The 48,502-nt window shown below is 65.7% G+C and carries 39 protein-coding genes (1 of these 39 running past the window's edge); 16 read left to right on the top strand and 23 right to left on the bottom strand.

The window, feature by feature from the left end; all coding sequences use genetic code 11:
* Positions 1–430, top strand: a 430-nt coding sequence (locus IPV08_RS11410) for a transketolase C-terminal domain-containing protein (RefSeq protein ID WP_281435338.1), incomplete at its 5' end; no start/stop codon positions are given.
* A 113-nt stretch (positions 431–543) separates the two neighbouring features.
* On the opposite strand, the gene IPV08_RS11405 is transcribed toward IPV08_RS11410, so the two are convergent.
* Positions 544–1,083 carry a superoxide dismutase family protein gene (locus tag IPV08_RS11405; protein ID WP_056427325.1) on the bottom strand — a complete coding sequence of 180 codons (540 nt, stop codon included), beginning with the start codon at positions 1,081–1,083 and terminating at the stop codon, positions 544–546.
* A 417-nt stretch (positions 1,084–1,500) separates the two neighbouring features.
* On the opposite strand from IPV08_RS11405, the gene IPV08_RS11400 reads away from it, so the two are divergent.
* A complete protein-coding gene (locus IPV08_RS11400; protein WP_207411968.1) occupies positions 1,501–2,136 on the top strand; it encodes a hypothetical protein in 636 nt (211 codons plus the stop codon).
* Positions 2,137–2,258: 122 nt separating this feature from the next.
* On the opposite strand, the gene IPV08_RS11395 is transcribed toward IPV08_RS11400, so the two are convergent.
* Together IPV08_RS11395 and IPV08_RS11390 are read right to left on the bottom strand one after the other, a co-directional pair.
* Positions 2,259–2,492, bottom strand: a complete 234-nt coding sequence (locus tag IPV08_RS11395) for a GcrA family cell cycle regulator (protein WP_018043414.1) — start codon at positions 2,490–2,492, stop codon at positions 2,259–2,261.
* Positions 2,493–3,073: 581 nt separating this feature from the next.
* Complete coding sequence (locus tag IPV08_RS11390; RefSeq protein WP_207411967.1) at positions 3,074–3,484, bottom strand: EF-hand domain-containing protein; 411 nt, start codon at positions 3,482–3,484, stop codon at positions 3,074–3,076.
* Between the two features lie 249 nt (positions 3,485–3,733).
* On the opposite strand from IPV08_RS11390, the gene IPV08_RS11385 reads away from it, so the two are divergent.
* Together IPV08_RS11385 and IPV08_RS11380 are read left to right on the top strand one after the other, a co-directional pair.
* A complete protein-coding gene (locus IPV08_RS11385; protein ID WP_207411966.1) occupies positions 3,734–5,302 on the top strand; it encodes a glycosyltransferase family 61 protein in 1,569 nt (522 codons plus the stop codon).
* A 338-nt stretch (positions 5,303–5,640) separates the two neighbouring features.
* Positions 5,641–7,725, top strand: coding sequence for a hypothetical protein (locus IPV08_RS11380; RefSeq protein WP_207411965.1), 2,085 nt, complete (start codon positions 5,641–5,643; stop codon positions 7,723–7,725).
* 66 nt (positions 7,726–7,791) lie between these two features.
* On the opposite strand, the gene IPV08_RS11375 is transcribed toward IPV08_RS11380, so the two are convergent.
* The 7 genes from IPV08_RS11375 to IPV08_RS11345 form a co-directional block, all read right to left on the bottom strand.
* Positions 7,792–9,105, bottom strand: coding sequence for a PAS domain-containing protein (locus tag IPV08_RS11375; protein ID WP_246747906.1), 1,314 nt, complete (start codon positions 9,103–9,105; stop codon positions 7,792–7,794).
* Positions 9,106–9,304: 199 nt separating this feature from the next.
* Entirely contained in the window at positions 9,305–10,561 is a 1,257-nt protein-coding gene (locus IPV08_RS11370; RefSeq protein ID WP_207411964.1) for a Zn-dependent hydrolase, read from the bottom strand.
* A gap of 145 nt (positions 10,562–10,706) precedes the next feature.
* Positions 10,707–11,729 carry an ABC transporter ATP-binding protein gene (locus IPV08_RS11365; RefSeq protein ID WP_207411963.1) on the bottom strand — a complete coding sequence of 341 codons (1,023 nt, stop codon included), beginning with the start codon at positions 11,727–11,729 and terminating at the stop codon, positions 10,707–10,709.
* A gap of 58 nt (positions 11,730–11,787) precedes the next feature.
* On the bottom strand, positions 11,788–12,846 hold the full coding sequence (locus IPV08_RS11360) for an ABC transporter ATP-binding protein (RefSeq protein ID WP_207411962.1): 1,059 nt from the start codon (positions 12,844–12,846) through the stop codon (positions 11,788–11,790).
* Positions 12,843–13,772: an ABC transporter permease gene (locus IPV08_RS11355; protein WP_207411961.1), complete on the bottom strand. Its 930-nt coding sequence runs from the start codon at positions 13,770–13,772 to the stop codon at positions 12,843–12,845. Before IPV08_RS11355 ends, IPV08_RS11360 begins: the two co-directional genes overlap by 4 nt.
* On the bottom strand, positions 13,772–14,725 hold the full coding sequence (locus IPV08_RS11350) for an ABC transporter permease (RefSeq protein ID WP_018043405.1): 954 nt from the start codon (positions 14,723–14,725) through the stop codon (positions 13,772–13,774). The genes IPV08_RS11355 and IPV08_RS11350 overlap by 1 nt, the downstream gene beginning before the upstream one ends.
* 232 nt (positions 14,726–14,957) lie before the next feature.
* Positions 14,958–16,571 carry an ABC transporter substrate-binding protein gene (locus IPV08_RS11345; RefSeq protein WP_207411960.1) on the bottom strand — a complete coding sequence of 538 codons (1,614 nt, stop codon included), beginning with the start codon at positions 16,569–16,571 and terminating at the stop codon, positions 14,958–14,960.
* Positions 16,572–16,847: 276 nt separating this feature from the next.
* On the opposite strand from IPV08_RS11345, the gene IPV08_RS11340 reads away from it, so the two are divergent.
* On the top strand, positions 16,848–19,013 hold the full coding sequence (locus IPV08_RS11340) for an FUSC family protein (RefSeq protein ID WP_246747905.1): 2,166 nt from the start codon (positions 16,848–16,850) through the stop codon (positions 19,011–19,013).
* 68 nt (positions 19,014–19,081) lie between these two features.
* A complete protein-coding gene (gene cls, locus IPV08_RS11335) occupies positions 19,082–20,518 on the top strand; it encodes a cardiolipin synthase (protein ID WP_207411958.1) in 1,437 nt (478 codons plus the stop codon).
* Here cls and IPV08_RS11330 read toward each other — a convergent pair.
* The 3 genes from IPV08_RS11330 to IPV08_RS11320 form a co-directional block, all read right to left on the bottom strand.
* Positions 20,409–21,260 carry an endonuclease/exonuclease/phosphatase family protein gene (locus tag IPV08_RS11330; protein ID WP_348646109.1) on the bottom strand — a complete coding sequence of 284 codons (852 nt, stop codon included), beginning with the start codon at positions 21,258–21,260 and terminating at the stop codon, positions 20,409–20,411. The genes cls and IPV08_RS11330 overlap by 110 nt on opposite strands.
* Positions 21,261–21,371: 111 nt before the next feature.
* Positions 21,372–21,554, bottom strand: coding sequence for a DUF3606 domain-containing protein (locus IPV08_RS11325; RefSeq protein ID WP_056427268.1), 183 nt, complete (start codon positions 21,552–21,554; stop codon positions 21,372–21,374).
* 162 nt (positions 21,555–21,716) lie between these two features.
* Positions 21,717–22,079 (bottom strand): hypothetical protein, encoded by a 363-nt coding sequence (locus IPV08_RS11320; protein WP_207411957.1) that lies wholly within the window; start codon positions 22,077–22,079, stop codon positions 21,717–21,719.
* Positions 22,080–22,178: 99 nt separating this feature from the next.
* Here IPV08_RS11320 and IPV08_RS11315 point away from each other — a divergent pair, with 99 nt between their 5' ends.
* From IPV08_RS11315 to IPV08_RS11285, 7 genes are all read left to right on the top strand, one after another.
* The gene (locus IPV08_RS11315; protein ID WP_056427262.1) at positions 22,179–23,111 is read left to right on the top strand and encodes a LysR family transcriptional regulator; all 933 of its coding nucleotides are present in this window, start codon (positions 22,179–22,181) and stop codon (positions 23,109–23,111) included.
* Positions 23,112–23,259: 148 nt separating this feature from the next.
* Positions 23,260–24,048 (top strand): ABC transporter permease, encoded by a 789-nt coding sequence (locus tag IPV08_RS11310; protein WP_156467756.1) that lies wholly within the window; start codon positions 23,260–23,262, stop codon positions 24,046–24,048.
* 7 nt (positions 24,049–24,055) lie between these two features.
* Positions 24,056–24,811, top strand: coding sequence for an ABC transporter ATP-binding protein (locus tag IPV08_RS11305; protein WP_207411956.1), 756 nt, complete (start codon positions 24,056–24,058; stop codon positions 24,809–24,811).
* A gap of 138 nt (positions 24,812–24,949) precedes the next feature.
* Complete coding sequence (locus tag IPV08_RS24940; protein WP_207411955.1) at positions 24,950–26,752, top strand: glycosyltransferase; 1,803 nt, start codon at positions 24,950–24,952, stop codon at positions 26,750–26,752.
* The gene (locus IPV08_RS11295; RefSeq protein WP_207411954.1) at positions 26,752–27,669 is read left to right on the top strand and encodes a glycosyltransferase; all 918 of its coding nucleotides are present in this window, start codon (positions 26,752–26,754) and stop codon (positions 27,667–27,669) included. The genes IPV08_RS24940 and IPV08_RS11295 overlap by 1 nt, the downstream gene beginning before the upstream one ends.
* A 5-nt stretch (positions 27,670–27,674) precedes the next feature.
* Positions 27,675–30,182 carry a glycosyltransferase gene (locus tag IPV08_RS11290; protein ID WP_207411953.1) on the top strand — a complete coding sequence of 836 codons (2,508 nt, stop codon included), beginning with the start codon at positions 27,675–27,677 and terminating at the stop codon, positions 30,180–30,182.
* A gap of 278 nt (positions 30,183–30,460) precedes the next feature.
* Entirely contained in the window at positions 30,461–31,336 is an 876-nt protein-coding gene (locus tag IPV08_RS11285; protein ID WP_207411952.1) for a rhamnan synthesis F family protein, read from the top strand.
* Positions 31,337–31,429: 93 nt separating this feature from the next.
* Here the strand turns inward: IPV08_RS11285 and IPV08_RS11280 are convergent, their stop codons facing one another.
* Entirely contained in the window at positions 31,430–32,386 is a 957-nt protein-coding gene (locus IPV08_RS11280) for a glycosyltransferase family 2 protein (protein WP_207411951.1), read from the bottom strand.
* 273 nt (positions 32,387–32,659) lie between these two features.
* Here IPV08_RS11280 and IPV08_RS11275 point away from each other — a divergent pair, with 273 nt between their 5' ends.
* Positions 32,660–32,857, top strand: coding sequence for a hypothetical protein (locus IPV08_RS11275; RefSeq protein ID WP_056427242.1), 198 nt, complete (start codon positions 32,660–32,662; stop codon positions 32,855–32,857).
* 117 nt (positions 32,858–32,974) lie between these two features.
* A complete protein-coding gene (locus IPV08_RS11270) occupies positions 32,975–33,307 on the top strand; it encodes a hypothetical protein (protein WP_207411950.1) in 333 nt (110 codons plus the stop codon).
* 139 nt (positions 33,308–33,446) lie between these two features.
* On the opposite strand, the gene IPV08_RS11265 is transcribed toward IPV08_RS11270, so the two are convergent.
* The 6 genes from IPV08_RS11265 to IPV08_RS11240 all read right to left on the bottom strand — a co-directional run bounded on the left by IPV08_RS11265 (position 33,447) and on the right by IPV08_RS11240 (position 42,035).
* Positions 33,447–36,425, bottom strand: a complete 2,979-nt coding sequence (locus IPV08_RS11265) for a response regulator (protein ID WP_056427236.1) — start codon at positions 36,423–36,425, stop codon at positions 33,447–33,449.
* 68 nt (positions 36,426–36,493) lie between these two features.
* Entirely contained in the window at positions 36,494–37,882 is a 1,389-nt protein-coding gene (locus tag IPV08_RS11260; RefSeq protein WP_246747904.1) for a pentapeptide repeat-containing protein, read from the bottom strand.
* Between the two features lie 4 nt (positions 37,883–37,886).
* Positions 37,887–39,797 carry an AI-2E family transporter gene (locus tag IPV08_RS11255; protein WP_056427234.1) on the bottom strand — a complete coding sequence of 637 codons (1,911 nt, stop codon included), beginning with the start codon at positions 39,795–39,797 and terminating at the stop codon, positions 37,887–37,889.
* Positions 39,798–39,881: 84 nt separating this feature from the next.
* Entirely contained in the window at positions 39,882–40,262 is a 381-nt protein-coding gene (locus IPV08_RS11250) for a response regulator (protein ID WP_018043373.1), read from the bottom strand.
* A 419-nt stretch (positions 40,263–40,681) separates the two neighbouring features.
* Entirely contained in the window at positions 40,682–41,143 is a 462-nt protein-coding gene (locus IPV08_RS11245) for a DUF4126 family protein (protein WP_207411948.1), read from the bottom strand.
* Between the two features lie 154 nt (positions 41,144–41,297).
* On the bottom strand, positions 41,298–42,035 hold the full coding sequence (locus IPV08_RS11240; protein ID WP_244478007.1) for a lytic transglycosylase domain-containing protein: 738 nt from the start codon (positions 42,033–42,035) through the stop codon (positions 41,298–41,300).
* A gap of 535 nt (positions 42,036–42,570) precedes the next feature.
* Between IPV08_RS11240 and IPV08_RS11235 the strand changes: the two genes are divergently transcribed.
* Positions 42,571–44,787, top strand: coding sequence for a TonB-dependent siderophore receptor (locus IPV08_RS11235; RefSeq protein WP_246747903.1), 2,217 nt, complete (start codon positions 42,571–42,573; stop codon positions 44,785–44,787).
* Positions 44,788–44,866: 79 nt separating this feature from the next.
* On the opposite strand, the gene IPV08_RS11230 is transcribed toward IPV08_RS11235, so the two are convergent.
* The 3 genes from IPV08_RS11230 to IPV08_RS11220 form a co-directional block, all read right to left on the bottom strand.
* Positions 44,867–47,188: a TonB-dependent receptor gene (locus tag IPV08_RS11230; protein WP_210348387.1), complete on the bottom strand. Its 2,322-nt coding sequence runs from the start codon at positions 47,186–47,188 to the stop codon at positions 44,867–44,869.
* A gap of 62 nt (positions 47,189–47,250) precedes the next feature.
* A complete protein-coding gene (locus IPV08_RS11225; protein ID WP_207411947.1) occupies positions 47,251–47,661 on the bottom strand; it encodes a hypothetical protein in 411 nt (136 codons plus the stop codon).
* A 25-nt stretch (positions 47,662–47,686) separates the two neighbouring features.
* Positions 47,687–48,502: the 3' portion of a PepSY domain-containing protein gene (locus tag IPV08_RS11220; protein ID WP_207411946.1), read on the bottom strand. It continues 573 nt past the right edge of the window; only the last 816 of its 1,389 coding nucleotides appear in the window; its start codon lies off the right edge, out of view; it ends in the stop codon at positions 47,687–47,689.

Below are 48,502 nucleotides of genomic sequence, written 5' to 3'. Positions count from 1 at the left end.
ACGGGTGGCGCTGCTGAGCCTGGGCACGCGTCTGGGCGAAGCCTTGAAGGCGGCGGACTTGCTCGAGACGGCGGGGATCGCCGTGACGGTGGCGGACGCGCGCTTCGCCAAGCCGCTCGACGAGGCGATGATCCTCGATCTGGCGGCGAGCCACGAGGTTCTGATCACCCTGGAAGAGGGCTCGGTCGGCGGTTTCGGGGCTATGGTGCTGCATCTCCTGTCGGAGAAGGGCGCGCTCGATGCGGGCCGGGTACGGGTGCGGACGCTGACGCTGCCGGACACCTACCAGGACCACAACAGCCCCGACACCATGTATGCCGAGGCCGGCCTCGACGCCGACAGCATCGTCCGCACCGTTCAGGCTACCCTGCCCGAACAGAAGGCACGGGCAGGCGCCAAGCTCGTCAGCATCGGCAAGGCCCAACGCTGACCGACCATTACCGAACCGGGGCGGACATCACGGCCCCGCTGTCGCGGCAATAGTGATGTCGCCCTCTGCGCTCGCATCCCCTCCCGGCTTCGGGCCGGGGATGCGATGACGGGTTACTTGATCACCGAACAGGCGATGCGGGCGCCGGCGCCACCGATGGGCTGGCTTGTATGGTCGTCCTCATTGGCGTGGATGATCAACGCCGAGCCGTCGGCATCCTTGAGGCCGCCTTCGCCCGTGAGTGGCGTCTCGCTCGAGACCTCGGCATTCACCGAGCCATCGGCATTGGCATAGACGTTCGGCAGGTCACCCTCATCCGGTCCTTCCGGATTGAGCAGGCCGTGCTTGCTCTGGTCGTGGTTCACATGGGCCTTCGACTTCTCGAATTTCTCCATGTCCGAGCAATCCGCCACGGCGTGGAAGTGGATGCCGTGCCAGCCGGGAGGCAGCCCGCCGGGCTGGATCGCCAAGCGTAGCACCAGCGCGCTCGCTCCGTCGCGGATCGTGGCCGTACCGATCGGTTCACCCTTCCCGTTGACGACCTTGCTCTCATAGGTCTGCGGCGCGGCATTCTGCGTGGCGGGGGCCGGGGCCTGTGCGAGGACTGGCGCGACGCTGCCCAGCAGGGCGAGGACCGACAGGAATCGTCTCATGGCGTTTCTCCTCTCCACGCCGGGGTGATTGTGGAGCGATACAGGGAAAATCCCGGCCGACCGTAGCCGAGGACGATCGCTGAAGCGGCGACGCCTTCGCTTTCGAGTCGTTAGCCATGTGTGTCGGCTGACCCCGGACGGCAACCGGTCGCGGTGGGCATGGTGCGGGCGGCCATGCTCCGTTTGCACAGCGTAGGGCCGACCATGGCCGCGCGACAGGTCGGGCGCAGTGACGCCGCCGCGCCGCCCTGCATAGGTCGATCTCCCCATCGGCGGTCGGTTAACATAGCATCGTGGACGGCATCGTAAGCTTTCGTTAAGCTCTCGCCGCTGTCCGCCTCCGATTGCCGGGCGGCGCGTGCAGAGGTGGATCGCCGATATGCGTCCGATCTCTCGGCACCAGCCTGGAGAACGTCGATGCCAGTGCGGATTCATCGGGTTTCGACGATCGTTGCAGCGCTCGGCCTGCTGGCGATCTGGGCCATGTCCCCGGTCGATCCCGTTCTCGCTCAGGATGCGTCGCCCCCTCCCACCGGGCGAGCATGGACCGACCCGCCCGATCGTAAGGCCACTCCCTCGCCTGTCGCCGCCCGCGAGGAGGGTAAGCCGCAGGAGGTTCGTAAGGGAAACGCGCCGACTCGCGCGAGACAGGCTGCTGGTAGCCGTCGCGACGCGGTGGCTCATCGGCAAGTGAGCAGGAAGGCATCCGCACCCAAGGTCGCGCGCCGCATCGCTCCCGCCGACCGCCAGCCGATCCGACGCACGGCCGTCCGGGCTCCCACCCACCGATCCACAGCAGACCGTGCCTGGACCGTCCGGGCCTTTCAGCCGTCACGGGAGGAGGCGCCAGCCTATCGCTACGGCTATGTCCCGGACGAGGCTCCTATCTATCACCGTAGGGAGGACGGAGTGACGGATTACCGGGCGGCCCGTCTGCGCCAGGCACGGGAAGCGGGATATCTCGTCGTCCGTGGCAGCGATCTTCGTACTCTTCACGGACGGCCCCTGGAGACCCTCCGCGAGCCAGAGGATCAGGACGATCCCGAGGATTGATCCCTGACCAAACTAGGTCGCTGAGACTTTCGCTGCGTATGGGCGCGTCCGGTGACGCTCACGCAAAAAGCCCCGCCGGGAATGCCAGCGAGGCCTGAGATCTACGCGGAATGAGTGGCGCGTTAGCGAAGCCGCCCGGGGCGGGCCGGCTCGAACACGATGCGACGGTGGAAGGCACACCAGCTTTTGCCATCCGGCGCAGGCGCTCCACAGCACACCGCGCGATCGTTAGGCTCGCCGATGATGAACTTACACACGAAGGCGCCCGACTGCGCGAAGGGGACACGCAGTTCAGCCGATGGCTCGGCAATGGCGTCTGCATCGCCGATCTGTGACAGGCGAACGAGCTGATTCATGTAAAACGTACTCGCAGGGTTCTGCGTCTCTGGCGGGCGCACGCCCGATGGGACCGGATTGAAATCCGCCGCGCGAACGTTTCTTCGGTTCCGGAACACGATTCGTGCTCCAGTTCCTTCCGATCCGCCCCGTGACTTCTGGAAAGTCACGATACGACGCTGTCATGATGTCGTTGTATCTAGGGATCTTTCGCCCTTAAACAAGTCTCTGTGCACCAAGGTGCTGCAGCGCACAGGAATTCGTGCATTTCTGCGCGTTCAGCGGACGAAGGTCGGGCTTTTTTCGCACCCTGTCTCTTTCGATTCGGGAGATTCCGGCAACGTGAGTCGGCCGCGATAGGCTCGAAGACGCCGAGTGATTCGCCGGTGGCATAGGTGCCCGACCCGTTCGAGTCGCTTCGTGGTACCGGGTCGATGGCCTGACGGGATCGTTCCGGCGGCAGATGTCCCAAGCTGTCTGCGGTTCCGGAACGGCAAGACAAAAACCCCATGCGCCGGTTCGAGCCGGTGCATAGGGTCTGGTCGTTCTATCGACGCCGTAAGACTTGGCTAGCGGCTCGTCGCGAGGGTGAGCCGCCTGCTTACTTGAGCAGCTTGACCAAGGCCTTGCCGGCCGGGGTCTTCAGTTCGGCGGCATCGAGGGTGCCGTCGTTGTCCGGATCGGCCGCCTTGAAGCGGGACTCGACGAGGGCGAGATATTCTTTCTTGTCGAGGGTGCCGTCATTGTCCGGATCGGCTTCGGCGATCACCTTCTTGCCGCCGCGGCCCTTCAGTTCCTTGGCGTCGAGGGTGCCGTCCTTATCGCCTTCGAGGGCGTCGAACTTGGCACTTGCGACAGCCTGGACCTCCTTCAGGTCGATCGTGTCGTCATTGTCGGTGTCGATCATCGAGATGATCTTGTTGCCCTTGGCGGAGGCCGGAGTGGCGAGAGCGACGGGGACGGCCAGGGCGGCGATGGCAAGGAAAATAGGAAATTTGGAACGTGCAATCATGCGTAAAGCTCCTAAGTTAATCAGCATAGTGGCACTATCACACGCCTTCGCAGATGCGAAGGTGTCCTGTTGCAGGGCAGCAGCTCGTTTGTAGGCCAGCTGTGGATGGCCGATCCGTCGCTTTGGACGAACTGGATTGACATGGGAGCGTCTGTCCGGCGATCCCCTCCCGCGAGACCCCGGTCTTTTCCTTCTTCAACCTGAAGATGCGGTGCCGTAGTTCAACGACAAAGGATGTGATCGATCGCTATGTTTCGGCCCGTCATGGAAAGCGGTCGTCATCTGCTGAGACGCGTCTGGCGTTGGACCGTCCTCGGAGGACGCGGGTTCAAGTACCGGGATTTCGAGGCGGCTTTCGAACGCGGCGATTGGACGACGATCCTGACGCGGGCGCGTAAGGCGAACCGGCTCAAGAACAGCCCCTCGATGATGGGCATGTTCATTCGCGCCGCTGGCGAGATGCGGGACGTGGAGGCGCTCCGTTGGGCCGAGCAGGAGTCCCTTCGTGCGGAATGGCCGAAGCGAGACCGTTATGCGGTGAGCCAGAGGTTCCTGCTGGTTGGCGAGGCGTCGTCCGCCTGGGCGGTCTTCCTGGCCGACTCATCGGTGATGGCCGAGCCGCGATTTGCGCAGCAGGCGAAATCGTTTCTCCCCCATACCAAGGATCCGGCCCTGCGGTCCGAGATCAAGGCGGCCATGGCGAAGGCCAGCCCCCCTGCTCCCGGTGCCACGGCCAGCGCCGCAATGGCGATGTCGACAGCGATTCGTTTTCCGTTCTCCGGGTCCGGGCGACAGGTTCAGGGCACCGTCGAGATCGTGTCGAGCGAGCGCACCCCGCCGCGACACGCGGTGCGGATTGCGGCGGATATCGAGAGTTTCCGACAAAAGACCGCCCGGGCGAAGCCGCCCGAGATCATCGAACACTGGGATGTGTTCGTGGACCGGAACGGCCAGATCTGGAAGGAGGACGGCAGCGTCATCGTCTCGAAGGGGGCTCCCATCCCCAACCTGTCGCGCGAGGACGCCCCCCGTATCACGACGGGTTTCTTCGCCATCAAGGCCACACGCGGCATCTATCATTGGCTGGTGGACCGCCTTCCGCTCTTCTCCTGGATGCTCGAGGACGGGGCGCCGGAGGCGGCAATCCTCCTCAGCGACCAGGCCCCTTCCTTCGAGAGGGAGACGCTGCAATTGGCCGGCCTCTCCCACGCGGTGGTCGGTGTGGGGGAAGCGGTCTTCGTGGAGCGATTGCTGATCGCCCGCAGCGGCATGCAGGGCTTCACCTATTGGGACCAGGTGGCGCCGGTCATCGAACGGGTGAAGCAGGCCGCCAGGGCCATCGCCGCTCGGGAGATGGTGAGTGCTTGCGACGCGATCTACATCTCTCGCCGCGACTCGGGCCGGCGCGTCATGAGGAACGAGGCCGAACTCGAGGCGCAGATCGCGAAGCGAGGATACGCGGGCATCACCCTCGGAACCATGCCGCTGTGGCAGCAGGTTTTCACCGTATCGTCGGCGACGCGGATCGTCGCTCCCCATGGTGCGGGCTTGGCGCATATCCTCTTCGCGCAACCGGGAGCGCAGATTACAGAGATGGTGCCGGTGCAGGACGGCACCTACTTCCTGCGTCTGAACTTCGCCCGGCTTAGCCTCGTGATGGGACACCGCTATCGAGGCTGGTTGGAGCCGCATCTCGGCGCCATGGACAGCTGGACCGTGGATACGCCGGCCTTTCTCGATTTTCTCGATGGAGGGATGATCGATACGGGTATCTCGGCCCTGGCGCATCCCGTCGGCGACCGTTCCCGGGTGATATGACAGGGCCGATAGCGACGGGAAAACGAGCGGATCACGTGATTGTTGGACATGAGCCGACAATCGATGGACCTCATTCCGGCCATGTCGTTGCAGCAGGACCGTCGATCGTGACAAACACGCCGGATCGACGTCAGGGCCGGGATTGGGGTTTGGTTCGCCAAGGAAGGTCAGGCCGGGAAATTCGGCTCGGTCTCTGTCGACGCATGCTGGATGAAGGCAGGATGTTGCTTCCTCGCGTGACGCGGTTTTAGATTTCGGGTTGGGAGATCGGGATTGAGCGCGCGACCGGCGACACGTGCGGTGAAACGGTGCCTATCGCTCTCCGTACGAGATGTTTCATGCTGATCTTGGAGAACGTCTGGGTCAGGTCGCTTCAGTCGCGGTCGCACGCGGTTCTGTGCGGCCTCACCGGGGTCATCCCAACGAACCGTCGTGTCGGGATTCTCTGCGCTTCAAAGATCGAGCGCCGTGCTTTCAGCGACCTCATCATGGGGGTGCGGGCGCCCGCCATCGGCAAAGTCCGACGCGAGGCGGAGATTTCGAGCCCCGTGGGCCGGATGGCAGGAATCGTGGTGCAACACACGTTGAGGCGGAACTGCGTATTCGCCGCCAAGATGCACCGGATCGAGCCGACGAGCCTTATCAAGTTCGTCGCGTTCGTGGCCAATATCGACGCTTTCATGGACGTGCCCTACAAGCAGGTGCCTCCCGACATCGCCCTCTCCTTCCGGTATGCCCTGTCTTATGGGCTGCCCTACGAGACGTATTTCGTCGACGGGGACATTATTCCGCAGACGGCCGAGTTCACCGACCGTTTCGCCAGCGTTGTTAAGCAGCGCTCGGCCGCGAGCGGCTTCATCGTCATCTCGTCGAACGTCAAGCTGGTGCGAGAATTTTGCGACATCGTCGGCGTAGTGCAGAGCGACAAGATCGTCCTCTACTCTAACGCTCAGCGGGCCATCCACGAATACATGAGGCTAGTCGACCTCAATAAGCCCGACGGCGATGCCGCAGAGACTTTGCTGGCACGGATCCGTCGCGCTCTGAAGCTTGAGGATTGGCCGATGGTGGCTTCCATCGCCGCGTCCGAGATGGAGGGTGATCCGGACAGTACAACGGCGATCTGGCTGTATGGGGAACTCGCCCTGTCGCGCGGAGAGCGTCGACGTGGCATCGACTTGATCCTACGTGCCTGTCAGGCCAACCCCTCTTTCGAGGAGCCGTGGAAGGCGTTGGCGCGAATCGCCGAAGACGAACAGGACGAGGAGCGGCTCAAGCTCCTGGCCAGCGTGCTGATGACCAACGGTAAAGGCCGGATCAAGCGGATAGCCGCTAAAATCATCGAGCAGACCGGCACCGACGAAGCGGCCGTCGAAGCATGGCGTCAGGTCGCGGTGGCAGCTCAGGGTGATGTGAACATCCAGATCGAGGCCGGAGACCGCCTACTCCGCGCGGGAGCGGGGGAGGATGCGGCACGGATCTTCGAGGCAGCCTTTGCGGCTGATCCGACCAATGGACGCATCTTGGTGATGCTCTACCGCAGCGAACTGCTCTTCTCCGACAACGAGCGTTTGGCCGATCTGGTGGTTCTCATGATGACGGTCTGCCCGGAAGAGATCGAACGGGCGATCCGCCTCGCCCAGCGGGCGCGCCGTTTGGAGGCGAAGCTGATCGACGAGAATGGCGCGCCTGCCCTACTGGAAGCGCAGGTCGAGGAAGCGCTTCCGGTGCGGATCCGGCGCGCCATGAAACTACAGGATGTCGCTGCCATGGCCGAGATCGCCGAGGCTGAGTTCCGGCGGGACGCGGACAGCGCCACAGGCATATGGCTCTTCGGCGAAATCGCCCTCATCAAGGGGGACCGCGAGCGCGGTGGCGACCTGATCCTACGCGCGTGCCAGACGGATGCGGAGTTGGAGGAGCCTTGGAAGACTCTCGGCCGTCTCGCCGAGGAAGAGAAGAACGAGGATCGGCTCAGCTCTTACATCTCCGTGCTGATGACGAACAATCAGGGCAGGGTTCGACGGCTGGCTGCCAAGGCGCTCGAATCGACGGGGGACGAGGAATCCATCCTGGCGGCGTGGCGTGCCGTCGCTCATGTGTCGGGTGGGGATCTCGGCCTGATGATGGAAGCCGGTGATCGGCTGTTCCGCTACGGTGCCGCCAGCGAGGCATCTCAGGTCCTGTCACGGGCGCTTCATATCGACCCACGGAACGGACGCGTGCTGATGCTGCTCTATCGCTGCGAACTCGCCTTTGCCGATGACGAGCGCATGATGGCATTGGCGGATCAGATCAACGAGGTCTCCCCTGCCGAGCTCGATCGCGCGATCCGTCTCGCCTCGAATGCGCGCAGGGGGGAACTCGGCAAGCGGCTGAAGCAACGATTCAGGCAGCCCGCCTCCAGCGACGCGAGCGCATGAGTGAAGGCGATCTCGATCCCATATCGGTGAACCTGATACACCGATCAGACTCGACGAGGTCCAGCCTTACGCCTCTCGCACGCCGGGTTTGTGCCCTGGATCGAAGGTGAAGACGACGCCGGCCTGTTCGAGTACCTGACGCACCGCCTGAATCGTATCACGTCGCGGGCGGATCGTGGCGTCGGGATCTTCGATCCGCACGATGGTCGAGACTGAGACGCTCGCGCGTCGCGCCAGCTCGTCCTTCGACAGGCCGGTCATCCCGCGGGCGGCCCGAACCTGTGCGGACGTGATCTCCCCGCCGCTGCGACCGATATCGCTTGCGGGGCCGCGTACTTCCGTTGTCGACGAAGCTGCCTGGAATCGGCTCTGTCCTGGGACGCTCAGGCACACGCCGACCCATTCCTTCACTGAGCCGTCTCGGTTCATGATCGGCACGCCACGGGCGTTGAACCAGCGATAGATCCCGTCGACACAAAGGATCCGATAGTCGGTGTTATAGGCCGTGTCGTGGCTGAGGGCCGTGCGCCAGGCGAAGTTCGTGCGCTCCCTGTCGTTGGAATGAAGCACGTCGAGCCAGCCAAGCCCCTGGAACTGCTCGTGTCGCTGTCCGGTGAGCTCTTCCCATAGCGGCATGTCGATCGACTTGCCGTCGGGGCTGACGATCCAGACCACGGCGGCGGTAGCCGAGAGCAGGGCCTTGAAGCGATCGTATCCTTGTTCGGCGGAATGTTTCGCGTCGTACTGGTCGGTCACATCCTCGACGACGCCGATGGCTTGGCTCGGGCGATTGCCGGGGCCATGCACAACCTCCGCATGGCTGGCAATCCAACGCAGTGTCTGGTCCGGCCGGATGATGCGGAACTCGCGCTTGAGAGGCCGGCCATTGCGGAGAACGGTCAGCATGTCCGTATGCGCGGCCCGGTCATCGGGATGCATCATGGCCTCGACGACGCCGAAGCTCAGGGCGACGGAGGGGGGCAGGCCGAGAACGCGGTGAAGCCCGATCGAACCATGAATGCCGAGTTCTTCGAGATCGGCCGACCAGAAAGCGATATCCGTGGCGTTGTCCATGAGCTTCAGCAGGCGGCGAGACGGGACACGGCGCGATGCGCCATCCGACCGTCCGGATGGATCCATCGGCGACCGTGGCGACATGCTACTTTCTCCTCGGCCAATATGCCGCCTTACAGGAATGAATTTGTTCCAGGATATGCTTGGAGAATATGTCGTTGCGTGTTTTTTGCGCGCAACACAACCCAATGAAGAGGGGATAAAGGGATTTTCCTGTAGTTGCTTTTGTGGGGACTCGTCGCATTCACATAGATTGTCTCTGTCATGCATCTCCCTCACTTCGCCGCGGTCTTCCGGCTGCGCCATGAAGGGGCTGTATGCGAGGCCACAACCGGCCCCGCCCCGCACCTCGGCAGCGCAAAGCATCATATTGCATGCCTGTCGCTGCGAGAGAGGGAGATGGTCGATTCACTGAGCTCGACGCCGGATAGGCCGGAGCGTGCGTTCCAGCGGACATGTGTGGCGTCGCGGCCGAACCTCGCCGACCAGCCCGGACGAATCCGATTCAGCCAGCCCGAACCGGTGAATTGGCCAGGGTGAGAAGAGTCTGGAGCAGAACATCGGCGCCAGCGGTGCAATCGCCCTGGGTCGCCGATTCCGCTTCGTTGTGGCTGATCCCGTCGCGGCAGGGCACGAAGATCATGGCGGTTGGAGCAAGTGCGGCGATGTTGCAGGCATCGTGGCCGGCGCCCGAGACCATGCGGCGATGGCTGAAGCCCAATCCCTTGGTCGCCGCCTCGACGGCGCCCACCACTCTAGCATCGAACGGCACCGGCTCCTTGCGCCAGATCCGGGTCAGCTCGATGGTGAGCTTGCGCCGACCGGCGATGGCGTCGAGTTCCGTTCGCAATTCGCTTTCGACCGCGTCGAGGGTTTCGGCTTTCGGGTCGCGCACATCGAGGGTGAAGCGGATGCGGCCGGGGATGACGTTGCGCGATGGCGCGCCGATCGCCGCCTCGCCGATCGTCGCCACCGCCGTGGGACCGTGGGCATGGGCGATCCGCTCGACGGCCAGTGCGATCTCGGCGAAGCCGTTGAGGGCGTCGCGCCGGCGCAGCATCGGCGTCGTGCCGGCATGGCTCTCGAAACCCGTCACCACGCCGTCGAACCAGGCGATCCCCTGCCCGCCCTCGACGACGCCGATGGTGGTCTCCTCGGCCTCCAGGATCGGACCCTGCTCGATATGCAGTTCTACGAAAGCGCCAATCCTGCGCTCGCCCACCGGCTCGTCTCCGCGATAGCCGATGGCCTCCAGCGCCTGCCTCACCTCGATGCCGGCGGCATCGCGACGGGAATGGATGTCCTCCACCGTGAACTCGCCCGCATAGGCGGCGGACGCCATCATGGCGGGCGCGTAGCGCGAGCCCTCCTCGTTGGTCCAGTTGACCAGGAGCAGGGGCGCCTCGGTCTCGATGCCGGCATCGTTGAGGGCGCGCATGACCTCCAAGCCTGCCAGGGTGCCGAGGATGCCGTCGAACTTGCCCCCCGTGGGCTGTGTGTCGAGATGCGAGCCGCAGGCGACGGGCAGGCGCGTCATGTCGCGTCCGCGCCGCAGGGCGAATTGCGTACCCAGCGCGTCGACACCCACTTCGAGGCCCGCCGCCTCGCAGGCATCCCGGAACCAGTCCCGGACCTGGCCATCCTCCTGCGATAGGGTCAGCCGGTTGATTCCGCCGGCGGGGGTGGCGCCGAACCGGGCGGTCTCCATGATCGTGGACCACAGGCGCGCGCCGTCGACGCGGAGATTGTGGGTCGTGCTCATATGCCTATCCGTTGTCTCGGTTCAGTCGCTGCGGAATGGGGGCGGTTCTTCAACCTTCAACCTCAGTCCAAGGTGCCGCGCGAAGGGGCCTCGAAAAACGTCCGTGCTTCGCTTCGGCACTTCAGGGCGAGGTCGTGGGAGGGGGCTACGCGTCCGCCAACTCCGCCTGTTGAGCCTGGAAGCCGTGCGCCGCCTCGTCGCTCTTCCAGCAGGCGGCGCGATGCCCCGGTCCGGCCTCGACCACCGGTGGGTCGCCCACGCGGCAGCGTTCCTCTGCAAGGAAGCAGCGCGGTGCGAAGGGGCAGCCCGGCTGGCGGTTGGCGAGGTCGGGCGGGCTTCCCGGGATGGTCTGGAGCCGCGAGCCCTTGGCGAGCGCCCCGTCGGCGCGACTGCGTAGCAGGCCGATCGTGTAGGGATGATGCGGGTTCAGCACCACCTGCCGGGCCGAGCCCTCCTCCACGATGCGGCCGGCATACATGACCGCGATCCGGTCGGCGACCTCGACGGCGGCACCGAGATCATGGGTGACGAAGAGAGTAGCGAGCCCGAGTTCCGCCTGCAGGTCGCGCAGGAGAAGCAGGATCTGGATCTGCACCGTGGCGTCGAGGGCCGTGGTCGGTTCGTCGGCGAGGAGGACCTGCGGGTTGCAGGCGAGGGCAAGAGCGATCATCGCGCGCTGGCGCATGCCCCCCGACATCTCGTGCGGATAGGCGTCGAGTCGCCGCTCCGGGCTCGGGATGCGCACCCGTTCGAACTGTTGAAGCGCGCGAGCCCGTGCTTCGGACGCGCCGATTCCCTCGTGCTGGCGGATCGCCTCCATGATCTGGCGGCCCACCGTATAGACCGGATCGAGGGCCAGCAGCGGCTCTTGGAAGATCATCGCGACTTCGCGGCCGCGCAATGCCGTCAGGTCGCGCTTGCCCATGGCCATCACGTCGCGGCCGGCGACGAGGATGCGGCCTTCGATCGCCGTCTTGCGCTCGGGGTTGAGGCGCATGATCGCGCGCAGGGTCACGCTCTTGCCCGATCCCGACTCGCCGATGAGGGCGATGGCCTGGCCTCGGCCGAGGGTGAGATCGACCCCATCGACCGCGCGGACCTTGCCGCCGAAGGTGACCTTCAGGCCCTGGATTTCGACGGCGGGTTCCTTGCCAACCGCTCGGGTCATCGGTCGCATCTCGGGTTCGGCGCGAATCGGGGCGTGCCTTGGTGGCGAAGGACCGTGCTCATGCGGCCACCGACAGGGCGGGCGCCGCCGAATGGCCGGATCCCGGCTGGCGGGCGAGGCAGGCGACGCGGTGGACGGGGTCGACCGGGGCGAGGGGCGGAACATGGCTCCGGCAGACATTCTCCACGAGACTGCAGCGCGGGTTGAAGCGGCATCCCGGCGGCGGGTCGATGGGATTGGGCGGGTCTCCGGCCAGCGGCGCCACGGTGGTGCGGTTGTCGGGGTCCATCGAGGGCATCGAGGACAGGAGCGCCTTGGTATAGGGATGGGCGGGGTCGGCCAGCACGGTATCGGCCGGGCCGATCTCCACCACCTGTCCGAGATACATCACCGCCACCCGGTCGCAGATGAAGCGGACGACGTTGAGGTCGTGGCTGATGAACAGGTAGGTGAGGTCGAATTCCTGCTTGAGGTCCATCAGCAGGTTCAGAACCTGCGCCTCCACCGACTTGTCGAGGGCCGAGACCGCCTCGTCGAGGACCACCAATCGCGGCTCCAGTGCCAGGGCGCGGGCGATGTTCACGCGCTGGCGCTGGCCGCCGGAGAGCTCGTGCGGATAGCGGGCGGCGAAACGCGCCGGCTCCAGGCCGACGCGGGCGAGCAGGCTGCGCGCCCGCTCGATGGCCTGGCGCTTGGGCACGCCGTGGACCCGTGGCCCGAAGGCGATGGACCCCTCAATGGTCATGCGCGGGTTGAGCGAGGAGTAGCTGTCCTGGAACACCATCTGGGCCTGGGCGCGGAACTCGCGCAGGGGCAGGGCCCGGCTGCCGATACGCTCGCCATCGAACAGCATCTCGCCCTTGTCGTGCTGGGTCAGGCCCATGATGAGGCGGGCGGTGCTGGACTTGCCGCAGCCGGATTCGCCGACGACCCCCAGGGTCTCGCCCTTCTTGATATCGAAATCGACGCCGTCCACGGCGCGCACGACGGCCTTCTTGCCGCCGATCCCCTTCTTGACCGGGAAATGCTTCACCAGTCCCTCGACGGTGAGGAGCGGCTGGCCCGGGCCGCCCCGGTCGCGGGAGGAGAGCCGGCTCGATGCGATGGGCGTGCTCATGACTTCACTTCCATTGCCGAACGCAGGCCGTCCGAGAACAGGTTGAACGAGATCGAGACGATGAAGATCGCGAGGCCGGGCAGCGCCGCGACCATTGGGTTCACGTAGATCGCCGTGCGCAGGGTGTTGAGCATCAGGCCCCATTCGGGCTCCGGCGGCTTCACGCCGAGGCCGAGGAAGGAGAGGCCCGAGGCCAGGATCATCGATACGCTGATGAGGCTGGTGGAGTAGACGAATATCGGTCCGAGTACGTTGCCGAGCACCTGCGCGCGCAGGATCGTCAGAGTCGAGGCGCCGGACAGGCGGGCGGCATCGACGTAATCGCGTGAGCGGATCTGCGTCGTCACGCTCTCGGCCACGCGGGCGATCTGGGGTGTGAACACGCAGGTCAGCGAGACGATGGAATTGAACACGCCCGCTCCCAACGCACCCGAGAGCGCGATGGCCAGAAGCACCGAGGGGAAGGCGAAGAACACGTCGACGGTGCGCATGAGCACGGTATTGAGCCAGCCGCCGACATAGCCGGCGAGGATGCCGATGCTGGAACCGAGGAGGAAGGCGAGGATCACCGGCGTGACGCCGATGAACAGAGAGAGGCGCCCACCCAGCATCAGGCGGCTCAGCATGTCGCGCCCGAGCTCGTCCGAGCCGAGAATGTATGTGGCGTCGCCGACGGGTTTCAGCCGCCGCACCATCGAGCCGCGATACGGATCCATGGGCGTGATCCAGGGTGACAGCAACGCGATGGCGACGATGGCGACGATGACGAAGGCCGCTGTCATCGCCACGGGATCGCGCAGGAGCTTGGCCAGCACGTTGCCCCAGAAGCCGCGCGAGGCGACGAAGGCTTCCGGCGTCGAGGTGAGCGGGGGCGCCCCGCCGGCGATGTCGATGGCCGATACGGCCGGACTGGTTCCGAGTGCCATCAGCCCCTCTCGATGCGCGGGTCGAGCGCCGTCTGCACGACGTCGACGATGAGGTTGAGGGCGACGAAGAACATCGCCAGGACGAGGATGGCGCCCTGCAGCAGCGGCAGGTCGCGCTGGAAGATCGCGGCGTTGAGGAGGAAGCCGGTGCCGGGCCAGGCGAACACCGTCTCGATCAGGATCGAGCCGCCGAGCAGGTAGCCGAGCTGCAGCCCCATGATCGCGAGAGCGGTGGGAGCGGCGTTCTTCACCACATGCTTGAACACGCCGAACTCGGAGAGGCCCTTTGCCCTAAGCGCCCCGACGAAATCCTGGGAGAGGATGTCGCCCACCAGCGCCCGGACGGTGCGGGCGATGACGCCCATCGGGATCACCGACATCGTGATGGCGGGCAGGATGATGTAGCGCAGGTGCTCGAGATCCGGCTTCCAGTTGCCCGATCCGTCTGGGCCGGCGCCGGTGGAGGGCAGCCAGCCGAGCTGAGCCGAGAACACGATCACCAGGACCATGCCGAGCCAGTAATGCGGCACGCTCACACCGAAGACCGAGATGGCGGAGGCCGCCCGGTCGAGGACGGAATCGCGGAAATAGCCGGCGACGAAACCGAACAGGCAGCCGAAGGTGAAGCCGATCAGGGTCGCCACGGAGGCGAGGATCAGGCTGTTGACGACCGCGCGACCGACCTCGCTCAAGACCGGCCTGCCGGTGGCGATGGACGTGCCGAGATCGCCGTGGAGCACCTTCCACAGCCACAGGGCGTACTGGACCGGCAGCGGCTTGTCGTAGCCGTAGGCGATCCGCATGGCGTCGATCGTCTCCTGGGTGGCGTCCACCGGCAGGATGGAGCTGAGGGGATCGCCGTCCGCCAGATGTACCAGCGAGAAGCAGACGATGCTGACCCCGAGCGCCACCGGGGTGACGGTGAGGAGGCGGCGGAGGATGAAGCTCAGCATGGCGCGGTCCCTCGTCTCCCTCCCCTCTCTGCGGGGGAGGGTGCCCCTCGCGTCAGCGAGGGTCGGGAGAGGGGAGCGCCGTATCCGGAGAGGTCGCCCCCTCTCCCGCCTGCTCCGCAGGCACCCTCCCCCGCACCACGTCGGGCCTGCCCGACTTGGCCAGCCAAGGACGAATCTCGGGCAAGCCTGAGATTCTTGGGGGGAGGGTTGGTGTGCATGGCGGCCCTCGTCATCACTTCCCCACGGTGATGGGCGAGAAGTCCTGGTACCAATTCTGGGCCTGGACGAAGCCCTTCACCTTCGAGCTCATGGCGCGCGGGTTGGTGTCGTGGGCGACCATGAGGAACAGCGCCTCGTTGACGTATTTCTCGTGGACCTTCTGCAGCACTTTGATCTGCTCGACGGGATCGAAGGTCGTCCGGATCTGGTCGAACAGCTTGTCCATCTCGGGGTCGCAGTAATGGCCCCAGTTCGTGCCGTTGGGGGCGGCCAGATTACATTGGAGATGGCGGATGAAGCCGGTGAAAGGGTCCTGGATGAAGTAGGAGAAGTTCATTCCCGTGGCGCCGCGCGACACGTCGGCCTTCGAGCCGGCCCGCCACAGGTTGATGAGCGCGTTCCACTCGACGACTTCGAAATTCACCTTGATTCCGATATCGGCGAGGTTCTGCTGGATCAGCTCGTTCATCGGCAGGGGTTGCATCTGGCCCGAGCCCGAGGGCGCGATCAGGATCTTGGTGACGATGGGCTTGTTCGGGCCGTAGCCGGCCTCGGCCAGGAGCTTCTTGGCCGCCTCGGGATCGTAGGTCGGCTTGAAGGTCGGGGAGCCGAACCAGGCGGAGCCCGGCGGCATGAATCCCTCGGCCGGGATCATCAGCCCGTTGAGCATCTCCTTCATGCCCTCGCGGTCCACGGCGAGGTTGGCGGCCTTGCGCACGCGGATGTCGTTCCACGGCGAGCCCTCGGCCCGCGACAGGTGCCAGGTCCAGTTATGCGGATAGGCATTGGTGACGATGCTGAACCCCGCCCCCTTGAGCGAGGCGACAGCGTCCGGCGGCGGGGCCTCGATCCAGTCGACCTGACCCGAGCGCAGGGCCGCCACGCGGGCATTCGCCTCCGGTAGGGGCACCAGGACCAGCTTGTCGAGCTTGGGAACCCGCGCCTTGTCCCAATACTCGGCGTTGGGTGCCATCTCAGCGCGTTCGCGCGGGGCGAACAGGGTCAGCTTCCACGGGCCGGTCCCCGACGGGGTCTTGGCGAAGGCGTCCCAGCTCTTGCCCAGCTTCTCCCACTGCGCCGGCGAGGACATCATGATCCAGGCGATCTGGTAGGGCAGCGTCGCGTCCGGCGCCTTGGTGGTGATCTCCACCGTCATCGGATCGACGACGCGGTAGCTGGCGACGCCGGGGATGCGCGAGCGCCCTTGCGCCGATTGGCGTGGGTCGAATTGCGGTGCGTCGTTCTTCAGGAGCTTGTCGAGATTCCACACCACCGTTTCCGCGGTGAAGGGCGAGCCGTCGTGAAAGGTCACGCCGGGCCGCAATGTGAAGATCCACTTGGTCTTGTCGGCGGCGTCCACCGCCCAGGACGAGGCAAGGCCCGGGACGAGTTCCGAGGGCTTGGTGGCGCTCGACAGGTCCCAATTGATGAGGGCGTCGTAGACCGTGTAGCCGGTGAAGCGCATGCCTTCGCCGCCATTGTCGGCCTGACCCGTGGTGAGCGGAATGTCCGATGCGGTCATGCCGATCCGCAGCGTTCCCTGAGCCCAAGCCGCCGGCATCATGCCGCCGCTGGCCAGCGCCGCGGCCACGAGTCCAACGCGAAGACGTTCTGCCAAGGCTCTCATCGTGTTGTGCTTTTCCTCGAGGATCCACGTCCGGCAAGTTTGCCGGTCTCCGGTCCCCCCATGCAAAGCACCGGCCAGACTGGACTCCTTCCAGCTCACCGGGAGAAAAATGTATACGATTCATGTGAAAGCCCGCCGGGTCGGCATGCGCTGGATGCCGGCCCGGGTGGCGAGGCGGCCATCGAGGGTTTTGCGCCGCCGCGATCGGCTCTAAACCGCCCGTCTTCGGGCAGGCCGCCCGGCGGAGCGCCCCAGTTGCCTCTCTCCCCGAAACCCATGGCCAAGACGGGTGCCCCAAGGTCCGGCGGCCTCCGGCGCGGGCGCGTGGCGGATTTCCTGATGGGCCGGGGCTCCCTGTCCGCGCCGGGATCGAACCTGGCCCGCCTGCCCGTCGCCCTCGACCCGCGCGGGCTCAGCATCATCGAGGGAATACGGGCGGCCTGCGCCTTCGGCACCGTCATCCTTCTCCACGAATTCGTGGCGTGGTCGCCGCTCCTCATCATGGCGCTGGCGGCCAACCTCACCTGCTTTGCCGATATCGGCGGTCCGGTGCGCTCCCGCCTGATGGTGCTGGCCGTGTTCTCGGTGCTCGGCAGCCTGATCTGGAGCCTGTTCGGTCTGCTCCAGCCCCATGGCCCGGCCGTGGTCGTGCCGCTCGCCACCCTCGTCATCTTCTGCTGCACCTATGCCCGCGTCTGGGGCGTGCAGGAGCAGACCGCCGGCAACGTCCTCGTCCTCGTCCTGGCCTTCGCCCTCGACCGTCCGCTCACCGGCGGCGAGGCCGTCATCGCCGGTGCGATGGTGCTGGCCGGCGGCCTGTGGGCGACGGTTCTGGCCCTCGCCCTATGGCGGCTCAACCCCTATCGCCCGACCCAGCGGGCCGTGGCCGAGGTCTGGCGCAGGCTCGCTCTGCTCAGCGGCGATCTCGAAGACCTCGCGGCGGCCGAGGAAGCCGATGCGACCGGGTTCGACGACCATGCGCGCGCCCATCGCCGCGGCGCGCGGGAAGCGATCGAACTCGCCCGCAGCCTCATCGTCGACATCGCCCGCAGCCGCGAGAGGGTTTCCGACCGCACCGCCCAGGCCCTGATCCGGCTGGAGACCGCGGAGCAGATCTTCGCCGCCCTCATCGCCCTGTCCGACCGGATCGAAGCCGACCGCAATCCCAATCGGCAGGTCCGGACGCGGCGTCTGTTACGTCGCCTGAGACCGCTCCTCCTCGTTGTCGCGCGGGCGATCCGCGACGACACCGTCCTCGACCTGCCGCGCATCGAGCGCTCGATCGCGCGGGCGGGGCGCGGATTCGCATCCGACCCGGCTCTCAAGGCGCTGGCCGAGCGCATCCTCGACCGCGTCCGCATCGGGGCCAAGCTCTCGACGCCGGAAGGGTATCGCCCCGGCGGCACATTATTGGGGAGCGCCAGCTTGCCCCTGCGCCAACGGCTGCTCGGCCCGTTGAAGGCGAACTTTACCCTCGCCTCGCCGAACCTGCGGCACGCGATCCGCGCCAGCGTCGTCACCGCGCCTGTCCTCGGCCTAACCCTGCTCTGGCCGGGGCCGTTCACGCATTGGCTCACCATCACGGTGGTGCTGACGATGCAGCCCTTCTACGCCGCTACCTGGCAGCGGGCGCTGGAGCGGATCGGCGGCACGGTGCTCGGCGGGCTGTTCGGCGCCCTCCTCGCCAGCCTCGCCACGACGACCCTGGCGCTCTCGGCCCTGATCTTCCCCTTGAGCATCATCGGTTTCGCCGCCCGGCAGGTGAGCTATGCCTTCTTCATCGCCTGCCTGACGCCCCTGGTGGTGCTGCTCGTGGAGGTGATGGAGCCAGGCCATGCCTCCTGGGAAGTGGCGGGCATGCGCGCGCTCTTCACCCTGCTCGGCGGCCTCATCGCCGTGGTGAGCAGCCTGTTGCTATGGCCGGTCTGGGAGCCGGATCAGGTCCGCCTGGAACTGCGAAAGGCGGTGAAGGCGCATGCCGATTTTGCGAGCACCGTGCTCTCGAACCGGGCGGAAGCCGAACGGAGCGGGGCCGCCGAAGCCGCGGCGCGGGCCAGCGGGCTCGCCCTCAACACCCTGGAAGCCGCCCTCTCCCGCGCCCTCCAGCAGCCCCGCGCCGGGCGCCACCCGCAGGTCCAGACCGCGATGGTCGCCGATGCGACCCTGCGCCGGATCGGCGCGCGCCTGTCCGCCCTGCGCTATGCCGCCGACCCCAGCACCGATGGGCCTGTCGGCTGCGCCTGGATCGCCTGGATCACCGAGACCCTCGCCCGTCTCGCCCAGGAGGGCAGCGCCCTGCCCTCCCATCCGGATCTGCCCCGCCCCGATTCTCTCGTCCGCCTCGTGACGCAGGTGGAGTTGCTCGCCGAGACCCTGCGGCCACCGCGTTCGCGTGCGGAGGCGCTTCCTCCGGAGCCTGCCGCCGCGCCGGGCAGAGGCTAGGTTTTTCCGCGGGCGCGGGGCTAAAGAGGTCCGCGTTGCGCGATCCCGTTTTCAGGCTGGGGTGATCCTTGGAAGACCTCCTCCACCGATGGCTGCAGGCGACCGGGTCGATCCGGGCCGAGGTGCTGGCCCTGCTCGGCATCGTTCTGGCGCTTCTCGTCACTGTTCATGCCCTGTTGCGCAAGCGCGAGATCGGCACCGCCATCGGCTGGATCGGCCTCGCCTGGCTGTCGCCGATCTTCGGGACGGCCCTCTACGCGATCTTCGGCGTGAACCGGGTCTCGCGCCGCGCCCGGCAATTGCGGGTAAGGCCGTCGCAGCGGGCGAACGCCCCGGCCCTTCCCGACGCCACCGTGCCGGACGAACTCCGGCCCCTCGACCGCGCCGTCCGGCAGATCACCCAGCTACCCCTCCTCGGCGGCAACGCGTTCGAGGCCCTGCGCAACGGCGACGAGGCTTATCCGGCGATGCTGGCGGCGATCGAGGGCGCGCAACGGAGCGTCGCCCTGTCGAGCTACATCTTCCGCAACGACATCACCGGTGGCCGCTTTTTCGAGGCCATGCTGGCCGCCCGGCAACGGGGCGTCGAAGTGCGGGTGCTCATCGACGGGATCGGCAGCGGCTACTTCTTTCCCGCCATGGCGCGGCGCCTGCGCCGGGCGGGGGTGCCGGTCGGCCTGTTCATGCATTCCGCCCTGCCCTGGCGCATGCCGTTCCTGAACCTGCGCACCCACAAGAAGATCCTCATCGTCGATGGGCGCATCGCCTTCACGGGCGGCATCAACATCGCCGACGAGAACCTCGTGGCGACGTCGCCGCCCGACCCCGTGCGCGACAGTCACTTTCGCATCGAAGGTCCGGTGGTCGAACAGCTCTCCCAGGCCTTCGCCAGCGACTGGGCCTTCGTGATGGGGGAGGAACTCGACGGTTCGCACTGGTTTCCCCCGCTGGGTGCGGCGGGCGAGATCGAGGCGCGCGTCGTCACCTCAGGCCCTGATGCCGATATCGAGAAGATCGAGTTCGCGGTGATGTCGGCGATCAGCTGCGCTCAGCACAGCATCCGGCTGGTGACCCCCTATTTCCTGCCGAGCGAGATTTTATCGACCACCCTCGCCCTCGCGGCGACCCGCGGCATCCGCGTCGACGTCATCATCCCTCGTGCGAGCAACCATCGTTTCGTCGATTGGGCGACGCGAGCGCATGTGGCGCCCCTGCTCGAGAGCGGTGTGCGGATCTGGCTCGACGAGCCGCCCTTCGACCATTCGAAGCTGCTAGTGGTGGATGGCGAGTGGAGTTTCGTCGGCAGTGCGAACTGGGACATGCGCAGCTTCCGACTGAACTTCGAGCTCAATGTCGAGGTCTATGACCGCGCCTTCGCTGACCGGCTCGACCGGTTCATGCGGACGAAGATGGAGGCGCGCCTGACGTCCGAAGAGTTGGCGCGGCGGTCGCTTCCCGTCCGGCTGCGCGACGCAGCCGTGCGACTAATGCTGCCATACCTCTGATATCGTGCGCCGTCGGCTGCGCCGGGGCCGGGGCGAGGTGCACGACGATGGGCCGGTGATCGGAAGCGCCGCGCGGCAGCACGGTACGCCCGAGGCAGGCGAGGCCGCGTACGAGACAGCGGTCGATGCGCAGGGGCACGAGGTCCACCATGGCATGCGTGGGAATGCGCGGCCCGGCATCGCGAAAACCCGGCAGCAGGGCCGGACCGATGAGATTGTAATCGCCGATCACCGCCGCGCGCGCCGGAAGGCTCTGCTCGATCCGCCGCAATTGCCGCCGGTTGAGCACCTGCCCATGCGAGAGATGGACATTGGCGACCCCGAAATCCCCCATGTCGAGAATCTGGCAGACGCGGTCGACCAAGGCGCCGGACGGCAGCTTGATGACGATCGGAGGCGCGGCCCAGGCCACCGGGCTCCACATGGCGAGGCCATGGATACGGCCGGGCAGCGGAGCCCAGGCATAGTCGCCCCCGAGCCGTTCTTTTATCGATGCGATCTCTTTCGTGGCCTCCTGCATCAGCAGGAGATCGGGCTGCTCGCGTAGGACGAGTTCGACGATGCTGTCGACCTTGGCACCCGTGCGGCGAAGCAGGTTCCAGCTCACGATCTTGCGGAAACGGCCGCGGTCCGGTGCGCTGAGGGCGCGCAGGTCGGCGCTGCGGGCGGATTCTGAGACGGCGTAGCGGCGGTCGTTCAGCATGCCGCCCCAGGGGAGCAGCCCGTGTCTCTTCAGTGGCACCCGCCCGCCTCCCGCTCTCGCCCGTCGCCGCGTCTCAACGCGCCTCGTGGTCCCGACGTTTCCCGTCCCGCTGCGTCTCGTGCCGGCGACCTCTGGCCGGCATCCGCCCGATCAGCGCTTCTTGCCGAGTTCGGCGGCGATGTCCTTGACCATATGGCCCGCTTTGCGGTGGGCGGCGATCAATTGATCGCGCGTGACGCCCCAGCGTTTCATCCAGTGCTCCACGGCCTGCCGCTCGGACAGATCGAGCCTGTCCTTGTCGATGAAGCCGCGCTTGTCCTTCAGTCCTGCCATGAATCCTGTCCCACCATGAATTCTACCACGCGGAGAAAGCCCAACCGATGATGGACGGTTCTGCCCCGCAGGACAGGCTTCGTGAAGAGTGCCCCCGCACGCTTCCGAGCAATCGCCCGGGCAGACGACGATGAGCCACACTCATCGTAGTCTGGTTTTGCCTCAATCGCGGGCGGCGGCCTCCCGTCGCGGCTCGGGCCGGGGCCTACTCACCGCGACCGTGTCGCCGGAGCGGGTGATCTCGATGGAATCGGCCGTTGCACCGAGTTCCTGCGGCGTCGAGAGGGTCACGCTCTGGCCGGAAGCCAGGATCGTCTCGAACCGCACGGCGCGACTGGTTTCGGTGCGGGCCAGGGTCACGACGACCCGGTAGCCCTTGGGTTCGGTGGTATAATAGGCCACGCCGGAAAGATCGCCGAGGCTGACGCTGCCGCCCCCCAGGGGCCTGATCGTCTCGGCGGAAGCTTGGCCGGCGAGAAGGGCACTGGTGAGGGCGGCGCTGGTGATGAGGTTGCGAAAGGTCATGGTATCTGGACTCGCTCGTTGGGCGGGGCGCGGCGCGCCCTTGCTTCGAGACCGAATATGCTGTGCGCTGCAGCATGGATCAAAAAGATAGAATCGATAATGACTATTGATCACGTCGATCTGTCGCGCATCGATCTCAATCTCCTCGTGGCCCTCGACGCCTTGCTGGCGGAGCGCAGCGTCACCCGCGCCGCCGCCCGGATCGGCATCGGCCAATCGGCCATGAGCAGCAGCCTCGCCCGGCTCCGCACCACCTTCGGCGACGAACTCCTCACGCGGGCACCGGAGGGGATGCGCGCCACCCCTCGCGCCCTCGCCCTCGCCGAACCCGTCCGTACCCTGCTGCGCCAGATCCAGTCGCTGGTCCGGCGCGACGAGGCGTTCGATCCGCGCAGCGTAACGCGCACCTTTACCATCGGCCTGCCCGATTCGACCGAGGTGCTGCTCGGCCCACGGCTCCTGGCCTATCTGCGGCGGCACGCACCGGGGATCAGCCTGCTCCTGCGCTCCATCGACCGTATCCGCATCCTGCAGGAACTCGATGCGGACAGGGTCGATCTCGGCATCGGCACGTTCAGCCACGGCCAGACCCACCACAAGCAGAGGCTGCTCTACCGGGACCGCTACGTCTGCCTGTTCAATGCCGACCTTGTCGGGCTCACTCCGCCGATCTCGCTGGACGATTACCTGCGCTTTCCCCACGTGCTCACCAGCCTTAAGGAAACGGCGCATGGCGTGGTGGACGACGCCCTCGCCCTCCTCGGCCTTCGCCGCGACCTTGCGGTGACGACGCCACGCTTCCTCGCCGTGCCCTTCCTCGTGCGGAGCGCGCCCGTTCTCACCACCATGCAGGAGCGCCTCGCCACCCTCTTTGCCGGAACCCTCGGCCTCGCCGTCAGCCCGGCGCCGCTGGCCCTCGACGAGGTGGCGATCTCGATGCTGTGGCACGCCTCCTATGACGACGACCCGGCCCATCGCTGGTTGCGCCAGACGCTTCTCGCTCTCGCCGACGACGCGGCACAGGTCGGTTGAGACGCTTCGACTCGCGCGGCCCGGCACCACGTCCGGTCCGGATCTCCTGCCCCCGGCGACCCAAAACTTGCCAATGCGCGCAGGCGCGTGCTTTGGGAGGGCCGGCATCGGCTGCTCCGCAGGAGCAGGGCTCCGGGAAAGAGGCCGCATGGGTTTGGTAGCAGGAGGGGTCGCCGACGTCGTCGGAGGCTTCGGCGCGTGGCGCATGTGGTGGATGCTGGCCAAGAACGACGTGATCCGTCGGTATCGCCGCTCGCGCGTCGGTCAGCTGTGGCTGACCCTCAGCATGGCCGTGATGATCTTCGGCATGGGCGGGATCTACGCCTCGCTCTTCGGCACCTCGATGGCCGATTACCTGCCCCATCTCGGCACAGGCCTCGTGCTCTGGGGGTTGATGTCGCAGACCATCAACGAAAGCTGTTCGAGCTTTACCGATAACGACAGCATCATCCGGCAGGTCGCGCTGCCGCGGTTCACCTACCTGTTGCGGACGATGGCCCGGAACCTCTTCATCTTCGCCCATAACCTGATCATTTTGCCGGTCCTGTTCCTCGTCACCGGCACGGTGATCGACTGGCACATCCTGCTGTTCGTTCCCGGCCTGCTGCTCGTGCTCGCCAACCTGGCCTGGATCGGCTACCTCCTGGCCATCCTGTCGGCGCGGTTCCGCGACATTCCGCAGATCGTCGCGAGCGTCGTACAAGTCGCGTTCTTCGTCTCGCCGGTCGTGTTCAAGCCTTCTCAATTGCGGGTCGACCATCCCGTGCTCATTCTGAACCCCTTTGCCAGCATGCTGGACGTGATGCGCGAGCCTCTGCTGGGCCATCTGCCGAGCGCAACGTCCTATCTCATCCTGCTCGGCCTGCTGGTCATTGGCTGGCTGATCGCCCTGGCATTCTCGGGCAAATATTCGCACCGCGTCGTGTACTGGCTCTGAGGGCAGGATGGCTCATATCGTCCTCGACAAGGCGAGCGTCGAGCTCGCCGTCTACAATTCGCGCGGCCGTGCCCTGAAGAGCGAGATTCTGCGTCGCACGGTCGGCGGAGGCCTGCAGAACGACCGCGACAGCAGCGTCCAGGTGGTGAAGGCGCTGAACGCGGTCAGCTTCGAAGCGCGCGATGGTGACCGGATCGGTCTCGTCGGCGGTAACGGCGCCGGCAAGACGACGCTCCTGCGGGTGCTCAGCCGGGTCTATCCGCCGACCTCGGGGACCGCCACCATCGAGGGGCGCATCTCGTCCCTGATCGATCTGTCCATGGGCATGGATACGGATGCCTCAGGCTACGACAATATCGAGATGCGCAGTATCATGCTGGGGCTCAACCACAAGCAGGCGCAGGCGATCGTGCCCGACGTGGAGGAGTTCAGCCAACTCGGCGAGTTCCTGTCCCTTCCGATCCGTACCTATTCCAGCGGCATGATGCTGCGGCTCGCCTTCGCGGTCAGCACGGCCGTCCATCCCGACATCCTGATCCTCGACGAAGTGATCGGCGTCGGCGACGCCTCTTTCGCGGAACGCGCCGAGAAACGTCTGCACGGCATGATCCAGAAGGCCAGCATCATGTTCCTCGCCTCCCACGACAACGCCTCGATCAAGCGCTTCTGCAACCGCACGCTCTGGATGAAGGGCGGCACGCTGATGATGGATGGCGCGCCGGACGAGGTGTTGGCGGCTTATGCAGCGGACGGGGCGGGCTGAGCGACCCATGCTCTGTCAGAAGCGTTCCTGCTGTGTGGATGATTTCAACTTCAGCTGGAATCTCCAAGGCAACCGCTTGTGCAACTTAATTGATTGCTTAGAGAAAAAGGGCGAAGTCCCCAAAGGTACCTCCCGAAAATGACGGCTCGAATTCTGCTGGAAGTACCCTCCTTCGACAAAGGTGGCCTTCAGAAAGTTGTTCTGGACATCGCGCTCGGCCTCCGCAGAGTCGATGGAAACGAACTCATGGTCGTGACCACTGGTCCCTTGGGGAGCATCGCCCGCGAGGCACAGGCTGCAGGCGTCACGGTTCGCCAACTGCCCGTGGATCGGGTGAATGAGGCATATCCAGCCCTGATCGACGAGTTTAAGCCGTCAATTGCGCAAGCGCATTTCTCCGACGTTGGGTATCCATATCTTGCCGCTTGCGGCGTGCCTATCGTCTGCTTTATCCATAACGTCTATATATTTCTGCCAGATTCCGCATGTGCAGCGTTCCGCGCAGGGGACCGCTATGTATCGAAATACATTGCGGTATCCCCGAAAGCCGCAGAATACGCCCAGGCCAAGCTCGGGGCGGCACCTGAGAAAGTGGTCGTGGTGCCCAACGGTCTCGACTTCGCCCGCTATCCCCTTGACCGGGCGAGTAAACTAGACCGGTCCTCGCTCGGAATCGGAAAGGACGACTACGTCTTTCTGAATCCTGCCTCCTACAACCTGCACAAGGGTCACTATCTGATCGCTGCCGCGATGAAGCGCGTTCTTGCTGCGCGTCGTGACATCCGAGTGTTGTGCGTAGGCAACGAGATCTTCGCGCCACATGTGGAGGCGCTGAAGGGCTACCTTGCGAGCGAGGGACTCGACAAACACATCTTGATGCCCGGGTACTTCGAGGACATTGCAGACCCGATGGGAATAAGCGATGCCTTTCTCCTTCCGTCTTTCATCGAAGGCTGGAGCATCGCGATGAACGAGGCGATGCATTACGCAAAGCCGATGATTCTGACCGACACTGGTGGCGCCGGCGAGGTAATAGAGCGCAACGACACCGGTATTCTTCTACCGACCGAATATCCCGACTTCCTAAAGCTCGAATCCGCCGAGCTCGACCGGCTCGCCTACACTCCACAAAGCTATCGTCTCGCTGAGCCTTTGGCGCAGGCCATGCTCGATTTTGCAGCCAACCGCGAGCAGTGGAGCATGGCTGGCTTGCGGGGTCGCGCAAAGCTGCACCAGAGGCATGGATTTGACACTGTGCTCGCGCGCTATCAGTCCATCATGGACGAGGTGGTTGCGGCGGCTCCGGCTCCGCCCCCGGAAATGCCGAAACTCGTGACGCGGAAATCGTCCATAGCTCTGCGTATCGACCGTAAGCTGCGCCGGATTTACCGCGACGCCCGCTATCGCTACAAGCCAGCCTTATCCTTTTGGCTGGCAAACCATTTGTTTATGAACTGGATGCCCTACAGGATTAGGCATGCTTTTCTGAGGCGCTTCTGTCACGTCCGAATGGGGACGGCGTCGACGATCTGCTCGGGCTGTTTCGTCACCGGCTACAAGATCCAAATCGGTTCGAACACCGTCGTCAACCGGTTCTGCTATCTCGACGGTCGCGTTACGTTGAAGATTGGCAACAATGTAAATGTATCGCATTATACGCTGATTCAAACCCTGACGCATGACCCTCAGAACCCGGACTTCGTCTGCGTCGAGGGGGCGGTGACCATTGAAGATCATGTCTGGATCGGTGCCCGAGCGACGATCTTGCCGGGTGTCACTATTGGAGAGGGAGCAGTCGTCGCTGCTGGCGCGGTCGTGACGCGGGACGTCGCTCCCTACACGATCGTCGGAGGAAATCCTGCCCGGCGGATTAAGGAGCGCACTCGCGATCTGCGTTACAAGACGCAATACTTTCCTCTGTTTGATACGGATATTCAATAATGGCTCGAATTTCTGTCATCATACCGCTGTATAATCACGAGAAATATATCGAGACGGCACTGGACAGTGTAGCACGACAGACATCGCCTGCCGATGAGGTCATTCTTCTCGATGACGGTTCATCAGATGGGGGGCTTGAGGTTGCTCGAAAGGCAATGCGGAACTTCCCAGTTGGGCGAGCGATTGCGCAAGCGAATATAGGTGCGCATGCCACGATTAATAAGCTGTTTGACATCGCAAGTGGCGATTATATTGCCGTATTGAACTCAGACGATGTCTTCAATCCCGCCAAGTTGGCCCGCTGTCGAGCTTTGATGATACAGGATCCTACTCTCGATGTGATCGTGGGAGAGGCGGACATCATCAATGAGAAGAACCGAGTCCAAGATCACGGAGTTGCCGCGGATTGGATGAGACGCGCACTTGCCGCCCGGGATGCCCATGCATTGCTACAATTGTCGCTTCTCCACGAGAACTGGGTGGCGACAACGTCCAATATGGTGATCGCAAAATCATTCTGGCGCCGGGCAGGATCCTTCCGCGACCTTCGCTATTGCCACGATCTGGACTTCCTGATGACAGCCTTCACCCGGGGGCGCGTTGCCGTTGACCGCGGTTTTAAGCATATTCAGTATCGTGTGCATCCGCGGAACACGATCGCCGAAGACCTGGACAATATTCGCTTAGAGATTGCTGCCGTCTGGGCGAACGCCTTGCATGAAGGCGGCAACCGTCTGATTGGCGGAGATTTAGTAGACGGCGTCAGTGCCTTCATCGCTGCGCTCGAAAGCAAGGGCATGAGCAACCTAATTTGCCTTTTGCAGGCACTTCGCGGCAGCGCTCCTTCCGCCGCCGTATTCTACGACATCGTTCTACGGGGGACGCTCCGACAGACCCTACTTGGCCACCTGAGATAACCGGCATGATCATTACCAATTCATGTTCGCCGCAAGCCGACGATCTCGAGTTTCCGCGACCGGAGGAGCAGCTCGATTTCAATGGAGAGCGTTACACGTCAAGCATATCCGGACCGATTCGGCATCAGCACCATCATCGCTATTTGTTCGCTACGCGCTTTTGCCTCGGTCTTGATATTCTCGACGTCGCTTGTGGCGAGGGTTACGGCTCTGCGCTGCTCAGCACGGTCGCGCGAAGCGTCATCGGTGTCGACTTGGACGAGGCGACGGTCGACTTCGCACGACGAAACTACGTGAAAGACAATTTATCGTTTCGGAAAGGGGATGCAGCGAACATACAGGACCGCGAATCTTTCGACGTTGTTGTCAGCTTTGAAACGATCGAGCATCTCGTCGAGCACCAAGCGTTTATGATTGGTGTGAAGAATGCGCTACGAGCGGACGGGTTGTTGATTATCTCTTCGCCCGACAAAGATGTCTACACTTTGGAAGACGGGCACGAGAATGAGTTTCATCTAAAGGAACTCACTCGACCGCAATTCGACGCTCTAATTCGAGGTCATTTTAAAAACGTCGCGATATTGGAGCAGGATTCCATCGTGGGCTCCTTCATTGGCCTTGACGGCGGCGCACCTGCCGACCTCGAGTTGCATTCATCCGTCGACGGGCAAGCCTACCGCCGCACACTGGGCGCTCCGCGCGCGCATTATCTCATCGCCGTGGCATCCGATGGGCCTCTGCCGCAGCTTTTCACTAGCGCGCTGAATGACATGGCCTGGGTTGGCGAGCAGCAAGGCCATCAGACTCACGCCGTCGCACTGGCTCGGGAAGTTGGTATCAGGGATATCGAGATCACGCGGCTACAAGGCGAGGCCGCCGCGCTGGCTCGCGAAGTCGGAGTGCGGGATACCGAAATCACGCGGCTTCAAGGCGAGGTTGCCGCAGCTCAGATAGTGATCCAGCATCTCGAAGACGTGGTCTCGGAACGGACCGCAGAGGTCGATGTCATGCGGACGGAGGTCGAGCGGCTTCAGGACCGAAACACACGGGGCGATGTGCGGATCCAGCATCTGGAAAGCGCGAGAGAAGCCAAGGATGCGGAGATCGGTCGGTTACGCGAGCAGGCGGACGAGACGACAACCCAGATCGCCGATCTGCGCCGCGAAATGGACCAGACCTACGCTATCGTGGCCGAGCAGAAGCGTCATATCGGAGAGGTTTTGACATCGACATCATGGCGGCTGTCTGCACCCGTCCGCCATATCGGTCGTCTTACCGCCAATGCGAGACGTCGCGTCCACATGTTAGTCGTGCCGCCCTCCAGGCAAGTAGCTAAGGTTCGGCAGAATCGCGTGCCGCGCATTCTTTTCATCGACTGGACTGTTCCCACGCCGGACCAGGATTCCGGTTCGCTCGATCTGTGGCATCAACTGAAAATGTTTCAGGCGATCGGATACGATGTCTCATTCATGTCGATCATAGCGCGTGTCGGCGATCCATTGTATCTCGACGCTATGCAAAACAGCAATGTCGATTACGTTGCGGTTCCAGCCGACTCGTCTCCCGAGCAAGTATTGCAAGAGCGTGCGGGCGAGTTCGATCTCTTCATTTTGAACCGGATCCATGTTGCGGAGCGCCTGCTTGCCCATGTGAGACGTTGCGCGCCCAATGTACGCATCGTTTTTAACACGGTGGATCTGCATTTCCTTCGCGAGGAGCGGGAAGCGGCCCTAGAAGGATGTCAAGAAAAGGCCCGAGCTGCTGCGCAACGTCGTGTTTCGGAGCTGCGCTGCATGTCGGAAGCCGACGCTACGATCGTTTTGAGCGAAGAAGAGGGGCGTATGCTGGCAGGCTTGGTGCCAGAAGCTACAATTCACATTATTCCTTTTGCTCGTAATATTACATCTGATTGCCCGGATTTCTCGGAGCGATCTGGCGTTCTTTTCGTGGGAGGCTTTCTGCATACTCCAAACATTGACGGAGCTATTTGGCTGACGACGGATATCTGGCCGAAGGTTCGTCGTGCCCTGCCCCATGCGAGACTAGATATTGTCGGCAGTAACGCAACTCACGAGGTTCGGCAGCTTGCCGATCCCGATTCCGGGATTTTCGTGCGGGGCTTCGTGCAGGAACTGGAACCGATCCTCTCGCACGCGCGATTGACGGTCGCTCCGCTCCGCTTTGGGGCCGGCATCAAGGGTAAGGTGGCGATGAGCTTGGCTGCGGGCCTTCCGTGCGTCGCAACCCCGATCGCATCGGAAGGTATGGGGTTGGTCGAAGATCGCAGTATTTTGGTCGGACGAGACGTGGATGAAATCGCAGGGGCGATTATCCGCCTACACGAAGATCCCCTTTTATGGTCGCGCCTTTCCGAGGAAGGCAAAGTGGTGATGCGAAGCCGCTATTCTTTTGAAAGCGTCGGAAAGCGCTTCATCACGCTGATGAGATCCTTGGACATGCATGTTGAGGCGGGAGCAGAGGAAAGAGTAGCCTCAATTACCCCTCATTTTTGATCTGGGCACGATTCCGAGCGGATCGGTCTGATCCGCCGTCTTCGCAATGCTTCGTCCCGGATCGGATAAGATGCCATGTCCACGTTGTGGATCAGGCAGCGACGCGCCGGTAATGAGAGGGCCAAGCGATTGCCATCGATGGTTCCGAAGGTCACGTCGCGATCGAGATTGCCCTGTATGGACTCCGTCGCCGAAGCCGTCTCGTCCCTGGCATGAGAAAGCATATGGACCATGTTTGGTGATCCAGCGTCCCGCTTTGCAAGGTTCAGCATTTGGTCATGTCAGCACGCCTGATGGCCATCGGCCGCCTCGGATTGCGTTCCCGCGCTTACCGTCGCCACGTCTACCAGAAGATCGCAGCGCTGACGCTTGGCGCTGCCTTCGTATCGCCGGCTGGTCAGCGCCTGCAGCAGGCGGTGGCGCGGTTCGGCACGCCCGCGCATCATCCCGACGTTCGGACGGCCGTCGTCGCGCACGTGTACTACCTCGATCTCTTGCCCGAGATCCTGGCCTGCCGGGCGACGCTGCCCGATGGGGCTCCGCTTCACCTTACGGTTCCGAGCGAAAGGATCGAGCAGGCTCGGCATCTGCTGCGGGGCATTCCCGGGGCGATCCTGCACCCGTGCGAGAATCGGGGTCGTGACATCGCCCCTTTCATTACATTGCTCAACGCAGGGACGTTCGACTCTTACGACGCGGTCCTGAAGCTGCACACCAAACGCAGCCCGCATCTGCTCGACGGCGAGATTCGACGCAAGCTTCTCTTCACCATGCTTGCGGGCGGTCGCAATGCGACTCTTCGGCTGCTGGCTGCGTTCGAAAAGCCCGATACCGGTCTCATCGGCTGGAAGGCCAGCTACCGGGCAGCGCCATCCTATTGGATGGCCAACGAGGCGCGTGTCAGGGCCATTGTGCGGCGGATGGGCATGCCTGACGATGCCGTCCGTCTGGGATTCTTTGAAGGGTCCATGTTCTGGTTTCGGCCGGCGGCACTCGCGCGGCTGCGGCATCTCCAGCTGCGCCCCGAGGATTTCGAGCCGGAGGAACGCCAACTCGACGCGACTCTCCACCATGCAATCGAGCGGTGCTTCACCATCTCTGCCTGGGCCGATGGCTTCAGCGTTCGCGGTCTCGACGGGCGAATTCTGAAATGATGCGGCGGCCAGAGTGCGGTCCGATACTTCCGGCTCTGAGCACGGCCGGACATGCGATGGCGAAACGCCCGTCGCCATGGCGGCCCGGAGGCCTTATTCGAGCCGTTTGAAGGCCTTCGCGCTGTTGTCCTGCCGAAGTGCCGACCTCGCGAGCGCGGCCTCCGGCGGCCCGAGTTTGGCACAGGCACCGTCGATCAGGCCGCGCCAGAGAGCTGTCCGAACCTCGCTGGAGAAGCGGTTTCGCCCGAGATACACCACGATGCGCAGGGGTAGGAGCAGCAGCGTCCTGGCCTTGTGGGCGGGAGGGACGTGGCTCATGCGCAGCATGGCCAGTTGGTTGCGCAGGAAGGTGTAGAGCCGTCGCGGTGGCTGGTCCGTCGGCGTGAGACCGAAAGGGAGCCGAATTCGGCCGCGGCCGAGTTCGTGGGCCATCGGAACATCGTCCGCGATCCAAATGGAGTAGCCGCGGTGGTTGGCCCGCATGCACCATTCCACATCAATGGCATCGATGAAGAAATCCGCTCGGAACGGACCGACGGCCCGCGCCACCTCGCAATTCATGAGGGAACCTGACGAAATCACGAATTGGACACGGGTCGCCTTCGTCTCGTCTCTGCCGCCCTCCTGTTCGGGCGGGGATCGCAACGGCTTGCCGCTCCAATCCGTCGGGCGGGGCCCGACGATGGCGGGCTTTTTTCCGGCCGTCGCCAGCCGTGCGTGCAGTGCGGCAAGCCGTGGGATCGCACCTGGCGGCGGCAGGCTGTCCTGATCGAGAAGCAGGAGGAAGGGTGCGCCTCGCTTGGTGGCGTGGTCGAGGAGTACGTTATAAGCGACACCGAGGCCGAGATTGCTGCCGGGGCGCATCACGGACAGATCCGTCCCGTGTGCCGCCGCGCGGAGGGTTTCCTCGTCTTGCTGGGAGAATGCGGAATTCGCATAGATCACGATTTCCCGAACGTCGGGCGCCAGCACGCCGACGAGACGGAGAAGGTTCGCCTGGTCGGGATGATAGATGACGATCCCGGCTATCGTCTGCGTTTGCGCGGACAAGGTGGCTTCCCGTTGCGGCACGTAGAGGCGGGACTGCCATTCCGGTGAGCGCCGCGCAAGCTGCGGACGTCGCGTCGCGGGAAACGGTTCGTCCGGGCGAATGACGGAACCTGCCGCGAGCGAGCCCGTTATGGTTCAGCTAAGAGACTCTCCCTTCACCCGCCCGGCTCACGCCGCGGCGGGTTTTTCGTCGCAGGGTGACGGCGCAATCGATCCTCACCGCCGCTACCGCGTTTCCCAGGTTCCAGTAACATCCGGGATGGGACACGAACCATGAGCGACGGTGCCACCGCAAGCGACAGCCCTTTCATCAAGGGGCGGAACGCCCGCCTCTACGGCAGGACACGCGAAAGCTGCCCGTATTCCGAGGGAAGCGACGATCACGCAGCTTGGATGCAGGCCTTCGACGAAGCCCCCGGCGGCGAAACCGAGACCGAAGCGGGAACCATCGATCCGCAGAACCCGACCTGACCGCCCGCCGTCCGGCCGGAAATGTCCGGCCGGCCTTCCCGTTTCGCTGTCGTCGTGCCCAGGTCTCGACGGGACAGCGATCGTGCGGTCTCGACCCTCCAAGCGCCGGAGTTCCGCATGAACGGACGAAGCCCGAAGGGCGGGTACGGCACCCGCGCCCTCTCTCAGCACATCCTGCCCGCTGCGGGAACGATGATCGGGGTCTGCACGACGCTGGTGGGATTGGTGAAGATCGCCGAGGCCCGGATCGGACCGAGCCATGTGGACGAGGCCGTTTCGCTGACGGCGATCCTGTTTCTCGCCAGTGCGGCGGCTTCGTATCTCTCGATGCGCCTCGACGATGGCCGTCCCTTCGCCCTCCGGTTGGAGCGGATCGCCGATATCTGCTTCGTCATCGGCCTCATCGGCCTGTCCACGATCACGCTCCTCTTCGCCTACGAGTCGATCTGAACCGACGCGAACCGTCTCCCCGCCGGAGGATGACCGCCGATGTTCGACGGGGACCTCTGCCCGCGGATCGAGGCGTGGCCCGCTGCTTCAGAGCCGACGCCGCGGCCGGCCGCGGCGTTGGAATTGGGCCCCACCCTTGTTATGAGGCCACGAGGGATCTGAGGGCGTCGGAGAGGTCGGAAAGGCTGAGCTGGCCCTTCTGCAGCACTCGGTCGGCCTGGCCGGCGAGACGCCGGCGGTCGTCGGCGGTGACGTCCTTGGCGGTCAGCACCACGACGGGGATGTCGCGCCATTCCGGTTTCGCCCGCAGCGCGCGCAGGAAGCCGAACCCGTCCATCTCCGGCATCATCAGGTCGAGAAGGATCAGGCAGGGTTTCTTCACGGCCACCGCTTCCAGCCCGGCCCGGCCATGCTCGGCTGAGGCCACGCGCCAGCCCTCGCGGGTGAGCATCGCGGTCATCCGCTCGCGCACGTCTGCATCGTCGTCGACGACGAGCACCGGCCCATCGGATGCCCCTGCCTTGAAACGCTCCATCGCCTCCTTCAGGTGCCCCCATTCGATGGGCTTGTGCAGGTAGTCGGTGGCGCCGAGGGAAAAGGCGAGGCTCTGTTCGTCGAGAACCGTCACCATGATCACCGGCGTCGCCCCGAGATCGGGGTCGGCGCGCAGGGCCCGCAGCACCGACCAGCCGTCCATGCGCGGCATGGTCACGTCGAGGAGGATCACGCGGGGCCTCAGGCTGCGCGCGAGCTCCAGCCCCTCGCGGCCGTCGGCCGCGCTCGCGACCCGGAAGCCCTCCTTCTCGAGGAAGCGGGTGAGCAGGTCCCGCGTGGCGGGGTCGTCGTCGATGATCAGGACCCGGTCGCCAGTCTTCGGCGTGGCTGCCGGCTGCGCCGGGGAACCGTCGGGGGCCTCTTCCCGAGTCTCGGTGGCGGTCTCCCGGTATTGTGCGGGGATCCGGATGGTGAAGGTGGTTCCCTCCCCTTCCCGGCTCGCCACGTCGATCTGTCCGCCGAGCATGGTGGCGAAGGCCCGCGTGATGGCAAGGCCGAGGCCTGTCCCGCCGAAGCGGCGCGTCGTCGAGGCATCCGCCTGGGTGAAGCGCTCGAACAGCTTGGCTTGCTGCTCCGGGCTCATGCCGATGCCGGTATCCGTCACACGGAAGACCAGTGAGGTGGACCCGGCGATGCCTTCCTGCACGGCCGAGAGGGTGATCTGCCCGTTCTCGGTGAATTTCGCCGCGTTGCTGAGAAGGTTGATCAAGCACTGGCGCAGCTTGGTCTGGTCGGTATGGGCGATGCCGAGATCGTCCGCGAGATCGAGGACGAGGGTATTGCCCTTCTTGGCCACGAGGGCGTCCACGGTGGAGGCCACTTCCCGCACCATCTCGCCCACGGGAAAGGCCTCGGCATAGATCTCCATCCGCTCGGCTTCGATCTTCGAGAGGTCGAGGACGTCGTTGATCAGGCCGAGGAGATGACGGGCATTCGACTCGATCTTGCGCATGTCTGCGAGCAGGCTCTCCTGGCCAAGATCCTCCATCTCCTCCTGCAGCATCTCGGAATAGCCGATCACCGCCGAGAGCGGCGTGCGCAGCTCGTGGCTCATATTGGCCAGGAACTGGCTTTTCGCGCGGTTGGCTTCCTCCGCCGCTTCCTTGGCGGCTTCCAGCGCCTGCTCGGCCTCCTTGCGCGCGGTGATGTCGGTATGGGCGCCGACCCATTCGCGGACCGTCCCCGCCTCGTCGAGGATGGGGACGCCGCGCACGGCCATGTAGCGCCACACGCCGTCATGGCGGCGCAGGCGGTGCTCGATCTCGTAGAGGGTGACGTGGGTGACCGCATGATCCCAGGCGAGTTGCGTCTTCTCGCGGTCGTCGGGGTGGATCGCCGCGAGGAAGCCGTGGCCGGCGGCCTCCTTCGGCGTCTGGCCGGTGAAGCGGGTCCATTCGGACGGCGCGACCGTGAAGCCGCCATCCGGCGGAGTCGCCCAGACGATGGAGGAGGTAGCCTCGGTGAGAGAGCGGAAGCGCTGCTCGCTCTGGCGCGTGCGCTCCTCGGTGAGCTTGCGCAGGGTCTCGTCGGTGACGACGAAACCGACGCCGTCCACCGTCCCGTCGGAGAGGCCCGCCGCGCCTGGCAGCGGATAGACGCTGATCTGGAGATGGCGGACGCCGCCCGGCGCACTCGGGGTCGGCACCGCGACGTCGATATCGGGCGTGATCAGGCCGTTGTCGCGCGCCGCCTCGAATTTCGGACGGAGCAAGTCTTCGAGTTCCGGGAGGGCGGCCCAGATCGGGCCGCCGAGGGACGCCTGGAATCCGCGCGCGTTCATCGTTTCCAGGGCGCGGTTCATATGGCGGATCGACAGGGTGTGGTCGAGGAAGCCGAGGCCCACGGGAGCGTTGGCGAGGACTCCGTCGAGCAAAGCCGTCATGCGCTGGCTGTCACGGCGGCGCAGCAGGGCGATGCGGCCGAGGAGCGCCATCGCAGCCAGGGCCGAGGCCGCGCAGACGAGGGACAGGATCAGCCCGCGCCAGAATTCCGTCGTCTCGGAGCGGGCGAGGCTGTCGCGGGCATGGTCCTGGCCGACCCGGGTGGCTTCGCGGATGCCGTCCATCATGCGCTTGCCCTCCCCGGTCCGGACGAGGGTCACGGCCGCTTCGAAGCCGCTGGCATCCCGCGCTTCCACCACCCGGCGGGCGAAATCCCGTTCACCCGTGATGAGGGTCCGCAATTCCTGGCGCCGGGCGGTTCCGGGATCGGCGGATTCCGATTCCAGCCGGTCGAGCTCGCCGATCTGTCCGTCGAGGGTGTCGAGCGCCCGTTTGTAGGGCGTGAGGTAGTTCGGCAGCCCCGTCAGGGTGTAGCCGCGCATGCCCGTCTCGAGGTCCTTCATGGTCGAGAGCAGGCGCTCGTTCAGCGTGATGATGTCGTGCTGGCGGGTGGCTTCCGTTCGGCTGCGCTCGGCGAACACGTAGTTGGCGAGGCCCGCGATGAGGGCGACCGCGAACAGGGCGAAGGCGACGGGTGATCCGGGGATCCCCTTCAGGGCGGTGGGAACCGTCTTGGGGCTGCGCCAGCGCCAGAGGCGACGGGAGGAGGTCGGGGTGCTCATCGGGGCGGCTCGCGGTGATGTCGATGACGGATCGGTGGTGTGCGGGGGACGGCGCGTCCGGCGAATGCCTATCGTCGCAGCCGGTTGCCCAGCACGAAGCCGAACAGGCCCATCAGGATGATCCCGGCGGCGCCTTCGATCCCGACGAGGAGGTTGGTGAACCTCCCGACCGGCTTGACGCCGATCTCGGGAGGGTTCGCCGTCATCATGTTGAGGGCGCTGTAGCTGAGGAGGTCGAGGGGATTGTACGTCGCGCTCCCGCTGCCGCCCTCGGGGATCAGCCCGCCGGCGATGCCGAACAGGGCGCCGAAGACGAAGATCAGGATCACGAAGGCACGGGCGATGCGCGACAGGCTCTCCCCGTAATCGCACAGCCATTCCACGAACCGGTCGGCGACCCAGCGATATCCCGATTGCAGGACGGGCTTCCAGGTTTGGGGCGCCCGGGTCCGTCGGGCCCAGGCCGCCCGCGCCTCGGCGCCGGCATGGAGCCGGCCCATGCGCCGGCCGCGCTTGTAGGCCCAGCTCGCCTCGTCATGGCTGCCGATGCTCTTCATGTTGTGCTCGATGGCGAGATAGCTCGCCTGCGCGGCCTCGTATTCGCCCGCGATCTCCTCACCGACCGCGCCTCCGAGTTGGTCCACCCGGAAGCGGACACCGGTGAGGAGCGCACCCGAGAACCGTGCATGATTCAGGCGGCACGACATCAGGTTGAGGCGCACGAGGTTGGTGTCGGACAGATCGGCCCCCGACAGGTCGGCCCCGTCGAGGGCGACGCCGGCGAGGCTGGCGCCGCGCAGGCGCGAGCCGGTGAGACGCGCCTTCTTGAGGCTCGCCCCGTCGAAATTGGCGAAGGTCAGGTTCATGTCGGAGAGGTTCGCCTCATCGAGGCGGCCGCCATCGAACCGGCTGTAATCGGCATCCGCCCCGGTGAAGTCGGCTCCCCAGAGGTCGGCACGGGCGAAGGTCGCGCCGTCCAGAAGAGCACGCTGCATCCGGGCGAAGCGCATCGTCGCGCCCGTGAAGTTGGCGTCCTCCAGCATGGCGTCGGAGAAATGCGCTTCGCCGCCGACGATGCCGGTGAAATCCGCGCCGCTGCAATCGGCCTCGCTGAAATTCGCTTCCTCCAGGATCGCGCCTTCGAACCGGGCCGAGCGCGCCAGCGCCCCGACGAGGGAGGCGCCGGACAGGTTGGCGCCGGACAGGTCGGCCTCGACGAGATCGGCTCCGTCGAGATGCGCGCGGGACAGGCCGAGGCCGCGATGTCTGCCGTCCCACCATGGGGGAGCCGCCTCGCCGGGAGGGATGCGCGCCAGCAGCTCCTCGCGCCCGGCCCGGAGGCCGGACAAGGCGAGCCGGTCCTCATCCGCGCGGAAAGGACGCCCATCCGCCTCCGTGATACCGGCCAGAAGCCCATCGGTGGCGGCATGAGATTGGGCGGGGTCGCGAGCGGTCATGGCCTCAGCCGCGTCCCGCCCGCTCCGGCGCGGCATAGCGCAGGGCCGCGTCGAGGGCATCGTTGAGGGAGGTCACCAGCACGTCGGCGGAGGTGGTCCGGCGAAGGCGGTCGAGGGTCGAAGGGTCGCGCTCGCGCCAGAACCCGACGAGCACCTTCACACCGGGAAGCTCCTTGCGGGCCTGGCGGACGGTGAGGCGGATCTGCGAGAGGCTGACCGGTTCGAGATAGGAGAAGCAGATCATCGCAATCTCGTCGGTGCGCTCCGGCCGCTTGTCGGCGCGCAGGTCGGCCAGCGAGGTCATCTGGGCGGCCAGACCATGGCGGCCGAGGATCTGGCTCAGCATCAGGGTCGCCGCCTCGTCGAAGGGACCGCGGCTCGAGACGCACAGGATCGGGGTGGTGCCGCGCCAGTTCGCAGCGAGATCGTCCCGCGCCAGGACGATGCCGGCGCTGCTGCGATCCGGTCCGGCGGCGGCGATGGCCGCCGCCGCTTCGGCATTCGCGGCGGAGCCCGACCGCTTGATCGGCGCGAGCTTGAGCCGGTCGACCACGGTGCGGATCGCCGCGCCGACCTCGCTCTGGCGCGACCGGTCGAGGGCCCCGCGGGCGAGGTCGTCCTGCGCGAGGCGAAGGCCCGCCAGCACGACCTCGTCGTAATAGGTCACCAGCGCCCGCGCCTTCAGCACCTGCCGGCCCTGCTCGATCGCCTCGGCCGGGTCTCCGGCGAGCATGCGCTGGTAGAAGATTTCGGGCGGCGCCAAAGCGGGCTGGTCGCCGAGGATGACGTCGAGGAACCAGAGCCGGTCCACGTGGCGGCCGAGGACGACGAGGCAGACCGTGATCGGCGTCGCGAGGACGAGGCCGATCGGTCCCCAGAGGAAGGTCCACACCGTGGCCGCCAGGATGACCGCCAGCGGAGAGAGGCCGGTGGAATGGCCGTAGAGCAGCGGTTCGACAACATGGCCGGCGATGGGCTCGACGATGAGGAACAGGAGCGCGGTGGCGATAACCATCGACCAGCCGGGATCCACCGCAGCGGCCAGGATCAGGGGCAGCAGGGCGCTGATCGCGCCGCCGATATAGGGCACGAAGCGCAGGATCGCCGCCAGCACGCCGAACAGGATCGGGCTCGGCACCCCGATGAACCAGAGGCCGGTGCCGATGACCGCGCCGAAGGCGATGTTAAGGGCGAGCTGCGCCAGGAAGAACCGGCTGAGCCGGCTGGTGGCGTCGTCGATGGCCGCCGTGGTGCGGCGCAGGTCGCCCGAGCCGGCGAGCCGGATGGCGCGGTTCCGTAGGTCTTCCCGCTGCAGCAGGATGAAGATCGTGAAGAGGAGGATCAGGCCGGCGGTGGCGAGCGGGTGCAGGATCGGTCCGACGAAGGCGCCGAGCGTCGTGGCGAGGGCGGCCTGCGGGGTCGCGACCACCACGTGGAGCGGGTTGGCGCGGCTGCCCGACCGGCCCGGAAGGTCTTCGTCCTTCGGGGCCGCGGGCTGCAGTTCCTCGCCGAGGTCCTGCACCATGTCGACGATGCGCGACAGGGTTCCGCTGCCCGAGGTCGCCTCCTTCACCGAGGCGATCTTCTCGCGGATGGTGATCTGGTAGCGCGGCAGGTCGGAGGCGAGCTGGCCCGCCTCGGTGGTGATGAGCAGCCCGACCCCGATGATTGCCGCGAAAGCCGCCACCACCACGAGGGGCGCCGCCGCGGCGCGCGGCACCATCGCCCGCCTCAGCACGCGCACGGCGGGCACCAGGACGAAGCTGAGGAGGATCGCCAGGACTACGGGTACGATGATGTCGCGGCCGAAATACAGCATCGACGCGATGGTGACGACCAGCAGGCACGAGGCCAGGATCGTGAACACCGGCATCGCCTGCCGCATCAGGCGCGCGGTGATGGGATCGTCACTCATGGAGGATGGGTCTTCTCGTCTCGACGCGTGTCAGTGGAAGCCCCGTCCCGACGGGACGCGCGAAGTCTTGGATCGGACCGTCGGTCAGGCCGGCGTTTCCGCGCCGCCCAAAGCCGCGCCGATCTGGGTGAGGAGCTTGGAGAAGTCGATGGGCTTGGGATGGTAATCGTCGCAGCCGGCCTGGATCGCCTTGTCGCGGTCGCCCAGCATGGCGTGGGCGGTGAGCGCGATGATCGGGATGTCCCGGGTATCGCCGCTGGATTTCAGGGCGCGGGCCGCCGACCAGCCGTCGAGGATGGGCAGGTTCATATCGAGGAGGATCACGTCCGGCCGTCCGGCGCGGGCCTGCTGCACGCCGGCCTCGCCGTCATGGGCCAGGATGACGTCGTAGCCACGTCGCTTGAGACGGCGGGACAGGAAGTCCCAGATCTCTTCATGATCTTCCACCAGCAGGATCTTGGCCATCAACGGAACTCCGGCATCATCTCGACCCGACTCTTCGGGCCTGCGCTTGCGTGATCGTTCGTTCGGGAGGCCTGGATCCCTCTCGCACGACCACTCGTATTGAAGACATCGGTCTCCGTGCCTGCCGGCCCGGCCACGACGTCCCTGCCCCCTCCGCCGCCGGCTGGAGCCGGATATGTCCGGCCGTGCGGCGGAGGGGTGCAAAGGTCATCGCCCTCTCCTCGCCCGGCCCCGGATTGTCGCTCCCCACGGCGGAGCGTCCTGGTGTCAGGCGTGACGATGAACTGCAACGCACCAATCGCGCTTCCGGTCCTCGATGCCGACAATTCTATCGTCCGTCACGGACGAGATACGAAGCGGCAAGGCGGGAAGAGATCGAATCCGTCGGCGGGGCCGGGAGGCGAAGCCCGGACGCGGTGCTAAATTGCGCTCGTGACGAGGATCGCAGCGATGACGGCGACGGCATCCTCGATGAAGGCGGCCGGCCGGTCCGAACCGAAGGAGGCGGCCATCCACGCCCTCGCCCGGGAGCCGACCAGCGTTCCGATGACGGCGCCCGCCGCGCCCGCCAGGGCTCCGGCGACGGGCTGTCCGAGGCCCGTCCCGATCGCACCGCCGCAAAGGGCGCCGCTCGCGATCCGCGCGGCGAACTGCACGGGCACGGTGCGGCTCGGCGTGGCGGGAAGCGTGTCCGTGACGAACTCGGCGAGTGCGAGAAGGGTGAGGATGACGGCCGTCGAGCGGTATCCGAGAAAGGCGAGCCAGCTCCCGTCGAGGGAGATCCAACCGAGATGCGCCGCCCAGGCGACGGCCGCCGGCGCGGTCAAGGTCCGCAGACCCGCCACCATCCCGATCAATCCCGCGAGAACGATCCCGGCCATGGAGTTTTCCTGCTGCGACGCCATCGTCGAAGCCGGAAGATCGACCGGGCACGGGCCAAGTCAAGGTGGGCTTAGGGAAGCGGCGCCGCGCGTGTCCCCGAAACGATCGGCTCGACCGAACGAAAACGGGGCCCCGCAGGGCCCCGAAAATCCGTCACTCGCCGTCGATCTGGCGTCCGAGCTGGGCAATCGCCTTCTGGTAGACGGTGGCGGCGTTCCATCCCTGGATGGCCGCGAAGTTCGGCTCGCCCGGCTGGTAACCGGCTCCGGCCCTCCAGCCGTGGCCCTTGAGGAAGTTCGCGGTGGCGTTGAGCGCGTTGGGGGCGCTGTCGAGGCTTCCGCCGGTGCTGTAGGTCAGCACGTTCTTGGGCAGGAACTGGGTGTGGCCGACCTCGCCATGGGCGGCGCCGCGGGTCGAGGCGTTGAGGATGCCACGATCGACGAGGGTGAGAGCCGCGTAGAGCTGGTCGGTGAAGAAGTCCGAACGGCGGCAATCGTAGGCGAGGGTCGCCACGGCGGAGAGCGTATTGATATTGCCGCGAACGGCGCCGAAGCCCGTCTCCATGCCCCAGATCGCCAGGAGCGGGCCGGCCGGCACGCCGTAGCGCTGCTCGATCGAGGCGAACAACGCCGCGTTGGTCTGTTTCAGCTTGCGGCCGCGCGCGACGATGGTGGGGCCGCCGCGCTTGGCCAGGAACTGGTCGAGGGTCAGGCGGAAGCTCTTCTGGCCCCGGTCGGCAGAGATGGTGGCGCCGGAATAGGAGGTCTCCATCAGGGCGGCGAGGCTCGCGGCGCTGGCGCGTCCCTTCGCTTCCTGCGCGAACTGGGTCTTCCACGCCTCGAAACCGCTGGCCGTGTTGCCGCATTGGGCCGCCTGCGCCGTGCCGGCCATGCAGGCCAGGGCACCGAGGCCGGCGGCGATGATGGCCCCCTTGTAGCCGCGTCTGGTCATCCGAAACTCCTTCGTCGCGGCAGCTCTCAGGAGACCGCCAGCTTTGCCGATCGCCCTAAGCCGTTCCGCATGGGAAGGCTACAACCTTGCTGAGGTGTCGGGGCGCCCGGTCCCAGTTCCCGACAAGATGTGATCTTACGGTTACCACCCTGACCGTCCGCGAGTGCCCTGCCTGAGCTCGATCCGGCCGCGTTGCACAATCCGCCGACTCCGCGATGCGCTCGATTCCGCTTGCCTCCGAGGGGGATGCGATCGGACGCACATCGCCTTGCGCCGTCGATAATCAGGCTATTGTGCATGCAGGGCAAAGCAGTAGAAATTTACTGACGCATGAAATATCGGTTGCTATGAAAAATATCGCCTATTTATTTATCAATAAATTGCATATTTAGAAGAATTACAATGTTTCTACTGGATATTGTCAGAATATATCATTGGTAATACTTGTGATCCCGGAGTGTTTCCGGAGCCGACAATGCAAGACCAAACAGGATGCCTGACAAACGCGGTGGGGCTCGACCGCCGAGCCGCCAACCGCTTGCCGTGGTTGCTGGCGGGCGGAGCCGCCCTCGTCCTCGCGGACACGGCCTGGGCCCAGAACGGCCCCGTGGTGCAGGCCGCGTCCCCGATGGCCGTGTCCCTCGATCAGATCACCGTCGACGGCGATGGCCGGAGGACCATCGGGTATCAGCCCCGGCGCACCAGTTTCGGGGCCGGGTCGGACACCTCGCTCCTCGACACGCCCGCCAACATCGCCGTGGTGCCCGCCACGGTCCTGCGCGACCAGGCCGTCCTCTCCCTCGACGAGGCCCTGCGGAACGTCAGCGGCACCGCCCAGGCCAACAGCCTCGGGGGCACGCAGGAAGGCGTGATCCGGCGCGGATTCGGGACCACGCGAGACAGCTCGATCCTGCGGGATGGCCGCCGTACGGTCCTGCAGCAGAACTTCAATTACGCCATCGAGCAGGTGGAGGTGCTGAAAGGGCCGGCCTCCCTGCTTTACGGCATCTCAGAGCCCGGAGGTCTCATCAACCTCGTCTCGAAGCGTCCCGAATTCACGTCACACGGCGCCCTCGGCATCACCGGGACGAGCTTCGGCGGCGGTCTCGTCCAGGCCGACGTGACCGGGCCGATCGAAGGCACCAACCTCGCCTACCGGGTGGTCGGCGATTTCCAGGATTATCAATACTGGCGCAATTTCGGAGCGATCGAACGACAGGTCGTGGCACCATCACTCACCTGGAAGGGCGACGACACCAAGGTGACGGTGGCCTACGAGTTCTCGCATTATAATATTCCATTCGACCGCGGCACCATCTTCGATCCGCGCACCGGCCGTCCCCTGAAGGTCCCGCGCGACCGCCGCTTCGACGAACGCTTCAGCAGCGTCGACGCCACCAGCCATCTCGCCAGCCTCGACATCGAGCATCGCTTCAACGACGATTGGCGGCTGCATTTCGGCTACAGCTTCAGCCATCTCGGCTACGACGACAATCAGGTCCGCGCGGTCTCGTACAATGCCGAGAGGGGCATGCTGACCCGAAGGGCCGACTCGACCCAGGGCGGCGACTTCAACGCGCATGTGGCACGCCTCGACCTGACCGGACGCGTCGACACGTTCGGCCTGCGGCACGACATCCTGGCCGGCGCGATGTACGAGCGGGTGGATTACTTCCGCAAGACCACCATTCGCGGAGCGAACCAGGGCGGCTTCAACGTCTTCGACCCGATCTATGATCGCCTCGGCCCGTCGAGCCAGGTTTCGCTCACGGGGAGCGACGTCCGCGACCGGCTCAACAACACCAGCCTCTATCTCCAGGACTCGTTCCACCTCACCGACCAGCTCATCCTGGTGGCCGGAATCAGCGCGCAGATCTACGATCAGCTCGCCTATGCCGGACGACCGTCCGTGGTCACCACCGACATCAACGGCGTGCAGCCGGTCCCGCGTGCCGGGATCGTCTACAAGCTGACGCCCGACCTCTCGCTCTATGGCAGCTTCAGCCGCTCGTTCCGGCCCAACGTCACCGATCTGGAGACCAACGGCTCCCTCGCCCCCGAGGAAGGCGAGGCCTACGAGGTCGGTGTGAAGGCGGATCTCGGCCCCGGCCTCACCGTGACGGGAGCCATGTTCGACGTCGAGAAGGCCAATGTGCTGGTCACCCAGGTGGTGGACGGGGCACGGCTCGCCACCACCGCCGGCAAGGCCCGTTCGCGCGGGTTCGAACTCGATTTCGCCGGCCAGATCCTGCCCGATTGGGCGGTGATCGGAAGCTACGGCTTCACCCAGGCCCTCGTGACCGAGGATCCCATCCTTGCGGGCAAGGAGCTTCAGAACACGCCGCGCGTGACGGCCTCTGCCTTCCTCACCCACCAGTTCGGCGCAGTGACGCGGGAGGGCGAGCTCGGCTCCATGCGCCTCGGCCCCGGTTTCCTCGAGGCCGGCTTCGGTACCCGTTACATCGGCGAGCGGCCGGGCGATGCCGCCAACACCTTCACCATGCCCCACTACCTCGTCTGCGATGCCTTCCTGGCCTATCGCACGGCGGTGAACGGTCGGGCGACAACGATCCAGCTCAACCTCAAGAACCTGTTCGACGAGACCTATTATACGTCATCGGCGGCCAGCAACCTGCTGGTGGCCGTGGGCGAGCCGTTCCAGGCCCTGGTGACGGCGCGCGTGACGTGGTGACAAGGGTCCGCTGAGGCGCTGACCCCGCGATCGTCCCGACAATGACGGGCCGGATGCCCTATCCGGCCCGTCGGCGTTTTCAGAAGGACAGCCTCATCCCGGCGACCACGTTGCGCGGCGCCCCGGCGAAGACCGAGCCCGTGGTGGCGGCGAGCACGCCCGCACCGTTCTGCAGGCCGCTCGTGGCGCTGAGGGAGTTCGCGAGGTTCTGGGCCGAGGAGATGTAGGTCTCGTCGAAGACGTTGCGGACTTCCGCATAGAGGCTGATGCGTTTGGCGTATCCGCCGGGAAGGTCGGCCGCGTAATGCACGTTGGCATTGACGACGGTGTAACCCGGCGCCTTCAACTGGTTGGCGTTGTCGAGGAAGAAGCCGTCCTGGACCACCGCTTCCACATAGGCACCGAGGCCGGCGAGCGGCCCTGTCGGCTGGTCGTAGCCGATACGGGCGAGGAGCTGGTGGGCGGGCACGCCCGGGATGGCGTTGCCGGCGCGGTCGAACCTTTCGGTGAAGGCTCCGGCGCTGAGTTGCTCGGTGTATGTCGTATAGATCTGGTCGTCGAACGTGTAGGCGGCGACCGCGCGCCATCCGGGTGAGAAGGCCCAGTCGGCCGCGAACTCGATGCCGCGATGCTCCGAGGCCGGGGCGTTGAACGTGTAGCTCAGGAGCCCGGCGCCGGGGGATTGCGACACGAGCTCGTTGCGGAAGAACTCGTAGAAACCGGTCAGGCTGAGGCGCAGATTTTCTGTCGGAGTCCAGTCGGCGCCGAGATCGAAGCCGAGATTCTCCTGGGTCTGAAGCTGGGTGTTGCTGCCCGGAAGGCCGGCGGGGGTGATGAACAGGTTGCTCGCCGCCGGCGTGGTGTAGCCCGTGGCGGCCCGCCCCCGGAAGGCCCAGGCGGCGTTCGGCCGGTAGACCAGGGCGAGTTCGGGCGCGACGTTGAGGAAGCTGCGGTCGGTCGTGGCCACCGTCGTCGTCCGTCCCGCCGCCGAATAGCCGTAGGCGAGGTTGCGCCCGGTGATGGTGGTGTTCTCCGCCGCGATGCCGAGGACGCCGGTCCACTGGTCCGAGAGCGCGACCTCCGTCCTTGCACGGCCGCCGAGATTCGATTGCACGGCCTCCTGGTCGCCGATCAGCGCGCCGAGCGTCGGTCCGCCATAGGGGGCGCGGTTAAAGGTCGTGATGTGGTTGTCGATGGTGTTGTAGGCGAGCGCCACGTAGCCCACCGCCGGCAGGCCGAAGAGGTCGCCGCGCCGGGTCAGGTCGGTGAGGAAGTTCCAGGACGGATAGGAGCCGCGCGACGAGGACGTATAGAAGGGCTGGTTGAAGTTGCGCTCGTCGAAGCCGAGCTGCGTGCGCCATGTGGTCTGCGCGTCGATATCGTGTTCCCAGCGCGCCGCCACGATGGTGCGGCGGTCCTTGCGCCCGAAGGCGCCCTCGTCCGCCGTCACCGGCACGGTGGCGCCGAAGGCCCCATTGATGCGCAGGTTCGTGAGCGTGCAGCCCGGGGCGGCGGTGGCCGCAGCCGCGCAGCCGCGCTGATAGGGATTGATGCCGAACTGGTCGAGGGAGGAGCGGGCGGGAAGATCCGCGTTCACCTGGTTGTTGATCACCTTCAGGGTGAAGCGGTTGTCCGGGGTGGGCGTGTAGCTCGCCAGCAGGTTGATGGTCTGGGTGTCGTAGGAGGAATGGTCCTGGTAGCCATTGCCGCGCGCGTCGCTGGCGAACAGGCTGATCTCCACCGGACCGCTGGCGCCGCCCACGGTGAAGTAATTGCTCAGATAGCCGAAGCTGCCCGCCTCGGTACCGATCTCGTAGCCGTTGATCTCGCGGCCGGTCCGCGTCCGGAAGGCCAGCGCGCCGCCGGTGGCGTAATTGCCGAACAGGGCCGATTGCGGCCCGCGAAACACGTCGATGCGGGAATAGGCGCGCGGATCGACGAGATCGAAGCGGGAGGCCCCGTCCGGCTGCGTCAGGATGAACCCGTCCTCCAGAACCACCATGTTCTTGGTGACGCCGGTGGAGCGGGCGTTGTTGCCCCGGATCGAGATGACGACGTCGCGCGCGCCGTTGCCCTGGCGCACGGTGACGCCTGGGCTGTTGACGAGGACCGAGCCGATATCGGTGGCGGGGCGATTGTCGATCGTCCCGCTGCGCCCGACCTGCGTCACCACCTGCCCCACGGGCTGTTCGATGACGCTGGGGGCCGAGCCCTGGGGCGAGGCGACGCCGAAGCCGCTCCGGCCTGGCTCTCCGACGACGGAGAGTTCCGGCAGCGTGACGCCGTCCTCGGCGGCTTGCGCCAGGGCGTCGGCATTCGCGAGCGGCAGGGCGGCGAGGGCGAGGAGGGCATGCCGGGCGCCGATGCGGCGGGCGGCATGAGGGGGACGGGGGGATGACATCGAGGGGAGCATTCCGGATCGCGGCAGAGGGGATGCGCCGTGGGGAGACGGCGCGCGCTGGATCAGGACGCGGTCGGCGGTGCGCGCGGCTGGCCGGCCGGGCGATGCGGACGGGCCGGCTCGGATGGCGGCGGGATCGGCCAGGCCAGCGCGTGCCATCCCTGGCGCCGCGCCACCGATGGCGCTTGGGGAACGAGGGGGCTCGACAGCCCGACCGCGCAGAGCGGGCAGGCCTTGCAGGCCGGCGCGACGGGAGACTGATCCCCGATGGCGGCGGAGCCCTCCGCATGACCGCAGATCGCCGAGAGCACGAGCGGGTCGACCGAGGCTCCCGGTACGGCGTGGTCCGCCATCATCCGCAAGCCGGCCAGCGGCGCGATCGCCTGTCCCCACAGGGCGAGCAGGATCAACCCGCTGCCGAGGCAGAGGCGCAGGGCGCGCAGGGCGCGAAACTGGCGGATGAGGTCGCTCACGGGGGCTGCTCCCGCGTCGATGACGTCAGGCCGCCGCCGGTCGCTGCGCTTGGCGCCGGAGGGCCTGGATGCCGAAGTCGAGCCCGATCATGGCGAGGATGGCGAGGCCGGTCAGTGGAAACAGCGCGCCGAGACCCAGGACCAGGGCGGTGACCGTGGCGGCGATCCGGCGGTCGCGCGGCCAGGGCGGGACGCCGAGACCGCCCGCCGGCCGCCGCTTCCACCACATAGTTCCGGCTGTGACGCTGAGCAGCATCGTGGCGAGGCAGAAGGCGAGCATCGCCAACTGGTTCAGGCGGCCCCAATACTCGCCCTTGTGCAGGCCGATTCCGTACTGGATCGCCTGCCCGACGCCGCCGAGATCGGCGAAGGCCACGTCCACCAGAGGGGCGCCGGTATATTGGTCGAGGGAGATCAGCCGCTGGCGGTCGACGTCGCGCGGGTAGATCGCGGCGGCATAGATGCCGGTGGGTCCCTCGGGCAGCGCGACCTCGTAGCCGCGTGGCATGCCGAGGCCGTCGAGGATGGCCAAGGCCCGGTCGAGGCCGATGGCGGGCGCGTCCGCCGGTTGCGAGACCGGCATCGGCGCGTCCTCCATGGTCCAGCCCGCCTGGGTCAGCCGGTCCTTCATCGGCACGGCGGACACCGCCCTTCCCGCCCACAGGGCGCGCGGCTGGCCGAGCCCCGCTTCGTTGGACAGGGCGCGGACCTGCTGGCCCCACCAGACCGACCAGGGCAGGCCGGTGATCGCGAGGAAGAACAGGCCGGCGCCGGCCACGAGGCCCGTCACCGCATGCAGGTCCCGCCACCAGACCCGCTTGGACGGCCTCGCGCGGATCGT

The sequence above is a fragment of the Methylobacterium sp. SD274 genome (assembly GCF_017355285.1).
GTDB lineage: Bacteria > Pseudomonadota > Alphaproteobacteria > Rhizobiales > Beijerinckiaceae > Methylobacterium.
The sequence above is the reverse complement of the archived record's forward strand: the minus strand, read 5'-3'. Positions and strand labels throughout refer to the sequence as shown.

Coding starts and splice junctions, on each gene's coding strand:
- IPV08_RS11275 (WP_056427242.1), top strand. CDS start 32,660: ATGAGCGACGGTGCCACCGCAAGCGACAGCCCTTTCATCAAGGGGCGG.
- IPV08_RS11390 (WP_207411967.1), bottom strand. CDS start 3,484: ATGATTGCACGTTCCAAATTTCCTATTTTCCTTGCCATCGCCGCCCTG.
- IPV08_RS11350 (WP_018043405.1), bottom strand. CDS start 14,725: ATGCTGAGCTTCATCCTCCGCCGCCTCCTCACCGTCACCCCGGTGGCG.
- IPV08_RS11370 (WP_207411964.1), bottom strand. CDS start 10,561: ATGAGCACGACCCACAATCTCCGCGTCGACGGCGCGCGCCTGTGGTCC.
- IPV08_RS11310 (WP_156467756.1), top strand. CDS start 23,260: ATGGGTTTGGTAGCAGGAGGGGTCGCCGACGTCGTCGGAGGCTTCGGC.
- IPV08_RS11235 (WP_246747903.1), top strand. CDS start 42,571: ATGCAAGACCAAACAGGATGCCTGACAAACGCGGTGGGGCTCGACCGC.
- IPV08_RS11245 (WP_207411948.1), bottom strand. CDS start 41,143: ATGGCCGGGATCGTTCTCGCGGGATTGATCGGGATGGTGGCGGGTCTG.
- IPV08_RS11240 (WP_244478007.1), bottom strand. CDS start 42,035: ATGGCCGGCACGGCGCAGGCGGCCCAATGCGGCAACACGGCCAGCGGT.
- IPV08_RS11405 (WP_056427325.1), bottom strand. CDS start 1,083: ATGAGACGATTCCTGTCGGTCCTCGCCCTGCTGGGCAGCGTCGCGCCA.
- IPV08_RS11285 (WP_207411952.1), top strand. CDS start 30,461: ATGTCAGCACGCCTGATGGCCATCGGCCGCCTCGGATTGCGTTCCCGC.
- IPV08_RS11260 (WP_246747904.1), bottom strand. CDS start 37,882: ATGACCGCTCGCGACCCCGCCCAATCTCATGCCGCCACCGATGGGCTT.
- IPV08_RS11315 (WP_056427262.1), top strand. CDS start 22,179: ATGACTATTGATCACGTCGATCTGTCGCGCATCGATCTCAATCTCCTC.
- IPV08_RS11400 (WP_207411968.1), top strand. CDS start 1,501: ATGCCAGTGCGGATTCATCGGGTTTCGACGATCGTTGCAGCGCTCGGC.
- IPV08_RS11360 (WP_207411962.1), bottom strand. CDS start 12,846: ATGAGCACGCCCATCGCATCGAGCCGGCTCTCCTCCCGCGACCGGGGC.
- IPV08_RS11395 (WP_018043414.1), bottom strand. CDS start 2,492: ATGAATCAGCTCGTTCGCCTGTCACAGATCGGCGATGCAGACGCCATT.
- IPV08_RS11305 (WP_207411956.1), top strand. CDS start 24,056: ATGGCTCATATCGTCCTCGACAAGGCGAGCGTCGAGCTCGCCGTCTAC.
- IPV08_RS11385 (WP_207411966.1), top strand. CDS start 3,734: ATGTTTCGGCCCGTCATGGAAAGCGGTCGTCATCTGCTGAGACGCGTC.
- IPV08_RS11365 (WP_207411963.1), bottom strand. CDS start 11,729: ATGACCCGAGCGGTTGGCAAGGAACCCGCCGTCGAAATCCAGGGCCTG.
- IPV08_RS11230 (WP_210348387.1), bottom strand. CDS start 47,188: ATGTCATCCCCCCGTCCCCCTCATGCCGCCCGCCGCATCGGCGCCCGG.
- IPV08_RS11320 (WP_207411957.1), bottom strand. CDS start 22,079: ATGACCTTTCGCAACCTCATCACCAGCGCCGCCCTCACCAGTGCCCTT.
- IPV08_RS11380 (WP_207411965.1), top strand. CDS start 5,641: ATGCTGATCTTGGAGAACGTCTGGGTCAGGTCGCTTCAGTCGCGGTCG.
- IPV08_RS11345 (WP_207411960.1), bottom strand. CDS start 16,571: ATGAGAGCCTTGGCAGAACGTCTTCGCGTTGGACTCGTGGCCGCGGCG.
- IPV08_RS11355 (WP_207411961.1), bottom strand. CDS start 13,772: ATGGCACTCGGAACCAGTCCGGCCGTATCGGCCATCGACATCGCCGGC.
- IPV08_RS11265 (WP_056427236.1), bottom strand. CDS start 36,425: ATGAGCACCCCGACCTCCTCCCGTCGCCTCTGGCGCTGGCGCAGCCCC.
- IPV08_RS24940 (WP_207411955.1), top strand. CDS start 24,950: ATGACGGCTCGAATTCTGCTGGAAGTACCCTCCTTCGACAAAGGTGGC.
- IPV08_RS11255 (WP_056427234.1), bottom strand. CDS start 39,797: ATGAGTGACGATCCCATCACCGCGCGCCTGATGCGGCAGGCGATGCCG.
- IPV08_RS11250 (WP_018043373.1), bottom strand. CDS start 40,262: ATGGCCAAGATCCTGCTGGTGGAAGATCATGAAGAGATCTGGGACTTC.
- IPV08_RS11290 (WP_207411953.1), top strand. CDS start 27,675: ATGATCATTACCAATTCATGTTCGCCGCAAGCCGACGATCTCGAGTTT.
- IPV08_RS11270 (WP_207411950.1), top strand. CDS start 32,975: ATGAACGGACGAAGCCCGAAGGGCGGGTACGGCACCCGCGCCCTCTCT.
- IPV08_RS11295 (WP_207411954.1), top strand. CDS start 26,752: ATGGCTCGAATTTCTGTCATCATACCGCTGTATAATCACGAGAAATAT.
- IPV08_RS11340 (WP_246747905.1), top strand. CDS start 16,848: ATGGCCAAGACGGGTGCCCCAAGGTCCGGCGGCCTCCGGCGCGGGCGC.
- IPV08_RS11375 (WP_246747906.1), bottom strand. CDS start 9,105: ATGGCGCAGCCGGAAGACCGCGGCGAAGTGAGGGAGATGCATGACAGA.
- IPV08_RS11325 (WP_056427268.1), bottom strand. CDS start 21,554: ATGGCAGGACTGAAGGACAAGCGCGGCTTCATCGACAAGGACAGGCTC.